Source organism: Paenibacillus sp. J22P51 (assembly GCF_059692215.1).
Genome location: NZ_JCAUAZ010000014.1, coordinates 115,344 through 165,634, shown reverse-complemented (window position 1 = coordinate 165,634; position 50,291 = coordinate 115,344). Strand labels below are relative to the sequence as shown.

Here is a 50,291-nt window from a genome sequence, read left to right as displayed (position 1 = left end):
CGGACAAGGTCGAATAGCACAATTGGTTACATGTCTCCCGCCGAATTTGAGCAGCTATACTACCAGCGGGTGGCATAACTTAGGGACGTCCACTTTCTTGACAGAAGAGCATTTTTCCATCTAGATCAGGAAAATAGCGATTAACAAGGAAAATAGCTGTATGAAATCCAGCTAAAGTCTGTGAATCCGCCATTAGGGACCCTTGAAGGTACTGCGATGCTACTTGAACACACGTCTCCAGCAATAATTGACCTCTCCATCAGTCATGTGTGCCCCTCAGTCCACCAACATTCCTGCATTAGCAACGATGATCGTCTGCACTCGCAACTCAATAGCAACGACTCAACCCCAACCCCAACCCCAACCCCAACCCCAACCCCAATCACATAGTTTCATTAGTTGCGGAACGTGGTTCCCTTATTCGGGCTAAAACTAGCTAAATCAGCCAGAAACGGAACGAGAGGGCGCTATTTTCTTGGAAAAAGCAATTCTAGAGCTGATTTAGGTGAAATAGCGGAACCATGTTCCGTAACTTTCGGGAATTCGTTGTTTTCGCAAAAATAGAGGAACGTCGTTCCGTATCTCAAGGGCCTAGCTACTTTAAAACACGCTACCTACACACGCGGTGCCTCAGCAGCTGCATTTTGGTTCCCCACCGCCCCACTAACCCTCTCCCACCCCCAAATCACCCTGCCTACGATATCGACATCCAACCTACTCGCAGCCTCCTCCCCTCCTTACATTGGATAAATCCAATGTGATGCTCCGACAAGTAGCCAATATATGATTTTGATTGGACAAATCCAGTCAATTCAAGATTTTAGGGCATTTTTTAGCTTATTTGGAGTCATTCCACTGGATAAATCCAATGGAGTTGGTGATTTTGGTCCATTTTTAAGAAAGACACTGTATTTGTCCAATAGAGCATGATCAGCAGCCGGCCTGAACAAACAAAAAGCTGCAAAAAAGACGAACCTACGCTTATTACAGCGCCTGTTCGTCTTGAGGTGTGTCCAGTCCCTTGTACACACGGAACTGATCTTGATCATCAATGGTTGCGAGTACGACGTGCTCGAGCTCAACCTTTGCGGCATGAAGCTGCGTCTCCAGCCATGCGAAATCTTTTCCTTGCTGCGCGAGCAGCTTTTTATCGTAGGCACCCTGTATGATGACCGGCTTAACGAGGGAGAAGGGATCGTTTGGGATGGCCATATCTTTGGCAGTCACTGTCTGATGCTGCGGCTCCAAGAATACGGAGACCATCCCACCAGGCTCCCACAAAGCAAGTGCAACCTTCTCGATATCCTCAATTTGTTGCTTACGCAGCTCGGAGAAGAGGTGGTCGACGGAGATTTTGGCTTTACGCAGGCCGGCCATACGGAGCTGCCCGTGCTTGATAAGCGTCAATGGTGACGGTTCAAAGAGATGCTTGAGGAAGTTCCATTTTAGACTCAGCCAAGACGTAAAGAGATACAGCACAACGAGTGCAAGGGTGGTGATCATAGAGCCCTTGAGGGCTAAGTGCTCGTCAGAGAGCGGGTGAGCCATGATGTTGCCTAGGATAAGTGCGATGACGAAATCAAGAAAGCGCAGCTGTGAGATGGAGCGTTGGCCCAATGCTTTGGCGGTGATAAGCAGGAAAAAGTAGCCTACGAAGGCGCGAAGAATCCACTGCATGGTAGTTAGCGATTCTTGACTGTGGAAGAAATCCAAGGGTCGTCACACTCCAGAAATAAGGTAAATGCTCCCTATAACGTACCCTTATATTTGATGAGCTATCCGTCGTTCCCACGAGATCGTGCGTGTGTGATGTCGTTTACTTAGCCGCGAGTCCGACCTGCTCCTCGCTCCAAGTCCAGAGCTGACGAGCTAGCGCGTCGTCCTTCGCTCGGGCAGAAACAGGCGCAATCTGCCGCCTGTAGTAGTACTCGCCGCTGACCGTCCGCACGTCCGGGCTCGTAGCCAAAAATACCGCCGTATCCGCGCCCTGCGCCGGCGTCAAGAAAAACGGCCGCATCATCGCATGTACGGCCTTCCCAAACCCGGTGTCGCGATCGACACCGATGTTCGTAGCCACGGCTCCCGGATGGAGCGAGTTGGCCGTGGCCGAAGTGCCGGCGAGCCGCTTCGCGAGCTCGCGGGTGAACAGGATATTCGCCAGCTTCGACTGGGCGTATCCGTTCCAGACCCGGAACCCTCGCTGCAGGTGAGGGTTGGACCAATCGATGCGCCCGATTTTGTGGGCGCCGGAGGAGACATTGACGATCCGCCCCTGCGGAGCGCGGAGGATGGCTTCCAGCAGAAGCTGGGTCAGCAGGAAGTGGCCGAGATGGTTGACACCCATCATGGCCTCGAAGCCATCTGCTGTGGTTTGCCGCTTCACAGTGACGATGCCAGCGTTGTTCACGAGCACATCCAGCACGTCGTGCTTGGCGAGAAACGCCGCAGCAAAAGCCCGAATGCTCGCCAGCGAAGCGAGATCGCACAGCATCAGCTCGATGTGCGCGGAGCCGCTCTGACGGCGCGCTTCCACAAGCGCCTGATCACCGCGCTCCTGGCTGCGGCAGAGCATGATGACCTTGGCGCCTTGTTTAGCCAATGCCACTGTTGTGGCAAGGCCCATACCGGAATTGGCGCCGGTGACGAGAGCTGTTTGATTTTGCATCGAGGATCGCCTCCTTTTCATTCCAGTATAACGGATGAGACGAATCCCCGCATACAATACTGCATGAACGATGCCCCGTTGAATTTTCTTTTTTGTGTTAATATAGTTGGATAGAATTCCTATCAGCGAAAGTGAGGAGCGTGCACAAGTGGAAGCCAAGAAAGCAGCAGCAGAGCTAGCTGTCGAAGAGATCCAAGAGGGGATGATCGTTGGTTTGGGGACGGGCTCGACAGCTTATTGGGCGATTCAAGGACTCGGTGTTCGGGTGCAAAACGGCCTGAACATTCAAGCAGTTGCCACCTCGGTAACGTCCGAGAACCTGGCCAAAGAGCTGGGTATCCCGCTGATTCCTTTTGCAGATATCTCAGAAATTGATGTAACCATAGATGGAGCAGACGAAGTTAGCCCTGCTTGGCACTTAATCAAAGGCGGTGGAGGCGCGCTGCTGCGGGAGAAAATTGTTGCGTTTTCGAGCAAGAAGCTGATCATCGTGGCGGATGAAAGCAAAGTCGTTGCACAGTTGGGCACCTTTCCACTCCCTGTTGAAGTCGTGAAGTTTGGTTATGAATTGACGATGCGGAAGCTTCGTGCCTTGGGCTGCGAGCCCAAAGTTAGAGTTGCCGATCATCAACTCTATGTGACGGACAACGGGAACTATATCCTGGACTGCCACTTCGGGAATATCCCTAATCCTGCTGAACTTCACCAAGCGATTAATGGAATTCCGGGTGTTGTGGAGAATGGGCTTTTTGTCGGGATGGCGAGTCAGGTGATCGTCGGATATCGGGATGGTACGGTTGAAAGGCTCGTAGGGAGTAACACGTCTAACAAATAAAAAAGAGTTGTCCCACAAGTCCTCGAGTGTCGAGTGTAGAGGAACTGTGGAGACGACTCTTCTGTTTAGATGCCCAAATTTAACGTAACGGAACGAGAGGACGCTATTTCGTTTGAAATCCTGCTTTTTACAGAGATGCGGAACGTAGGGACGCTATTTATGTGAAAAGGGAAGTTTTGCTCCTATATTGGGGCAAATAGCGGAACCTATTTCCCTTTCGCAAGGGAAATGGCTGCTTTAAACAAAATAAGGGATCTACGTTCCGTTTCAAGGGTGTTTCCTTGAACTTTCCAGAGGTTAACCCATCTTTCCGCCATTCTTCGCTCATCTATCCCTACACTAACGGTTGCATGCCCATTTCGACCCAAGATTCCTTCGTCGGACCATAAATGTCCGGAACACGCAGCCCAGCTTGGCGCATCAGCACGATCATTTCACCACGATGATGAATTTCATGAGAGATGAGGATGCGCAGCGTAAGTCCATTTGGCCACTGATCGCCATACATATCGCTGGACTCGGTTAGCTTCGCGTCTGTCCATTGCGACTTAATCGCTTCGATGGCTGCGGCAGCGGAAGAGCGGTAGGTGTCAGCGATGGTTTGGGCAGAAGCGGGAGCAAGCTCTTCCCCTCCTGGGGCGGCAAATGTCAGCCCTGTGCGAGAGAGCATTTCGTGAATCGTTGTGGCGATATGCCAAGCAATTTGTCCAAGCGAACGGAGTTCAGGCGTGATTTTCTGTGCAAGTGAAGCATCAGTCAGGGCATCCAGCACGCGCTGGGTGCCTTTTGCTTCTTGGGTGTATTCGGTTGCGAAATCTTCAATCATTTTGAACATGGGGGTCTTCCTCCTCAAATTTTTTCGCCAGAAATTGACTTCGTAAGTATGCTTTCTGTGTACTCACAAGAACATACTGGCAGCGTAAGCAAGGTTTTCTATTTTCTTAGAAGTTAATATTCCACATCTGTACACACACTTCATATCCTCAGTATAGACAAACATCCCTGACAACAGAATGTCAGTGAGTCGAATAGAGGGCAACAATTTTTTCGGCCTTCTCTTTGACTGCGGCTGCGATATGCGCAGGCTCTAGAATGCGAAGGCTTGGACCATAGCTGAGCAGCATGCCGTGCAGCCAAGGTTCATCGGGCTGTGTTGCTCTAACCATTAAAGTTCCGTCGGGCTGCATGGTGACATGCTCAGGACGGAAATAGTCCTCGATCTGCGCCCGAACATTCGGCTGTGCGTGCAGCACGAGCGTAATGAGGGTGGAGGGGTCTCTTTTGCCCCAGCCATAATCCAACTTCTCTAGTGTTTCTTGCTTGCGTTCGAACGTATGGGGGAGCAAGTCAACTTTATGCATACGGGATAATCGGAAAACTCGAAAATCCTCGCGCAGCAAACAGTACCCGTACAAATACCAGCCGAAGCCTTTGACCACGATGCCCATGGGCTCGACGGTTCGCACGGACGATTCACTTTGCGACGAGATGTAGGAAAAAGTAACGAGTCTAGTTTCCTTAATTGCGGTGCGGAGGGCTGTTAGCTGCTCTAGATTTTGATGCCCATTCCGCCATGGATTGATGTCGAGGATCAGCTGGTTGCCTAGCCTGGCCGCATCGGGCTGCTCGGATTTGGCCACTAAAGCGCCGACTTTATCTAGCAAATTGCTGATTTCTTGGTCGCCGACGGAAGCTCGGATCCCTTTGAGTCCGACGATGATCGATTGCAGCTCTTCCAAAGACAGAAACTGGCGGTCGAGCCGATATTGGTCCATGATTTCGTAACCACCACTAAGCCCTGCATAGGAAACGACGGGAATACCAGCTTGGTTAATAGCTTCCACATCCCGATAGATGGTGCGCAAGGACACCTCAAAACGTTCGGAAAGCTCTTTGGCACTAATGCGACGACGATTAAGCAGCAGCATTGTGATGGCGAGTAGTCGATCTATTTTCAAAGAAAAAACACCTCATTGCTTCTGGTCGTATTCTTCTTAATTATTCGATTTATGTGGATGAAAATCCTTGTGACTCACCGGTTTAGCAGATTGCACGAAACCTTGCAAGCCTAGAAGGTATAACAGAGAGCCTAGGGAATTAGTGTAGCATGAATAGTGGAAGGGTGGCGGTGAAAGGTGATGCATGGATCAGATAGCTGGATCGCAAACGCAGATTTTCAAACACTTCAACTTGCGATGGAACGGCAGGAAGTCAGCTCGGTAGAGTTGGTTGCGTACTATACGGGGCGTATCGAAGCCTATAATACCAAAATTAATGCTGTACTGGAGCTAAATCCAGATGCGCTAGAGATTGCGGAAGATTTGGATCGGGAGCGTCGGGAAGGTAGAAGCCGAGGCCCTCTGCATGGGATTCCTATTTTGCTCAAGGATAATATTCAGACCGCTGACCGCATGCATACCAGTGCAGGGTCGATGAGTTTGGCGGAGCATGTGGCGACGGAAGATGCCTATATAACAACCAAGCTGCGTGAGGCTGGAGCTGTGCTGCTCGGCAAAGCGAATATGACGGAATGGGCGAATTTCATGGCTGTTGCGATGCCCTCAGGCTATAGTTCAAGAGGCGGGCAGGTAGTGAACCCTTACGGACCGGGCATATTTGAGGTGGGCGGCTCTAGCTCGGGGTCAGGTGCGGCAGTTGCGGCGGGCTTTGCAGCAGGTGCTATTGGCACAGAGACGTCAGGATCGATCGTCAATCCGGCAGGTCATAACAGTCTAGTCGGCCTGAAGCCAACCGTAGGCTTGTTAAGCCGTTCAGGTATTATTCCGCTATCAAGCAGTCAAGACACTCCAGGGCCAATGACACAAACTGTGAGCGATGCAGCGGCGCTGCTTGGCGTGATGACAGGTGTAGATGCTTCGGATGCACATAGCTTAGCGAGTGACGGGCAGGGCCATCGGGATTACATGGTATTTCTGGAAAGGGAAGGGCTTCATCAAGCTAGAATAGGGATTCCACGTTGGTATTATCAGCAGTTGGACGAGGAAGAACGGCAGATCGCCGAGCAGGCCATTCAAGTTTTACGCGACGAGGGCGCGATTGTCATTGATGATGTGGTGCTTCCTTGCCAAGATGCCGAGTGGAACTATGATGTACTGCTATATGAGTTTAAAAGAGACCTCAACGCCTACCTAGGAAAGCTGGATCGGTCCATGCCCATCCACTCCTTACAGGAGGTCATTGCGTTCAATGAAACACATGCGGAGAAGGCGTTGGTCTACGGTCAGGACACGTTGATTAGCTCAGAAGATACGAACGGAACGCTTACGGAAGAGGCTTATCTGACGAGTCTTCATAGATACAGGGAGCTTACACGGAGCCAAGGGGTCGATCATGCCCTCCAAACGTACCAATTAGATGCGTTGTTTTTTCCAAAAGATGAGGGCGAGGATATAGCCGCCAGAGCAGGCTATCCGCTGCTCATTGTACCCGCCGGTTACACAAGCAAAGGGCCCATGGGTGTCATGTTTGCAGCTGGAGCATTCAGTGAGCCGATGCTGATTAAGCTTGCCTATGCATTTGAGCAGGCAACGCTGTATCGCCGACCGCCAATTTTGTAGACCTTTCCCCGCATACCCCGTGGAAAAATTTGAAATAATAAACCGAATTCAATTCCATGATGGGAAGTGCGACAAATGTCTCGGTTTAGAAAAAGGTTTACAATCGCGCTGCACACCGCAGCAATTGGTGTAATTATGAGCGGCGGCTTAGCCTTCAGTGGATCGGCAGAGGCCTTCACTCAGACGGTACCACCCCCCTCTTCACAACAAGCACCTCCCCAGAGCGGTCAGGGCCAGCTCATTCAAACCCGTGAAATTGATGTCACGGGAGACGGCAAATTAGATTTGGTTTCCCTGGTTGGCTTAAAATCAGACATGAACAGTCCCTATTATGACAAGCTGTTCATCTCAGTCGTAGGACAAGGTCAGGCACAGGTTGTGATTCCGCTGGAAGGCGGATATAACCCAAAGATGGATTTTTGTGATTTTATTCACGACATGCTGCCTCAGATTTATGTGACTTCCGATACTGGCGGCAGTGGCGGGTTTACCTCGAATTACATCTATTCGCTCAAAAATAACGTGCCAACCAACATTCCGATGCCCGAACCGCTGCATGTGAAAGCGACCTTTAAGAACAACTATAAGGTAAAGATGAAAATCGAGGAAACGGGTAAATCCTTCACCCTGGATATTGCGGATCGGAAGGAAGCTTACGAGCAGTTTGGGGTGTACAATCAAGGGAAGATTGTGAAGCCGATCATCGTTAATGTGGATGCATACAGCTTACTGAAGCCTGTCGATGTGAAAAAGGACGGCTTCTGTGAGCTGAAGGGTGTTCAACGTATCACCGGCATCGCCAATGCGGACACGCTCGGCTACGTCACCTCATTATGGAAATGGCACAAGGGCAAGTGGCAGCTGAAAAAGGCGGCCGTCGTCCAAACTTTGCAGACCAACATGATACGTCCGCCGGGTCCGGAAGACGAGGATTAATGCGAAAAGACCGCTCGTACATGGAGAGATCTCCAAGTATGAGCGGTCTTTATTTGTTGTGCAGGGGCTTCCGTCTGAGCCTTAAGCCCAGTTCCCATTGCGGAATAATGGTTCGCGTGTACCGTCTGCTAGAATTCCATCAATCGCCATATCCGCAGAGCCGATCATGAAATCGACGTGAATTAAGCTTTTGTTATAGCCGTTCGCGACTAGTTCCTCGGCATTCATGGTTGTTCCACCCTCAATCGTGAACGGGTAGGAATTGCCGAGTGCGACGTGACAGGACGCATTTTCGTCGAACAGCGTGTTGTAGTAGATGAGGCCTGACTGTGAAATCGGCGAGTCATAAGGCACGAGGGCAACCTCGCCTAAATAACGAGCGCCTTCATCCATATTCAGCATGTTGTTCAGCACTTCTTGACCTACTTCAGCAGTCGCTTCGACTACGCGGCCATCCTTGAAGGTTAGGCTGAAGCCATCGATCAATGCACCTTGGTAGCTCAGCGGCAGGGTGCTGCGTACCGTACCATTCGTTCCGTTGCGCGCTGGCATCGTGAACACTTCCTCGGTCGGGATGTTCGGCACGAAGAAAATACCCTTCTCGGATTCGCTGCCTGCGGCAACCCATTGATGCTTCGGTGCTAGCTCTATGTACAGGTCCGTACCTGGTGCCTGGAAATGCAGCTGCTTGAACTTCTTGTTGTTAAGCAGGTTTTGCTTCGCCGTCAAGGTGCCGATATGTTCTTTCCATGCCGTCACAGGATCAGCTAGATCAGCACGTGTCAGCTTGAAAATTTGCTCCCATAGCTTCTGAATCCGCTCGGCCTCGCTTAAATTCGGGAACACCTTTGCTGACCATTCAGGTGTTGGGTAGGACACCATAAGCCAGTTGACTTTGTTGCTGCGTGTATAGTTCAAGTAGCCTGCTCGAGCCGTAGCTGCTGCTTTGCTGGACATCGCGACGCGAGCTGGATCAATATCTTTGAGTAAATCCGAGTTAGGCGCATAAATAGACAAGAACGCTGCACCTTCTTTGGCCATCTCTTCCATCCCGTTTGCGCGCCATGCAGGGTAGGTCCGAAGTGTATCCTCAGGAGCGTGTTTAAGGCGCAGCGCCTTCACCTCATCGTCGTCCCAGTCCACGACAACGTCTTTGGCACCGGCCTCATAAGCCTTCTTCGCAAGCTTGCGGACGAATTCTGCACAGGCAATTGGCGTTGTGATGACGACGGTTTGATCCTTTTGTACATTTAATCCGACGCGTATGGCAAGCTCTGCATATTGATCTAAGTAATGCTCGAATGATTCCATCTCATTGGCTCCTTTATATTTGAGTACCATTTAGTGTATGATAGAAAATAAAACTTTAACCCGTGGGAGAAAGGCTGGGCACATATGGAAACGAAAAACGCGGAAGCTAACGTAAGCGCAATATCAAATTTCATTAAGAACATTGTAAACGAAGATTTGAAATCAGGCAAAGTCAGTCAGGTCGTGACCCGATTTCCCCCGGAACCGAACGGTTACCTTCATATAGGACATGCAAAGGCGATATGCACGAACTTTGAAATTGCTGATGATTTCAATGGGTTGACGAACCTTCGATTTGATGACACGAATCCAGTCAAAGAAGATGTTGAATATGTGGAGTCCATTAAACAAGACGTAGAATGGTTAGGTTTTAAATGGGACGGACTTTTCTTTGCTTCGGACTATTTTGAAGAGATGTATAGCCGAGCTTTAGTCTTGATTCGCAAAGGACTGGCTTATGTAGATGACCAATCTGCGGATGAAATCCGTGAAACGCGTGGAACACTGACGCAAGGAGGAACAAACAGTCCTTACCGTGAACGCACGATTGAGGTGAATTTGTCCCTATTTGAACGCATGCGTGCTGGTGAATTCAAAGACGGCGAGCGTGTGCTGCGCGCAAAAATTGACATGTCTTCTCCGAATATTAATCTTAGAGACCCTGTCATTTACCGTATTCTTCACGCACATCACCATAACACAGGAGATGCGTGGTGCATCTATCCGATGTACACGTACGCTCACCCACTGGAAGATGCGATTGAAGGTGTAACGCACTCGCTCTGTTCAAGTGAGTTCGAGGATCAACGTCCGTTCTACGACTGGGTGATTCGTGAGTGCGAGATGCCGAATGTGCCAAGACAATATGAATTCGCCCGTATTAGTCTAAAAAACACCGTTACGAGCAAAAGAAAGCTGAAACAACTCGTTGACGAGAAAGCCGTTGACGGTTGGGATGATCCACGTATGCCGACCATTTCAGGTCTGCGCCGTAGAGGCCTGACGCCAGAGTCGATTCGCAATTTTGTTCGTGAGCTCGGAGTATCCAAAGGTGGCGGTGGCAGTGTCGTTGACACTCGCATGCTCGATCACTTCATCCGCGAGGATTTGAAGCTGAAGGCGCTGCGCACGATGGGCGTGCTCAATCCGCTCAAAGTCGTCATCACCAACTATCCAGAGGATGGCGTGGAGATGCTGGAAGCGGAGAACAACTCCGAGAATCCGGAAATGGGCAATCGCATGATTCCGTTCTCCCGCGAGATCTACATCGAGCAAGACGATTTCATGGAAAATCCGCCGGCTAAATATTTCCGTCTTTTCCCTGGCAACGAAGTACGTTTGAAAAACGCCTACTTCATCAAGTGCAACGACTTCATCAAGGATGCAGATGGCAACGTTGTTGAGTTGCACTGCACCTATGATGTCGAGACGAAAAGCGGCAGCGGCTTCACCGGCCGTAAAGTCAAAGGCACCATCCATTGGGTGGATGCGAAAAGCGCTGTACCAGCGGAATTCCGCTTGTACGAGCCGCTGATCTTGGACGATGAGGAAGGCGAAGAAGAGACATCGTTCATGGACAAAGTGAACCCGAACTCCTTGCAAATTGTACAAGGCTTCGTCGAAGACAACATGAAGTCTGCAAACCCGCATGACAAGTTCCAGTTCTTCCGCCACGGCTACTTCAATGTGGATCCGAAGTACACAACAGCTGATCATCTGGTGTTCAACTTGATCGTTTCGTTGAAAAGCTCGTTCGTCGTGTAATGAACGGATATAAATAGTTGGAACAGAACCCCCTAGCGGATGCTTGGGGGTTTTGGCTTATCTCAAGCCCCGCAATAAGGGGCGCCATACTTCCAGCCCACAAAAACCTGCAAAAGTGCAGGATTTATGGGGCTTTTTGAGTGAAAAAGGCACTAAAGATGCAAATGTGCAGGTGTTTTTGGGGGGATTTCCCAGAACCGGGGTATTCGTGGGGAAAAGATGTATTTTCGCAGCAATTTACTTCCATGTGGGGAACTGATGGGGAATTGCTGCACTTTTGCATGATTATCACTCACTAGGGTAGCTGATCTAATCGAAATAGTGTCTGTGGAGATCAATTTTAGACAAGCGACTATCTATACTGGCAGGAAAGCTTAAGCGCTTCACGAATACTTTACTAGCATTCAACCAGGAGCTATTACTTAACACAGAAACGTAAGAGAATGACATGTGAAAATACTTTAAAGAATTAAAAAGGGTAATCCCTCAGCATTGTCATGCTTCTGGGACGGCCCTATTTCTTTTGTGGTAGTTTCCTAGTTGTCATTGAAATCACTCTACTCTAGTAAAAAATGTGTGAAGTGTACGGCAAAAGAAATACTTTCTTCACAATTACCCAGTAAAATAAAGGGAATGAGCATCTGTACATAAGGAGCGTGTGCATGCGTGACAACGGTATTGGTCGTAGATGATGATCTGAATATATGTAAAATCACGAAGCTGTATCTGGAAAAAAACGGCTTCGAGGTAGCGACGGCGAACGACGGCGAGCAAGCGCTCACAAGTTTCAAGGAGCTGCAGCCCGATTTCATCGTGCTGGATATTATGCTGCCAAAGCGCGACGGTTGGTCGGTCTGTCAGACGATTCGCGCCCAGAGCGATGTGCCTATTCTGATGCTAACAGCGAGGGGCCACGTGGATGAGCGTGTTGAAGGTCTGAGGATGGGAGCAGACGACTATCTGGTGAAGCCGTTTGATCCGAACGAGTTGGTCGCACGGGTAACGTCGATTCTTCGACGAACGGTGCTGCGCACGCAAGTTATGCCAGCGGCACATATCTATGAGATCGGCAGTCTGTGCGTGGATAGCGTGGGACATGAGGTGAAGGTCGAAGGCCAGGTAGTGTCTCTACCGAAGAAGGAGTACGAGCTGCTGCTGTTTTTTGTGCGGAATCCGAATCAAGTGTTCACCCGTGAGGATCTGATCGCCAAGATCTGGGGGTGGGATTTCGAGGGTGAGGACCGTGTGGTCGATTTATACATCAAACGATTAAGGCAGAAGCTTTCGGCACTCACGGAGCGGAAAGAGGACTGGAGTATCCGCACGGTATGGGGAGTCGGCTATAAGTTCGAGGGACCTGGCGCATGCTGAATTCCTTTTATAGCAAGCTATTATTTATATACATTTCCATTACGCTAGTGTCGATTCTAGCAATTTCGAGCACGATCGGCTACACGATGAAACAGAAGACGTATGAACGGAGTGAGAAGCTGCTTCTGGAAAAGGTGGAGCAAGTGGAGGAGCTAGCGAAGGATTTGTTCGATAATTCTACGGCTCAGAAGGATTTCCGCAAGCAAATTGCTGCCTTAGAGCGAACGTCGAATGTGCGTGTTTCTGTGATTAGGCATCCTCGAGCTACCTTGGATAAAATCCAGACCGTGGGCGAAGTCCCAGCAAGGTTCGGTTGGGTGGAGAAGGTGCTCAACGGCAATCCGGTTACAGTGAAGAGTAATTTTACCTCGAACAGCACGGTCAAAATGCTCATTGTTGGACGTCCTGTCCTACAGGACAGCCGAGTGGTTGGGGCGATTTTCCTATATACCCCTATCGTGAACATTCAAGGTACGATCAATGAGATTAATCGAGCTATTTATGCATCTGCCCTAGTTGTTGCCCTATTGGCGATTGCGGTTTTGTATTTTGTTTCACGGCATTTTGTGAAGCCGATTCAGCAGATGAGCAAGACCGCGGAGGCGCTGGCGCTAGGGGATTTCAATGGCAGGGTGCCGGTGCGTGGCAAAGATGAAATCGCCTCGCTGTCCGGTTCCTTGAACCGAATGGCGGGCAAACTGCAGAAGGTCGAAGAAGGCCGCAAGCGGTTCCTCTCTGAGATTTCACACGAGTTGCGGACTCCGCTGACAACGATTCGGGCCTCCCTGCAGGGAATTACTGATGGCGTAGTAGAGCCTGAGGATGCGAAGGAATTCATCGATATCTCCCTCCAGGAGACACTTCGATTGAGCCATTTGGTGGATGATCTGCTGGAGCTGTCATCTTTTGAGGAGAAGCAGGTAAAGTTGAATATGCAAGCTGTTGATCTCCCAGAGTTGATTGGGCTCGTCGTGACACAGCTGAAGATGAAGGCGAAAGGCAAAGGTATCGAGCTTAGCGCCGATGTGGAAGGGCCCTATTCCGTGCAGGCTGACGCCGACCGGCTAAGGCAGGTTTTCATCAATTTGTTGGATAATGCGATTAATCACATTCCGGAGGGCTCGCAAGCGGGGATTCGGGTGAAGGCGATTCGACATGAGCGGTGGGTCGAGGTGTGGGATCATGGGCAGGGCATCGCACCGGAGAAGCTCCCGTATCTGTTTGATCGGTTCTACAAAGCGGACGAAAGTCGCAATCGCTCTGGTGCTGGTCTGGGTTTGACGATTTGTAAACACATCGTTGAGGCGCACGGTGGTTCGATTCGCGTGGAGTCACAGCTGGGGGCTGGGACGGTTTTCAAAATCTTTTTGCCAATCGGAACAATGTCCTCGCATGACAAACTTATGACATAACTATGGGGTAAGATAGGTTTCGTAAGCTACACAACCATTAAACGAATCGAGGAGTGATTCCACATGTTGAAGAAGTTAGCAGGAATAGTGTTGGTAGGTGCGATTGTATGTTCCGTTCCGTTAGCGGCATTCGCCGAAGGTGCACAAGGAGATGCAACAGCGTCTTCGACAACGAAATTTCATCCCATGAAGCAACTTTTACTAGAAAAAGCGCAAGCTTTTGGTATATCGACGACTGGGAAAACGAACAAGGAGATCAAGGCGGAGCTGAAAACGGCAGCCACAGCTAAACACACCGAGCATTTAAATGCTGCGGCAGCTAAGTTGGGGATCGCCACGGCCGGCAAGACAGCGGAGCAGCTCAAAACGGAGATCAAAGCCGCTGTTAGCGTGAAGCTGCAGGAGAAAGCAACCAAGCTCGGCGTGAACGCGGACGGGCTGACGAACAAGGAGCTGAAAGCAGCGCTGAAAGCGGCCGCTTTGACTAAGCTGCAAGCGAAAGCGACCAAGGCGGGTATCGCGACAGAAGGGAAAACCGGCAAGGAAATCCACGCGGCGTTGAAAGCTGCCAAAGAAGCTAAGAAAGCAGCAAAACAAGCGAAGGTATCCGACGCTGTGAACAAGCGAGCAACCAAATTAGGCATCTCCACAGTTGGTAAAACAACTGAGCAGGTTTACGCGGAGATTGAAAGTGCCATGCAAGCCAAATGGGCGAAAAAAGCTGCTGCGAAATAAGCTGGAGACAGCCAATACATGAAGAGAACCCTGGTGCCAATCAACTTGGTGCTGGGGTTTTTCGCATCCAATGCGTTTTCTCATTCCCGCATATATAAGCGTTTTGGATGATGTGCTACAATGATTGTATTGGCAAATGTTAGGCGAATGCCTGTGAGGAGGTCGGCATGCTTTTCTTCTCGAAATTCCTTTTGCGTCTGATAAAGTGGAATAATCTCTTTGTTTTTGGCGTAGCAGTTGTGTTCATTGGGGGCAGCTCCCTATTAGCGTATGAGCTTGAACCGAGCACCTTTGAGAGCCGATTTAACGGCTTATGGTGGGTGATGACGACGGTCACAACAGTAGGCTATGGGGACTTTTATCCACATACGGTTGCAGGCAAATGCTTAGGTATGGTTGTCTACATCTTCGGTATCGGACTTATCTCCATTACGATTAGTAAAGTCGTGGATGCCTTATTTGTATACCAGCGCAAGAAGGAGGAAGGGAAATTGAAGTTTGCGGGATCGAACCATTTTGTCATTATTGATTGGAGTCAGCATGCAGAGAATGCGATCAACGAAATTCTGACCTCAGATCCTCTTGTAGAGGTTGTACTCATAGATACACGGGAAAAATCGCCAATCCAGCATGAGCGTGTGCATTATGTGCTGGGCAACCCGCAGCTCGTGGCGACACTCGAAATGGCCAATACATCGAAGGCAAGAGCAGTCTTCATCTTTGCGGATGAGGTGACACAGTTCCAGAACACGATTCGAGATCCCGCCTTCGTCGATGGCAAAACACTGCTAGTCGCCACGACCGTCGAACGCAACTATAATCACGTCTACACGATCGTGGAAATTCGTGATAAGAACAATCTGCCTAACTTCCAGCACATTCGCATTGATGAGTTCATATTCGGCAGTGAGACTATTTCGCAGCTCGCGGTGCGCTCAGCATTCAACCCGGGCAGCTCGAAGATTCTGACGCAGTTGCTGACGCGCACGCCGAATGGCGAGGATTTGTATGAGATTCCTGCACAGGCGAAGTGGGTGACATTCCATGATGCTTTTCAGGATTTGCTGCAAAAGGGTGCTACATTGATCTCAGATGGCGAGCATCTGAATATTAACAAAAGGCTCCATGAGAAGATTCCGCAGGGAGCCAGGCTGTTCGTGATTTGTGATAATGAAACGTATGGACGATTGAAGGGATAAATGATGAGTAGAGCCAGGAGGGAGACCTCATGGCTCTTATTTGTGTTGTCTGTGGATAGGCGGGCAAGTGGTCGAATTGGAGCGGTGAACGGCGGAACGGGCTACGAATTTGTTGAAGTGTTCCCATTATGCAAACAACTGAGCCAACTCAGCTATACCCAAGCTACACTAGTTAAAAGACGATGCTTCATAAGAGATAGGATAAAGGCCTCGTAGTAATCCTTGCGAACAATGAATCGGTACTCATGATTGTGAAAAGCGTAGAACAGCACATCTGTCACAACGTGGTTATGCTCGAAATCGTGCTGAACGTCGAGTACCCTCTGTACCAGCGCGGTATCCCCGAGAACGTGAATGCGGAATTCTACATCCTGCCCGTTGGCCGTTTCGCTGAGCTTGATAGCTTTCTCATCAAATGTATACCGTAACATAGTGCCTATCCCCTCTTCTTTACATCAAATACCGGAAGTAAATATACAAGCTGGACAACACGATCGAAATGAGCATCAGCGGGAAGCCATATTTCAGATATTTCACGAAGGTGATCGGATAGCCCTCTTTCCCCGCTAGGCCGGCAACAATCAAGTTCGCACTCGCCCCAATCAATGTGCCGTTACCACCTAAACAAGCGCCCAATGCCAAACTCCACCACAGTGGCTCTAAATTATCCACGCCCATAGTACCCATTTCCTGAATTAATGGAATCATCGTAGCGACGAAAGGAATGTTATCCAGGAAGGCAGATGCAATCGCGCTTAACCACAGAATCAGCATGGAAGTTGCGAATTCATTGCCGCCGGTTAACTCAATCGCATGTACAGCTAATTGGGTTATCACACCCGTTTCTACAAGACCAGATACGAGCACGAAAAGACCAACAAAGAAGAAGATCGTAGGCCACTCGATACTAGCAAAAGCAGGTTCCAGCATGTGCTCTCCAGTCAGTAGGAGAAGCAGAAATGCGCCAGTCAGCGCTACCGTAGCCGATTCCAAATGCAAGCTCTGATGCAGGAAAAAGCCGAGAATGGTGAGGGCTAGCACGATGAGGCATTTCCATAAGAGCTTACGGTCTGTCAACATGGCCTTCTCATCCATCGCCATAATGCTCTGTTGCAGTTCGGGGGTAGATTTGATTTGCTTTCCGAAAAGTGCTAGGAACAGTGGGATATAAGCCAGCATGATGATGATTACGATGGGGGTCAAGTTTGAGATGAACGCCATGAACGTGAGCTCTTTCACTGCGCTTCCAATCATAATATTAGGTGGATCGCCGATCAGCGTGGCAGTTCCACCAACATTGGAAGCTAGGATTTGTGTAAAAAGAAACGGAAATGGATTCACGCGAAGCTGCCTTGTAATACTCAAGGTGACAGGCACCATAAGAAGTACTGTCGTCACATTATCCAAAAAAGCAGAGCAGGCCGCTGTGATGATCACGAGCGCGATCAAAATTCTTCGCGGTTGTCCCTTGGCGAGCTTTGCCGCCTTCACAGCGACATATTTGAAGAGTCCTGTCTCCGCTGTAATGCCCACGATAATCATCATCCCGATGAGCAGGCCCAGTGTGTTGAAATCGATGTGGTGCAGAGCTGTCTCTTGACTGACGATACCAAAACCAACCATGAGCACGGCGCCGATCATGGCAATAATGGTGCGGTGAATTTTCTCGGAGATAATAATGGCATAAATAAGTAAGAAGATGCCGATAGCCCAATACGCTTGTAATTCCACTACATCTGCCCCCATTGATTTTATATCAGGATTTCCAGAATTGTCCTGAGTTATGTATAATCAGTGACCCGGCTGTCCCCTGAAAAAGACAAAAGAGCCCGCTGTTGGCAGGCTCCTCCGGGTCAATCCATATATACCGTAACTATACCTGCTCCCTTGGGAGTTGTAAAGTGTATGTGGAACAAATTGGGATACAATCCACATGACAGGTGTCTAGGTCTTGCCTGACGTCAACCTCGGACAAGAGGCTCGATGACGTAAGTCGAACTCAGTTCAGGTGTAGCTGCATGTGCGCCGCGAACGACCCAGCCATAGGAGAGCACGGCCGTCAGGCGGCTATGTTCTTCCGGCGTAAGCTTTGCGACGACTGCTTCGTTACCGGGCTCCAGGATCAACTCAGGCTCCTGTCCGAACACGATGCTTATCCAGCCGGCGATGCCGCGAATCGTATTGTATTTGATCTGGTAGCCGCGGCGAACGGCTTGCTCAAACTCAGCGAGATCGCTGCTGGCGAGCTCAGATAAGCGCGCATAGTCGAATTGGAACTTGCTGTCATCTACCGGAAGCTGGCCAGCTTGGACCCGCTGAAGCAGCTCGTCTGCGGACCATCCTTGGGTCTTGAGTGATTCTAGCGTGAGTGCATCCCATTGCGACAGTTTAACTGGATTGGATTCGGGAGTTGGCATTTTTGTTCGCTCCTATCTGTGCGTGTGGCTTTGTATGAAAGAGACTGCCCAATCGTCATATCGACGATGAGGCAGTCTTCTTAGCATGTTCAGTGGTTGAGCTATTTGCTGGATTTGCTGGCGTTATACTTGCTCAAGAAATCCTTCACTTTAGCAGAGTCTGCTTTGACTTCTAATCCCGTTTTGACAAGCGGGCTTAATGTCGATATCGCTTTGAACTTATTGTTCTTGTAGTAAGCAAGGAATTCGTCTTGGTTGATGGCGTACAGTACGGCTTTTCTCAAGTCAGCGCTTTTGGCAACCTCGCGGTTCTTGGTGTTGAACAACAGGTAGGACACAGCGTTGCTAGGGATTGTTTGTAGCAAAAGTTTAGTATCAGCTTTGACGACATCGTATTTAACTTCGGACACGCCGTAGTACAAGTGAATCTCGCCGCTTCTTAGCGCTGACAGGGAGGCTTCAGCATCTTTGATGAAACGAATTTTGATGGAATCGACTTTCGGCTCGTACTTCGTCCCCTTCATATACCCTGGGTTTTTGTAAAAGACTGCCTCATAATCATTCTTGTAGGAAAGAATGTAAGGGCCGCTTGTTGCCAACGTATTGTTGTATTTAGCACCCTCAGTAATCGTCGCTTGGTCGCCATAGGCGATGTCTTTATTTACGTCATATTTAGCTACATCGTACGTGTTAATGCTTTCGACTTGCTTCTTGGAGACGATACCCGCGGATTGATGCGCTAAATAGTTCAATACTTGCGGGAACGGTTCCGTAGTTGTCAATTTAACAACTTGATATTTGCCTTCTTTATTGCTCGCTTTCGTCTTATCAGATACTAAGGAAGAAATTTTGGAGCCAAGGCCTTTTTCTAAGCCCGCTTTGATTGTGTCAGAACTGCCAGATATTTTAATCGAATCTAGTACAGCAGGGTCTGTCACGAGCTCTACATTTTTAATATGTTCATGAAGCGTAAATGTACGGTGATTTGGCACTGAATTTTTGTTCTTGGCACGATTCAGCGAGAAGATAACATCTTCCGCACCTACGCGTTCGCCAGAATCAGCAGCCAGCTTGTTCTTGATTTGCGCAAAGTTGATATCGTCACGAAGTACGAAGTAGTAGTCTGAATTGCCTTCGGCAATCGCAAAGTTGTGCGAGAGTGAGCCTTCAGCCGTTAGCTTATCGTCATCTGTCAAGTTGAGTAGACGTACGTACATGTTCGTGTTGATAATATTGATCGAACCATCGTTACCTTTGATCGGATCAAGCGATGTTAATGAAGGAAGCGTTGATTGCAGAATGATTGGGTCTTTCGCACGTTTGGCAGTATCCTTGAAGTCTAGCTCTTCCCAAGGCAGGGAGCGTGACTTCGAGAGGCGTACAGACTCTTTCTTCAGCACATCTTGATTAAATGCTTGCGCTTTGAGTGAGTTGTAGAGCGGTGCAATGTAGGCCTTATCAAGGACTAATTGCTGTTCGAATTTTTTGTATGTGTCCGTGAACTGTTCTGGTGTCTGCCCTGCTGCCTGATCAATCAATTTGTCGATCTCAGGATCGGACATAATGCTGTAGTCACCACCTGTTTTGAAAAGGGAACGAACCGCATAGTCCGGGTTACCTGTGACAGTGGTCCAGCTGGACAAGGCAGCATCGAAGTTGCCGGCATCTTGTTGGGCTTTGAACGTGCCGTAATCCGGCTGGATGTTCAACTTAACATTAAAACCGTTCTTTGTAAGCTGGTCGCGAACGATGTTAAGGTCCGTTTCATTTGCGCTCATACCCAACAGTTCGATATCGACTGGGGTATTGTTGACAACAGCTGCTCCTGGTGATGGTGTTGGTGACGCAGCGGCGTCATTTTTGGTTGTGAAATTGCATCCACTTAGCATCATAGAGACGCCGAGGATGACAGGGATGACGACCTTACTTTTCTTAATCATAGATTGACCCTCCTAATAAAATGTAAGTGTATGAACGCACATTCATTCCATATCCCTTCATGTGTAAGTGTTACGATGAGGTCCATGGAGTAAGAATGAATATTCCAACAAGATTTTTACGTGCTAGTCAAGCTTAGGATCAAGCGCGTCGCGAAGTCCGTCTCCAAGGAAGTTGAAGGACAGCACCAGTGCGATGATAGCCAAGCCGGGATAGATTGCCGTATAGGCATGAGTCTCAAGATAGGAACTTCCGACCTTCAGAATATTACCCCACTCAGGGATATGCGGCTCTACGCCGAGTCCGAGGTAGCTTAAGCTGCTCGTCGAAATGATGGCCCCGCCGACGGTCAGCGTAGACTTAACAATCATCGGCGCAAGGGAATTCGGGATGATATGTCGGAGCAGAATTGTGAGATCGCCTGCGCCGAAAGCGCGCGCTGCTTGCACATATTCAAGTGTTGAGACGAGCAGCACGTTGGCTCGCATGGTTCGAGCATACGTAGGGATGGCCCCGATGCTCAGCGCGAGAATGAGATTGACCGTGCTGGCGCCGAATGCCGCTATGATCGCAATGGCTAGTAGGATGCCTGGAATTGCGTACAAAATATCAAGCGCTCGCATGATGAGATTGTCCGTGTTGCGTCCGTAGTAGCCGGATATCGCTCCCAGTGAGCCTCCGATAATGACGGGGATCAATGTTGAGAGAATACCGACGAAGAGCGAGATGCGTGCACCGAATACAATTCGGGAGAACAAGCATCGACCAAAGTTGTCCGTTCCAAGCGGATAGGTAAGGCTTGGCGATTGCAGGATAGCGCTGTAATTATTATCGATCGCCATCCCGTAGTCGAACGTTAAGTAGCTGCACAAGGAGATGGCCAGCAGGAAGCCGATGAACCACAGGCCCAGCATGGAAGTGGAGCTGCGGGACAGCCGATCGACAACCTCATTTATTTTTGTTCCGGACGAAACATCTCTGTTCTTAAGTTTGGACATCAACAGGATGCCAAGAGCCAGGGCGAATACATTGCCCGTTAGAGAAGTTACAAGCAGCAGGACCGCGACGACCCACAACCACTTGGGCAGAAGCTGGTCATCTGCATACCGGGAGATCAGAAGCAGAGCAAATAATTGAATGGCGCCAGCGACTATAATGAGAGACATGCCGGGTACGAATAAGTTCGATACATACGGCTTGAAGACGTTTAACGCAGAGACAGCGAACACGAACACGGTGGTCAACAATGCGTAGACCGAGAGTATGTAGGCTGCGCTCTTTTTGCGCTTGATGAGCTGAAAGGCTGCCGTTACGATGAAAATATTAGCGGTCAGCAGGCTGAGCAATAGTACGTAGCCTATCCAGCGAGTAGTACGACGCAGCTCGCCATGCTGGAGTAAATCTCTGCGGATCAAAGCCATTGTTCCCAATTGAAGCAGAGCAAAGACTAAATAAGAGACGAAGGCAGCGAACACGGCTGAATTCACAGCCAAGTGGGCCCCTTCAAAGCTGTTGATCAACAGTACCAGCGCCAAGATTAAGGAGGCGATTCCGGCAAAGCTGGCCTGTCCGTATTCCGAGCAGGTGCGTAATCTGAAATGAGTGTCCTGTTTAGTAAGTATCGGTTTGGTCACGTTGTCACCTGCTAGTATTGTTTCATTTTTGAACGGATTCTTGGATCAAAAAAAGCGTATAAAATGTCAATGACGACATTGACGATAGAAATCGTGATAGCGGTGTAGACGACTCCGCCCATGATTGCAGGAATATCGGGGATAAACTGCTTGTCCACGATATAGCTTCCAATCCCGTTGATATTGAAAACCTTCTCTGTCACAGCCGCTCCTCCGAGCATCGCACCGAATTGAAGTCCGATGACCGTAATAATCGGGATTAGCGCATTACCCACGGCGTGTTTCCAAAGCACTTGCCTGCGGGATAACCCTTTGGCCCGGGCTGTTGTAATATAATCTTCGTGGATGACCTCCAGTGTAGAAGAACGTGTCATCCGAGCGACTGCCGCCGTAAGGCCTGTTCCTAAGACGACAATCGGCATGATCATGGTCAATGCGTTCTGCGGATTATACGTAGCTGGGAGCCAGTGCAGCTTGATCGAGAAATTCAGGATGAGGACTAGCCCTTGCCAGAAGTTAGGGATCGACAATCCAATCAGCGCAATCAGCATAAACGTATAGTCAAAAAAAGAATTCGGCCGAGTAGCGGATACCAACCCGATCGGCAGGGCGATTAGTACCGCTACGATCGTGGAGATGACGGTTAGCGTCAGCGTCACGGGAAACTTCGCAGCGATGGAGGTGGTGACCACTTCGTTGCCTGCGAAGGACTTGCCTAAATCGAATGTCAGAATACCGCGGAACGTATGCCAAAGCTGAGTCAGATAAGGTTGATCAAGACCGTAAAGCTGATTAAACTTGGCAATCTGCTCTGCTGTAGCCGTTTCCCCGATGATGTTGGCGGCAGGATTCAGGGGCGATAGATAGAGAATGGTAAAGACCAGAAAGGCGACGCCAAAAATGACAAAAACGGTCATTACGAGCCGTTCAGCGATATATTTGAAATAGGCGTTGCTATAAATCAACATAAGTATGTACATGAGAACGCCGGGAATAATGGAGATAGCCAAAAACGCAGGGTGCCGGATCAACTGGGTGAATGTGTCGGCATAGGTGGTCTGCGATTTGCCGTTCCCATCTTGCTCAGCATCAAGGTGACGCAATAACGCTTCCTTGAACTTGATCGCCGTGATCTGGTTAGCTTCGCGATCCAGCTTCTCTGGCGAGACGGTCTGACCGAAAAACCCGTGCTTTCGTTCAAGCTGTTCCTTCGTGTCTGCGAGCAGTTGATCTCGATATCCGGAGGAAGTCCATTGCTGTTCTAACTTGTCCAAATTAGCCTTGTGCATACTCTTCTTCTTGTTGGACAGATAGACCACATAGACGATTAGATGCAAGGGAGCCCCCGCCAGCAGCAGCAGAAAGCGATAAGTAGGATGCAATAGCATTTTGAAAAAGATGTTCCCGAGTCGGTCGACTAGAGGTGAATCCATAGCTGAAGTGTGCCCGGTCAAGTTCGTATGCTCCTTTGTCGGTCAGTTTATATTGCATTATTCCGATCGATATAGTAGATTTTAAGAGTGGTAGCGGAAAATGTCAATGATCGTCGGAAAATTGTTTCATTTATTTGAAATATATATTTTTTTTATAGTTGCGATTCGATTAGCTTATATTTTAACATGTAATTACGAATGATAGAAACTTTCTTTTCAAGTTTATCCCAACTCAAAGGTGATTATATGACATCAATATTAGAAGTGAAGAAATTATCTGTCTCTTTCTACGGTCGCGAAAAGGAAGTTGAAGCGGTTCGTAACGTAAGCTTCTCAGTTCGTGAAGGCGAGACGCTGGGAATCGTAGGCGAATCCGGCAGCGGGAAGAGCGTTACGGCACGTACGATCATGAGATTATTACCATCACCTCCTTCAATGGTGAAGGGGGGAGAGGTCCTCTTCCAAGGACAGAACCTAGCCGATAAGTCAGATTTGGAGATGGAGCAGATTCGCGGTCGCGATATCGGCATGATTTTCCAAGATCCAATGTCCTCGCTGAACCCGACGATGCGCATAGGTCGGCAGATTGAGGAGAGTCTGATCAAGCATCGGAGACTTGGCAAGGAAGAAGCACAGCGGGAAGCAATTGAGATGCTGAAGCTAGTCGGTATCCCCCACGCAGAAGCACGCTACTATCAGTATCCCCATGAGTTTTCCGGTGGTATGCGTCAAAGGGTGATGATTGCCATCGCGCTTGCTTGTCGACCATCGCTGCTTATTGCGGACGAGCCGACTACTTCGCTTGACGTAACCATTCAGGCGCAAATTTTGCACCAGATGAAGGAGATTCAGCGCAAGCTCGGCACATCCATCATCTTGATTACGCATGATCTAGGTGTCGTAGCTGGCATGTGCGACCGGGTCGTGGTTATGAAGGATGGCGAGGTCGTCGAGACGGGGACGACGGAGGAAATTTTCTCTGCACCGAAGCATCCCTACACGGTACGTCTACTGAACGCACTGCCAAGGCTTGACGAGAAGAAGAAACCCAAACTAGTTTCCTCTTTCATCCGTTCGGCTGATGACCGCCCGTTGCTGGAGGTCCGGTCGCTTAGACAACATTTCAATCTAGGCAAAGGGCAGATCATCAAAGCGGTCAACGATGTCAGCTTTGACATCCGTGCCGGGGAGACGCTAGGCGTTGTTGGTGAATCAGGTTGCGGTAAGTCCACCACGGGTCGCACCATCTTGCGGTTAAACGAGGCGACAGGCGGAGAGGTGCTGTACAAGGGGATCTCACTGAATCGGTTAAACCGCAGGGAGATGAAGACGATGCGACGCTATATGCAGATGATCTTCCAGGATCCGTATGCTTCATTGAATCCACGCATGCGCATTACCGACATCATCGGCGAGGCGTTGGATCTCCACCGCATGACAAGCAGCAAGGGGGAGCGGCAGCATCGGATCGAGGAACTGCTTGATATGGTAGGTCTTAGCGCATCTCATGCTATGCGCTACCCGCACGAGTTCTCCGGCGGACAGCGGCAGCGGATCGGAATCGCGCGAACACTGGCAGTTGAGCCGGAGTTCATCGTCTGCGACGAGCCGTTATCGGCTCTGGACGTTTCCATCCAGGCGCAGATCGTCAAGCTGCTGGAGGAGTTGCAGCAGAGGCTGGGGCTGACGTACCTATTTATCGCTCACGACCTTTCGATGGTCAAACATATCAGTGACCGAGTAGCGGTAATGTACAAAGGCAAGATCGTCGAGCTGGCGGAGAGCGAAGAGCTGTATGCCAACCCGATGCATGCGTATACCAAGTCGCTACTTGCGGCGATTCCAGTTCCTGATCCGGCGGTAGAGTCTCGTAAGGCGTTCGTGCCACTCATTGATTCGACTATACAGGATCCGTACGGGCTGGAGCGGTCGCGGTTCGTCGAAGTGCAGCCTGGCCATTGGCTGGCTGTAAACGAATGATAAATGCAAGATGAGAAAGCGCGTCCCTTCATGGAGGAGGAGACGCGCTTTTTCTCGGGGCACCCAGCTAAATAGTTAAAAAGGGCATATTTCACAAAGAAACCAGCAACCCCTTGAGCTTGAGTTTGCTGGTTTTCCTGTACGTTTTACTCTATCGAGTGAACGCGTATTTTTTGGTATGGTGGACGAGGATGTTATGATAGAAGAACGAATACTTTAGATAAAGCGAATGAGCACGATGCACGGGGTGATAACAATGATCAACATCGGCCTAGCAGGTTGGGGTGACCATGACTTGGGCGGGAGCAAAGGGAAGCTGACGACGTACGGATCCCATTTCCCAATTGTGGAGGTAGATACCTCATTTTACGCCGTACAGCCTGAACGTAATTATGCGAAATGGGTTCAAGAGACACCCGCGAATTTTGGATTTATTATTAAGGCTTACCAAGGGATGACAGGACATTTGCGGGGAGAAAATCCTTTTGCAGGTGGGGCTGACCAGATGTTCGAGGCATTCCTGCAGTCAATCCGCCCTGTTCAGGAAGAGGGGAAGCTAAAGGCCGTGCTGTTCCAGTATCCACCGTGGTTTGCGTGCAACAAGGCCAATGTGGATGTGATTCGGGAGGCGAAGGCGAGAATGGGTGATGTACCACTCGCGCTGGAGTTCCGTCACCAGAGCTGGTTCACGGAGGACATGCGGGACAAGACGTTGGCCTTCATGAAGCGCGAGGGCTGGATGCATAGCATCTGCGACGAGCCGCAGGCAGGGATTGGATCCGTTCCGATCGTCCTGGAGGCCACGCATCCAGACATGACGATGGTTCGTTTCCACGGACGCAATGTCGGGGGCTGGGTGCAGACGAACGAGGCCAACTGGCGCGATGTGCGGTATTTGTATGACTACAATCCGCAGGAATTGTTGGAGTGGAAGGTGAGGTTGCTCCGCTTGCAGGAGCAGACGCGCGAGATTTGTATCATTTTCAACAACAACTCAGGTGGACATGCTGCGGGGAATGCGAAAACGTTGATGAGCATGCTGGGCCTGGACTACGAGGGGCTGGCGCCGAGGCAGTTGGATTTGTTCTAAGGGTTGTGAATGAGTGAGCAACCTGTGGGCCGGTGTTCTGTCGCGGAATTGTAGAAGACAGCGCTGTCTGACTAGATGACATTTGATACAATAGGATGTATGAGCAGATAAAAGGGGTGTGTGACAGGTGGTTGGTGCGGTCATTGGAAGTATTATAGCCATTGTTATTGTTATCGGGCTGACGATTTGGATCACGAAGAAGGCTTACTCTCGTAAATGGGAAGATGAGGAATAGTGGATTCGCTGTTGTGCAAATGCCCCTGTAGGAAGCAACTTACATGAACTGCTCACCTGCATGGGTACGTCGCCCGACGAAACGGAACGAGGTTCCGCTATGGCCAATAATGTGGCGAGTTTGTCAGAGTTGTGGAACGTAGTTCCCTTATTATGCCGTTTTAGGCGGAAGAACGCACTTTTGCGGAGAACTAGCGCACTCACGTTCCGTAACTTTGCCCAAATGGCTGATTTTGCCGAATTAGCGGAACGTCGTTCCGTACGGGATGTAGTTTTGCGGTAAAAACAGGAGGGTAGTTGGAGTAGTGCCTTAAGGTGTTGTCAGGTATACGCTTTCTTGCTATGATGAAGCTAGGACAAGCATGTAAACGTAAACATAAAGGTGGCTGGCCGATGAATCGCATGGAGGCCGAATTCAGTAACCTGGTGAAGGCGTATCGCAAGAGGCATATGGGCAAAGGGCCTGAACGTGTAACGACGACCTTCTGCAGAAGCTGGGCGATTTGTGAAATGGCAGGGAACCTTTCCCCTGTTGAGAAGTTTATGGCGAAGACGGGCGATGGCAGGCAAATGCTCCGCACGGCACGCACGGAAATGGTCAAAGAGATCTACAAGGATCATCCGCCTGTAGAGATGGAAGCGCTGCTCGGCGCCAAGTTCATCCAGCTGTTCGTCGATATCGATATTGAGCAGGATGTTGGCATGTCGGTATTCGTCTTTGATGAGGATTTAGAAAAGAAATTTGGTACAAGAACCGGATAACTAACCGCTCGTACATCTACATATACATAAGTAAGGTGCTTGGCACTTGGTAGCGAACCTGCCGGAGACTAACCACTGTGAGACAACCCGAGACTCTTCTCGTAAAGAGGGGCTTGGGGTTGTTTTGCGGTGGTTTTTTGCTTCTTAGGAGCTGAGGAGTATGGGGGATGAGTCGAATAGAATGGTGAGAAGCGGGTTTACATAGGGAAATGGGTTTGGAAACAAAACTTAAGACACAAAACAATAGATACTCGCAATGGGAGGCGTTTCACTTGGGGAAAACGAAGCACACTGGGCCGATCAAGCTGCCCGCGAAGCCGGACCCGAAGCTCTGGGTCAGTAAAATACCGTTCGGACTCGGTAAAGTAAAACCGAAACATATTCGTGAAACCGCCAAAATCGCTTGGCAAAATCGAGACAATCTGCCCTATGCGGTGAGGATTCTGACACAAGGGGTGTGCGATGGCTGCGCGCTAGGCGTGTCGGGGCTTTATGATCAGACGCTGGCGGGGCCGCATATTTGCACGACACGGCTGAACGTGCTGCGGCTGAATACGATGCCAGCCATTCGCGAGGAGCTGCTGCATGCGGACATTGACGAGCTCAGCCGCTTGAGCTCCACCGAGCTTCGGCAGCTCGGGCGCATTCCATATCCGCTCATCCGCATGAAAGGTGAGCGACGTTTCCGCCGTGCCACATGGGATGAGGCGCTGAATACGATTGCAACGAAGATGCGCGGGTTGAACCCGAAGCAGATGGCATTCTACTTAACGGCGAGGGGCATCACGAACGAGTCGTATTATGTGGCGGCGAAGGTGGCGAGATTGCTCGGCACGAACAACATCGACAATGCCTCGCGCATTTGCCACTCTCCGTCGAAGACGGCCTTAAAGCGCTCCGTAGGCGTAGGCGCTTCGACATGCAATTACAAGGACTGGATCGGCACGGACGTCCTTGTGTTCTGGGGCAGTGTGGCCGCGAACAATCAACCGGTCTCCACGAAATATATGTATGCGGCCAAACGCAAAGGGACGAAGATCATTGTCATTAACCCGTACTACGAGCCGTCGATGGAGCAGTACTGGATCCCTTCGATTGCCGAATCAGCGTTATTCGGCACAAAGCTGGCTGACGATGTATACCAAGTAAACATCGGCGGAGATATTGCCTTCATGAACGGCATCATGAAGGTGTGGTTCGAGATGGAGGCGCGCGAGCCCGGCTCCGCGATTGACCATGCGTTCGTGCAAGCGCACACGAACGGCATTGAAGAGCTGCGCGCCCACGTGGCGCAGCAGGATTGGACGACGCTGGAGCAGTCGTCCGGCCTCACCCGCGAGCGCATCAGCGAGCTCGCAGCAATCTTGGCGCGTGCCGCTAGCGCGGTTTTCGTGTGGAGCATGGGGCTCACACAGCACCGCTTCGGCACGGACAACATCTCGCAGGTGGCGAATCTCGCCCTCCTGCGAGGCTTTCTTGGCCGCGAGCACTGCGGGCTGATGCCCATCCGCGGCCACAGCGGCGTGCAGGGCTCCGGCGAGATGGGCGCCGATCCCTTCTCCTTGCCAGGCGGCGAGATGAGCAGCGCCGCCGACCGAGAGCGCATCGAGCAGCTCTGGGGCTTCGAGCTGCCGACATGGCAGGGTGACATCGTTGGTGTCACCCTCGAGAACGCGCTCCTGCCCGAGGAGCAGGAGCGGAAGCTCCGGCTGTTTTACACATCCGGAGGCAACTTCCTAGAGACTATGCCGGATCCGGAGTTCGTCCGGCAATCCCTCACAAACATGGATGTCCGTGTTCACCAGGACATCATTCTCAACACGTCCACGCTGCTAGACGCGCGGGAGGCCGTGGTGGTGCTGCCCGCCATGACACGCTACGAGCAGCCAGGGGGAGGCACATCCACCTCGACGGAGCGGATGGTGTACTTCTCGCCCGAGATCGCCGGTCCCCGCATCGGAGAAGCCCGCGCGGAGTGGGACATCTACGTCGATCTCGCTCGCCGCGTGAAGCCAGAAGCCGCAGATGGGCTTGGCTGCGGCAGTGCGGAAGCGATCCGCGCAGAGATTGCGCAGGCCGCGCCGAGCTACGACGGCATCCAGCACCTGCGTGGCCGCGGCGATGTGTTTCAGTCCGGCGGCGCATGGCTGTGCGAGGACGGCATCTGTCCGACGCCGGATGGCCGCGGCCGGCTGCTGCCGATTGAGCTTCCGGAGCTGCGGAAGCCGGAGGGGCACTTCGCGGTGACGACGCGCCGCGGTAAGCAGTTCAATTCGATGATCTACAGCGACATCGATCCCTTCAATGAAGCAGAACGCTACGATGTGCTGATGGGGCAGGAAGATATGCGCAGCCTTGCTTTACAAGAAGGCGAAGCCATTGTCGTCTATAACGGCTATGGCAGCATGCATGGCAGAGCCAAGCAGGCCGACATCCGAATGGGCAATATCGAAGTGCACTGGCCCGAGGGCAACAGCTTGATACCCAAAGGGGTATATGAGCCATTTGCGGGCATTCCGGAGTATAACACGGCCGTCATCGTCGAAAAGGCGGAAACGTACCACGCACACAAAGACACACGTTACGTGGAGAAGCGCATTTTAGAGCTGGAAACCGAAATGGAGGGATGAGCGTGGATGAGAAGGAGCTAGAATATGTGGAGTCTGAAAGCAGTTCGCAGCATAAAATCGGTGAAGTCACGCTTCCCGCAAGCTCCTTACCTGCGGATTCTTCCACCTCTCCATCACCATCAACCACTACGTGGTCTATTCATCGCTATAATGGTTCGGAGGTGCTTCCCGCAGAGGATACCATCGCGATTGAAGCGCCTTTGACAATCTTACTTGATGGCGAAGAATTCGCCACACTCGTCTACACACCAAGTGACACAGTCGATCTGGTTACTGGTTTTCTTGCTTCCGAAGGCATGATCCGATTCGTAGACCAGATTGAATCCCTAGCCATAGAGGAGGACCGCGGCTTCGCCCATGTGAAGCTGCGGCATCTTCATCAGCTGAGCCGTCAGATGGTGTCCAAGCGATTCATCGGCTCCTGCTGCGGGAAAAGCCGTCAGTTTTATTTTCACAATGATATGCGTACAGCCAAAACAGTGACAACCAAGCTGAGTCTAAACATTCCCCAATGCTTCCATCTGATGGGCGAGCTTCAGGAGCAATCGGCTGACTTTCGACTTACCGGAGGCTTGCATAATGCGGCCTTGTGCACGGCGAATGAGCTTCTTATTACCAGAGCGGACATCGGCAGGCATAACGCCTTAGATAAAATATTCGGACACATCCTTCGTGGGCGGATATCGGTTCGAGATAAGGTCCTTGCTTTCAGTGGAAGAGTCTCTTCCGAGGTTGTATTAAAGGCGGCCAAAATCGGCGTCGGGATTCTTTTATCCAAATCAGCACCAACCGATCTAGCCCTTCGTCTGGCTCATGATCTAGGGATTACGGTTGTTGGCTTCATTCGGAGGGACCATTTAACCGTGTATACGCATCCAGAACGCATTGCGGAATGTCGATAAATTTACCTTTTTGTGGAAATATTTATATTGTCTCTCTATCAGAAATGTGCTAGATTCTAGCTATTGCCAACTTTTGTTAAGAGAGGAACGACACAATGGGGAAATGGACAGCTTGGATGAAAAAAGGGGGCATACCGCTGGTCGCGGCCTTCGTACTGATGACGAGTTTGGCACAGCCTATGTCTTCGCATGTTTACGCAGCTGAAATCAATGCAGAGATTCCGCAGGTTATCGAGAAAGCCTCGCCTTCTGTGGTTGCCATTATTGGAAAGCCATCTTCCGAGATGGACAAATCGTTAGAGAAAAATCGCTTTAACCTCGCACACGGGACAGGTGTGATTGTGGCCTCAAACGGTGTCATTGTAACGAACGCACATGTTGTCAAAGATATGAAGAATATCGTCGTCGTAACCTCCGAGGGGACAACCTATCGCGGGCATGCCTCGAATATCGATGAGGAGAGCGATCTGGCACTAGTCAAAATCGACGCTGTCGGCTTAAAGCCGGCAACCTTCGCATCCTCTTCGGATATCAAAGTTGGGGAAACCGTGGCGGCGATTGGAACGCCGATCTCGTTCGCATTACGTAACTCCGTTACGGTCGGTATTGTCAGCGGTCTGGATCGCTCTGTGAGCTCGCAGTATCAACTGATTCAGACGGACGCAGCGATTAACCCTGGCAATAGCGGCGGCGCTTTAATTAATATGAAAGGCGAAGTAATCGGGATTAATACGATGAAATACGCCGATATTGGTGTGGAAAATCTCGGGTTTGCGATTCCTGTGGATACCGTGAAGTTTGTGTTAAAGCATTTTGAGCTGTATGGCAAAGTGAAACGAGCATATACAGGGTTAGAATTGGAAGAGAGCTGGGAGGCTGTTGTTGGCCTGCCAAGCTCGACGGGGTTAAGAGTGTCCTATGTTGACGCGGATTCACCTGCTGCTGAAGCGGGGATTGAACAAGATGAAATCTTGATCTCCGTCGGTCCAAGCGCTGTTAAGACACTCGTAGATTACAATGAGGCCATTAAAACCTATCTGCCAGGCCAATCGGTGGATATCAAGCTGCAGTTGGGAAGCACAACGCTTACCAAAACAGTGAAACTAGGCGAGCTGCACAACGCAGAAGCGACGTTAACCGAGGATCCCGATGGCGGAAGCTCCTTAGACGCGGATAGCGGCAAAACGAAGATTGGCGACAGCCACTTCGGCTGGTCGATGAAGTACCCGGCGGGTCTTGTCAAAAGACAACAATCCGATGACGGCGACTCGGTAAGCTTCGTCGATGCGAAAGGTGAATTCGCGCTTTCCATTCGCGTCGATAGCGATCAAAGCGATGAACTGTCGCCATCTGCGCTGTTGAATAAAGTAGCAGGTGGCGATGACAGTGAGTATTCGGGTTACGCGGATAGCGCAACGATTTTGGAGCGTCAGTACGTGAAGCGTGCAGACAGTCCTTATGCCAAAATCGTGAGCCGTTCAGGAGAAGACGGCTATATTCAGACGCGAGGTTACCAGCATGGCGGCCGCTTGTATACCGTGCAATTATTCGTAACCAAAGAACAGTACACGAATCGTTCTAAACAAAATAGCTATAATGATCTGTTGGACAGCTTTAAGCTAGCATTTAATACGGCTGATAACTCTCTGAAGGATATCTCCGTGTTCAATTCTGATGATGTGACGTACACCAGTGAATACGGGCTATCGATCGATTTGCCTGCGGCTTGGGAGCAGGATCATCGGGGAAGCACCTCCTTTTTCAATGAGGATTATTCGCAAACGCTCCATGTCAATGTGACCTCAGCTTCTTCGGGTGATACTCTTCAGGATTGGGTGGATCGGGAGATTGATGGGTTTGAAGCGCAATATACGGCGAATTATCGCCGTGTGGATAAGCCGGTAGAAGTAACCGTGGACGGTGTTCCGGCATGGCAGGTAGGCTTTGCGAGCTCCTTGGGGGGCGAGTGGTATGCGGGGCGTTCACTCTTCTTCATCAAAGACAAGTACAAATATGAAGTTCAATTGACCTATCCGCAGGATGAACATAGTGATGAGCTGGAGAAGATTTGGGATAACGTGGTGGCGTCTATCTTCGTGGATAAAGAGACGATGGATGGCGAGCTCGGCTTCATTCAGGATCTTGATGAACTTGCCGATCCGGATCGTACAGCACTGTACAAGAATGAGAAGTTCAACTATTCCGTGCGCATCCCTGAAAGTTGGACAACGAACCGCCCTTACGATGGCAACGATCAGGCGACGAAGTCCTTCAACTTCACAGGTGGTTACTTGCGTGTAGAGACGGATAGCAAAAAAGCTTACGCTGAAGTCCTGAAAGATGCCGAGGACGAGCAGAAGAAAAGTCATTCTAATGATAGTGACTACACATACACGTCAGAGGATGTTACGCTGTTCGGTGATGTGAAAGCGAAGAAGTATAAGGTGAGCTACTCGAAAGAGCATATCCCTTATTCCGAAACGGTGTATCTGTTTAATCGCAAACAAGTTACGTACACGGCGACGCTTCGGATTGATGCTGCGGTCAGCACGGATGCGAATGTGTCGCGGTTGGAGAAGGCGTTTGCTTCGTTCAGCTTTTTGAACGGTGCGGCGGGTGGGAAATAGAGCCTCGCTGGTGCGAGGGTGGAGCAGCGGGAATCGCTGCTTTTTCTGTTTTTCGGGGTGGATAGCTGTTTCGACTTCCCACTTCTATGGCGTGGAAAGCGGGGGATTTCCCATTCTCTAACCTTGGTGCTCTCCCGGATGTGTGCCAATATGCAGATACTTTAGTAGATGCGGAACGTCAGTTCGCTATTAGTCCAACTAGCTAATCAATAAAGCCCTCGAGATATCTCGGGGGCTTTGAGCTTTCTGCTTATCCAGCACTAGCAGCGCTAGCCTGCTGGATTTCAATGCGCAGCTCCTCGCGCTGGGACTCCTTGAGGATCGGGCAAGTGAAGCACTTGTTGCCTTCTTCTCGGCGGTAATACATACAACAGGAGGAGCGCATGAGAAGTTTTTTGCCAACCGCTTATGTTGTCTTACTTCCGATACAGTGCGTAGCCTGGATCTTCCGGCACGTCGATGGCAATGATCCGCAGGCCATGCACACTGCCCGCCTGCAGGTGAAGGGCTTCGCCTTCACTCACCGCTTGCGCAACCACAAAATCCTTGTGAGACAAGGTCTTCCGTTCTTGTTCTTGCCCTAGCTTTGTCCCCACCGATGCAACTACCCCCAAGCCTTCCCCGCGTATCACGAGGAACGCCAGCCTGTGTCCTGGCTCCAACTCATAGCTGAACGCTGCGCCAGGCTCAAGCTCCCAATCATACATCCGCGCATCGGTATCCAGTTGAATGGGAGCATCTCCGCCGATCACTTTTTTCACTGTGGCGCCAGATGCATGGCTAACAGGGAATTGTTCGTGCTCATATTGACGGTACGTAGCCGGCTTCTTCACGGTCTCGCTCAAATGCGGCTCGAACCAAATCTGCATCGCCTCGCTGCCCGCTTTGCGGAAGGCCTCGGAGTGGTAGACGCCCGAGCCCGCCTGAATCACTTGAGCGCCGCCATTCGTCACGGTTTCCAAGGAGCCGAGGGAGTCGCGGTGCTCCACAAGCCCGTCGATCACGTACGTGACGATCTCGAATGCTTTGTGCGGGTGCATGCCGATTTCCGATACATCGGATGCTTTGCCCCAAGCCCAGTAGAATAAAGGACCGACACGATCTACGGCTGTCTTTTCGCCGGGGAAGCTGATGGCCCGTTGTTCGACGAATTTTCCGCCATCAAATGCACCAACGCCTTGTTCACTAACCGAATATATATGAATGCTCATGAGAATCACTCCTTAACTATATTATATTTAACAACTTACTTTATGTAAGTAGTATATCGCCTTTTGCCCCAGATGTCAAAAGATTTTCCTCACACAACGTGATGAATCTTGACTTCCGCCCTATCGTCACACTACAATCTATAGTGTAAGGAGTGTGTCCTAACGTGAAAATGCAAAACTTTAAATTAAAGGAAAGCGGACTAAATCGCTTTTTTGGTCCACTGGAGTCCAAAATCATGGAAATCCTCTGGACCAGCCCCTCGGAAATGACCATCAAAGACGTCCAACAGAAGCTGGACGCAGACAAAGCAATTAATTTCAATACCGTGATGACGGTGATGAACCGTCTAGTGGACAAAAAGATTTTACAGAAGCATTCTGTTGCAAGGTCATTTCACTATAAGCCGGTTGTGACGATCGACGAGTTCATGGAAACGCAATCCAAAGAGCTGACGTACGATCTCATTGAACAATTTGGCTCATTAGCGGTTACCCATATGGTTGATGCGCTCGATAAAGTTGACCCTGAGCTACTTGACCAGTTGGAGCAGCACATTCTACTTCTAAAAAAGGATCGATAACGATGACGGAATCGCGGTTCAAATGGCTGTACGCGGCTGCACTGGTGATCGGAGGCACGATTGTATGGCAGATGGTTGCCTTCCTCCTTGGGCATTTGTTTCACTGGAGACCCTCTCGCAATCTATTTGATTTGTGTATGATTCTTTTCCACTATCTGCACGTGCCCGGGCCGATACCGATGACCTTGGTGAATGGGCTGATTCTCTACACGATGGGGATGATGGTTTGGCTCGCCCTCAAGCATGGCTATGATGTCGTCAAGGCGAATAAGCTCGTGAAGAAATATCATGACGCTGCCCTTTCCGCAGAATACGCGGCGAATTTCGATCTTACACCTCAGTTGCTCCAAATCGTTCGAGACAAGGCTCCCCTTGCCATGACCATCGGGCTATGGAAGCCGCGCATCCTCGTTTCGACGGGACTGATGGACATGCTGGAGCCTAATGAGCTTCGCGCGGTTATTGAGCATGAGAAATGCCATGTGCAGCACCGTGATCCTGCGGCAATCTTTCTGCTTGCGCTGATCTCGAAATCGATGAGGTATATCCCTATTTTTGAATGGATTGCACACAAATATCCCATGATGATCGAGCTCCGCGCGGATAAGTATGCCATCGAACGGATGGAACAAGCTACGGACTTAGGCAGTGCGCTGCTTAAGCTGCTCAAGCAAACAACGAAGCCGCGGTTTCCGCTCTCTCATGCTTCATTTGCAGAGACGTCTATGAATGTGCGCATTCAGCATATTTTGGACCCCCAGAGGCAGGTGACCTTGCGCTGGCCATTAATTCGACTGGCGATATCTGCACTCATTTTCATACTAGTAATGGGGCTTATTTGAATAAGCCTCTTTTTCGCATCCTCAGATAAGGCTTGTCTGAAAAGAATTGACAACTCCACCCTCTAACACTACAATTTGTAGTGTAACTATTTTCCGTATGACGAAGGAGTGGATGGCATGGACTACATAATGAAAAATCTACATTTTATATTCACACACGTTCCAATTGCGCTTTTAATTTTCAGCTTTGTTTTTGATGTTGCAGCCCTTATTCTTAAAAAGAAGGAGTGGCATTCCGCCGGTATGCTTTGCCTTGTTGTCGGGGCGCTTGGCGCGATTGCCGGTGTCTTGACGGGGCCGGAATCACGGAACACGCTTGTTGGCACCCATGAATTCTATGCGAAGCTAACGATGTTCGCGGCCATTATACTGGCCGCTGTACGTGTTGGATTGCTCATTTGGAAAAAGCTCGAGCTTGGTCGCAACCTGATCTACCTCATTGCTTCACTAGTGGTGGTGGTTCTAGTTAGCTACACAGGACATCTTGGCGGCAAAATGGTACACCGTGATATGCAAGGCGGTCCTGGCATGATGCAGGGTGGACCAGGTATGCAAGGCGGCCCCGGTGGGAACGGTGGAGCTCAAGGCGACCAAGGACAGAGAGGCCCAGCGCAGCAGCAACAGGGTGGACAGGCTTCTCCTGCACCAGCCAAATAATAAACAGGGGTGTCCGCGCTGAGCAGCTGCTGGATATCCCTTTTTTGCAGTATGCATATTAGTCAGAGGGCACTCCCGACGCGTTCGTTCAAAAATAAGCACTCTGAGAGTGCTTATTTGCCCGAAAGTCCCTGCGGTTTACCTCTTAAGCACTCCCGGAGTGCTTATTTCGGCACAAAAGGGTCGAAGTGCGACGTGATGCAGGAAATAAGCTTATGTGGAGTGCTTATTTATCCAAATACGTCGATGATAGAAGGAATAGGCACTTTTCACGAGCTTATTTCTGGGGAAGTAACATGGGATAGCGAGTAAGCTACGAATAAAATGGCTTCAAATACCTCATCCTACCAGAGGTAATGCATAACGCATCAGGAGGTAACGACCACGATATGACAAAGGTTGACTCAAGCTTACAATCGCAAAACCCGATCTCATCCGCACAAAATTCGGTCGATAACGTTCACCAAGCCGTAAATCATGCCCTATCTCACCCTACAGCCCAAACGGTTGATGAAGCTAACAATGCCATCTCCAAGGCGGAAAATGCAGTAGCCCAGGCATGTCTTCAATCGGACAGCCCCGCAGTGCAGCAAGCTATGGAATCCTTAGACGAGGACAAGGCAAGGCTGGATAGTTTGGAATAAACGAATTTTGCAAATGAAGAAATTAAAATTATGTAGAAAAGCCGTATCCCGTAGTTCACAACTACAGTGGAAACGGCTTTTTTACGTTTTCCAACGCTTTCTGCTAGTACAGACCTCATGATGAAACGGGTACTTCCGTGCTACACTAAGAGACGAATAATTTGTCAGCCTTGTCTTCATAATTTCGTAAGATTTATATGAACTATTTTGTAAATAGTGTCTAGTATTATTAGGCTAGTACCGCGGGGTTAAAGTGAGATGAAGAAAAAGGGCGTGGACGTGACGAGATACCAAGTGCTTGTCGTCGATGACGATATCGACATTCAGGAAGCGATAGAGATCTATTTGAAAGGCGAAGGCATGGAAGTCAGCAAAGCGAATAACGGCCTGGAAGCGCTGCGAGTGCTGGAGGAAAAGGAGATCCATTTGATCATCCTCGATATTATGATGCCGAAGATGGACGGGATACAAGCGACATTCAAGATTAGAGAGAGCTGCAATGTCCCGATCCTGATGCTTTCTGCCAAAACGGAGGATACAGACAAAATTGTGGGCCTTAATGTCGGCGCTGACGATTATTTAACGAAGCCATTCAATCCGCTGGAGCTCATCGCCAGAGTGAAGTCGCAGCTGCGGCGCTACACAACGCTGGGTCCATTTGGAACGGAAAAGGCGACAAGTGAGGAATTAAGCGTCCGCGGCCTTGTGCTCAATCAAGTTACCAAGGAGGTCACGGTCGATGGCGAGGAAGTGCGCATGACCCCAACAGAATTCAAAATTTTGGAGCTGTTGATGGTGAATAAAGGCCGTGTTTTTTCCATCGATGACATTTATGAAAAGGTGTGGAAAGATCCCGCCTTCAACGCTGAGAATACCGTGGCTGTGCATGTGCGCAGAATTCGCGAGAAAATCGAAATTAATCCGAAAGATCCTAAATATTTGAAGGTGGTGTGGGGTGTTGGGTATAAAATGGAGAAGTAAATCACTCTCACTGGTGCTGCTGGGCAGTGTTTTCATCATGTGGACATTGACGTTATTCGCGGCAACGAATGTCTATAAGAACAGCGTGTACTTCGGTGAGGACGCTTATTTCAAAAGCGGGGCATTCGCCAGGGAAATGAATTCCGTTTATCAGAACATTCAGTTGTATCATCTGGAGGCTCCGCATTTTAGTGAGAAAACGCCGGAAGAGCAGCTCGGCAATAATGAATATTATAACGTGAAGCGTGAAGCGGAGCGGACCGTACAAGATCGCATCAACAATTTGGAGCAGAAGTACAGCTCGCGTATCGACACGGCTCGCGACCGTCAAGACAATTCAGAGGTAGATCGGCTGGAAGCTGAGAGAGATACGAAAATTGCGGAGTTGAATAAGGAAAAGGACGCCACTTTTGAACAAAAGCTTAAGGTGGCAATTGCGGCTAAGCAAAAGCAATTCATGGCAGCCAAGACGAATCTGGATAACCGTCTAAAATCGCTTTACTACGTCGTGAAAGACTTAAAAACAGGTGAAACCTATAGCAATATCGCACCTGAAGCGCTGCAAAAATTGCAAGATCAGCAAGCGTTCATATATACACTGACATTACCCGCAATAGACGAACCGAACAGAATGTTGTACGCAATGAACTATGATCAGGTCAAAGCTACGTACTACATCTTAAACCCATCGCAAGGCTCGGGCATTATTCAAGCGGATTATCTCTCTTACCAGTCCATGAAGCAGCAAGCGACAGCAACGGTTTACTTGTTCGCAGCTCTTGTGGTTCTCACAATCGCGCTAACCTACTTTGCAAGGAAATTTCGGGCTGATAACATGACGCTAATCCATATCCAAACGGTGGTAAGGGAACGCTTTCCGGTGGATGTTCGAGCTTGGACGACCTTCATCGCGACAGTTGCGCTGTTTGGTATCCTGATGGATTGTGAGATCTATTACTGGTCTCCAACATATATCAGCTTATATCAAATAAGTATCGTTATCATTGCTTCCGCTTTGCTTATCATTGTGAGCAGCGGCCTTCGTGGTGCTTTCGCATTGCTTATACATCCGGAAGAGCTCGCCAAAGAATGGAGCAGCAGTCTAACGGCGTCCTTCTGGCAAACCACGAAAGATACGCTTGAACAGCGAGGCTTGCGATTCAAACTGTTGGTCTTTATGGCGATCATCGCGATTATGGGCTTCCTGCCCGTTTGTGTAGTTGCTTCGGAGGGAGAAGAGTTTGTTGTCGTCTTTACGTTCGCTTGGTACATCATGTTCCTACTCGTGGTACTGCCTTACATGATGCGGAAGATCAAGCAGCTTCGTGCCATTATCAAAGGCGTGGAACAAATGTCGCAAGGCAACTTTGATGTAACCCTCCCTGCCAAAGGAAAAGGGCAGCTCTCCCGCATGGCGATGAACATTAACAATATGAAATATGGCTTGCAGCTTTCGCTAGAGAAACAACGCGTCAGCGATCGTCTCAAAACAGAGCTGATTACGAATGTTTCACATGATTTGAAAACACCCTTAACATCAATTATCAATTATGTTGATTTGCTTAAAAAGGAAGGGTTGTCCGCTGATCAATCCACCCACTACCTCGAGGTGCTCGATCGGAAAACGCAGCGGCTCAAGGTACTCATCGAAGATCTCTTCGAGGCATCGAAGATGGCAAGCGGAGCAACTGAGCTTTTGTGGGAAAAAGTCGACGTCTCCGCCCTGCTGACGCAGGCCTTAGCGGAGTTCAGCGACAAAATCGAAACGTCTACGCTCACTTTCCGCGTAAACGTGCAAAGCCCGCACATGTATGCCCTGTTGGATGGCAAAAAAACGTGGCGCGTCTTCGAGAACCTCATAGGCAACGCTTTGAAATACGCCTTGCCAGGAACACGTGTTTACGTCACGTTGACGGAAAATAAAGAGCGCGTCATCCTCATCATTCAGAATATCTCGCTCCACGAGCTCAATTATGGCGTAGAGGAGCTGTTCGAACGCTTCAAACGCGGTGACCAGTCCCGTTTTACGGAAGGCTCCGGCCTCGGTCTCGCGATTGCTAAGAGCATCGTTGAGCTGCAAGGCGGCACGCTGACGATTGACATTGACGGTGACCAATTCAAGGTTATTGCCGAATTTGAAAAACGTGATTTGCTGACTGCACCGGAGGCGTAAGTATAAATGGTCAAAATTGCTAAAATACACTTATTTTAGGTGAATATGGCTACACATCGATAAATTAGTGCAAAAGTGCATCCTTTAGGCCCAAAAGGGTACCCAAATGATAGTTTGGGCAGAAATAGTTGCACTTTTGTAAGCATTTCAAATAGAACAGTTATTTCGATAAAAAAGGTTGTACTTTTGCAGGTTTCACAACTGTATGAATGAAAGAGAGAGGGCCCCACGCCATATTCATGGCTTCGGGACACCCTCTCTCTTTTATTTTAACTCCAACTCTAACTCCTCCAACGTATACCGGTTGTCCCACAAAAAGATCATGTCATAGGCTGTCGAGTCCCTCGAGACAAACCTAGCTATAGCTGCAATGACACCGCCTATGATCGTTCCGAATCCCACAATCCATCCCATTAACGCAAACACTTGATCGACCATGTACATTCACTCCTTTGAGGCGCGATGAACTCCTAATCTATCAATATGCGCGATGATTATGAAACATGTGTGACAGTTGGAAGCCTTCACATCACGAGTATAGAAATCGGAAAAGTTGGGCTCGGATAGTTGCGTTATAGTCTTTTTCTCCGATTGACACGTTCAGAAGTGGGATGGTAAGATCACCCTGTAAGGTTCGAAAATACATCTTTTGGAAAAGTTGGCGGCACCATACGTGCTTACTAAAAAAACGAAAAGGGGGGTTACACAATGAGAATTATGTTTCTGGATCCTAAAGCGCAACATAAGCGGACACACGTCCAACCTAATTTCATAGATGGTAACCCGCTGGCTGGCTCGAGCGTCTGATTTGCATGCTCATCTGCTAGCACCCCTTCCTATACGCTAAGTTAAGAAGCGCGGGTTACGAAGATGTTCGTAACGAGCGCTTTTCTGTTTCATAGAAGGCATATCGCTGCGTGCGGTATGTCTTTTTGCGTCTATAGGCTTACAAGCAACACTTGAGAGGAGTGAAATCACTAATGTTTACGGTATTAAAAAAGTTAGCTTGGTTTTTCAAAATGAACTGGAAACGCTACAGCCTCGCAATCGGGCTGCTCATCATCGTAGGAATTATCGATGTCATGCCGCCGAAGCTGATTGGTTATGCGATTGATGGGATACACATGGGCACATTAACGGGGTCCAAAATGGTTCAATTACTAGCCTTTTGGGGCGTATTAATCGTAGCTGGCTACGGGCTGTCTTACGTATGGCTTTATCAATTGTTCGGAGGCGCCTTCGTATTGGAGCGGGTGCTTCGCTCTCGTTTCATGCGGCAGCTGCTGAAGATGACGCCAACGTTCTATGAGCGTAACCGCACAGGAGATCTTATGGCGAGAGCCACGAACGACCTGCAAGCGGTGTCGACGACAGCGGGATTTGGGATTCTGACCTTCGTGGATTCCACGCTGTTCATGTTAACGATTCTTAGTATGATGGGCTTCTTCATTAGCTGGAAGTTGACCCTTGCCTCCATTTTGCCGCTTCCAATCATGGCTGTCGCGATTACGATCTATGGCGGCCGCATCCATGAGAGATTTATCCTTGCTCAGGATGCCTTTGGTCAAATGAACGACCGTGTCCTGGAAACTATTGCAGGTGTTCGGGTGATCCGGGCTTTTGTGCAGGAGAAGGCAAGTGAACACAATTTCGCGACGATGACGGATGACGTTTATCGGAAAAATATCGCCGTAGCGGTGATTGACGCACTTTTTGAACCAACGGTCAAAATTCTGGTCGGTATTTCCTACCTAATCGGGCTGTGTTACGGAGGCTATCTCGTGTTCCACAGTGAGCTGACGCTCGGAGAGCTAGTGTCCTTCAATACCTTCCTGGGCATGCTGATCTGGCCGATGTTTGCGATTGGTGAGCTCATGAACATTATGCAGCGCGGGAATGCATCCTTAGATCGTGTTAACGAGACACTTGGCTACAAGCCAGATGTCAAAGAAGTGCCGAACGCTGCGACGCAGCTGAAGCCGGATTCTATCCATTTTGAAAAAGTAACCTTCCGTTACCCGTCCTCATCCATTGATAATTTGGTTAATATGACGTTCCGGTTAGAGCGCGGACAGACGCTCGGTATTGTCGGCCGAACAGGCAGCGGCAAAACAACCCTGCTGAAGCAGCTGCTTCGCGAGTATCCTGTCGGTCAAGGCGCGATAACGATTACGGATACGCCTATCGAGCAGATTGCGATCGACACGCTGCATGGCTGGATCGGTTATGTGCCGCAGGAGCCGATTCTTTTCTCCAAAAGCGTCCGCGAAAACATCATGTTCGGCAAGGGGCAAGGCACCGAAGAGGAACTGATGCGTGCGCTTGATTTGGCAGCATTCCGCAAGGACGTCGAGTTCCTCCCGGAAGGTCTGCAGACGCTCGTCGGGGAAAAAGGTGTTGCCTTATCCGGCGGCCAGAAACAGCGTGTATCCATCGCGCGGGCGTTGTATGTCGATCCGGAGATACTCCTGCTCGACGATGCGCTCTCTGCGGTGGATGCGAAGACCGAGGCCGAGATCATTCGCGGCATTCGCTCCGAGCGTGCTGGCAAAACAACCCTAATCACCACGCACCGACTCTCCGCCGTACAGCATGCCGATTGGATTGTTGTGTTGGATGAGGGGTATATCATCGAAGAAGGCACACATGAGGAGCTTCTAGCGCTTGGCGGCTGGTATAAAGAGCAGTATGACCGGCAGCAGCTGGAAGAACAGACGGTTGGGTAAAACGAAAATTGTAATCAAGACCCTAGATATATAGAACAAAAGACAGACGAAAAGTAGGTGAGACTCCTGATGAAACAAACGAAATCAACGAAACAAACCGGGAAACGGTTGTTCCAATACGCGTCAAAATTCAAGCAAACCTTGCTCATCGCCCTAGTATTCCTTTCCTTGGCCGTCGCGACTGAGCTAGCCGGACCGTTCATTGCGAAGCACATGATCGATAATCACATTCTCGGCATCGAGAAGCCATGGTTTGAGACCCAGTCTGCGACGAAGAGCGAGAAGGCAGTGGCTTTCGAGTCAACTTTTTATAAGCGGAGTGATAATTTCACGGAAGGCGAGCCGAAGGGGAAAGAGGTTCGTATTTTGCAAGTAGGGGGCAAGTTTGTATGGCTGGACCAAGCGCTCCCTTGGGATGGCGTCCGAAAGCTTGCGGACGATGGTAAGCTCCTTGTTACACAAGATGGGAAACAGGCCGAATATTCGGTTCGGCAGTTGAGTGTGCAGGAGCTGTACACCTTTCATAAGCCGCAATGGGCTAATTTAATGACGCTCGCGGGGTTCTACGTAATCTTGATTTTTCTAGGAGCAGGCTTTACGTACGGGCAGAAATTTCTACTGCAATCCGCAGCGAACCGCATCATTCAGCGCATGCGCAGGGACGTGTTCGCACAAATCCAGCGACTCCCGATCAATTATTTTGATAATCAGCCTGCTGGCAAAATTGTCTCACGCATCACCAATGACACCGAATCTGTTCGGGATCTGTATGTGCAGGTGTTGGCGAACTTTTTTACGGGTACGATCTACATCGTTGGTATTATCGCTGCTATTTTCATATTAGACTACCGCTTGGCTCTCTTTACATTGCCGATTATTCCACTGTTGGTGGCATGGATCATCGTCTATAGGAAGTACGCTTCCACGATCAATCATGAAATCCGCGAGCGCATTAGCGCGATCAACGGCATGATCAATGAGGCGATTCAAGGGATGACGATCATTCGAGCTTTTCGCCGACAAAAGGAAACGACCGAAGAATTTGAAATTCTGAACGAGGAATATACGCGGTACCAAAATAAGCTGCTCAGCCTGAACTCCTTAACCTCTCATAATCTGATGAACGTGGTGCGGAACCTATTCTTCTTCGGATTGATCTGGTATGTTGGCGGCAGTTCGCTGAATACGTTGATTACCGTTGGTGTGCTCTACGCCTTCGTCGATTACCTCAACAGGATGTTCCATCCGATGGTAGGTATCGTGAATCAGCTGCCGAATTTGGAGCGCGCGCTAGTGTCCGCTGACCGGGTATTCGAGCTTCTGGATGAGCAAGGGATCGATGTTGTGGCTGAAAAAGATGACCGTTACAAGGGTCACGTGAGCTTCGAGCACGTTCGCTTCGCCTACAAAGAAGGGGAGGATGTGCTGAAAGACATCTCCTTCGAGGCCAAGCAAGGGCAGACGGTAGCGCTTGTCGGGCACACCGGCTCAGGCAAAAGCTCCATCCTGAACCTCCTCTTCCGTTTCTATGAGGTAAGCAGCGGCCGCATTACGGTGGATGGCCGCGATATTCGCGAGCTATCGAAGCAGCAGCTTCGCCAGCACATGGGCATCGTGCTGCAGGATCCGTTCCTGTTCACGGGGACGATTGCGTCCAATGTCTCCTTGGACGATCCGTCCATCACCCGGGAACGGGTGGAGGCGGCGCTGCGCGAGGTTGGCGCAGCGGAAATGCTCGGAGCGCTGCCGCACGGCCTCGATGAGCCCGTCATCGAGAAGGGCAGCACGCTGTCTGCTGGGCAGCGGCAGCTGATCTCTTTTGCCCGGGCGCTGGCGTTCGACCCGGCGATCTTGATCCTCGATGAGGCGACAGCCTCCATCGACACCGAGACCGAGGCCGTCATTCAGGCCGCGCTCGATGTGTTGAAGAAGGGGCGGACCACCTTCATCATTGCCCATAGACTGTCGACGATTCGCAGCGCCGACCTGATTCTTGTGCTCGACCACGGCGAGATCGTCGAGCGTGGCAATCATGAGGAGCTCATGGGGCTCCTCGGGCGGTACTACCAGATGTACCAGCTGCAGGCTGGACATCCGGAGATTGCTGCGGCTACGGAGGACAGCGAGTCGAGCCGATTGTAGCCGGTTGCTTGGGCGTAAGGACTCGGTCGCGAGTCGTGGACGAAACTCGACAAAAGGCTAACGACTACAATTTTCCAATATGGTACAATAGAGCTAATTCATGATTGTGCTAATAAGGAGGAAAATTTATGCGCTCAGATACAATTCGTCTTTTGAACTTACTGCAGTTGTTGTCCGAAATTGCAATTGCAGTGGGGTATTTACTGGGTTTAATCCCATTTGTGTATGCATGGTCATGCGCTTGGGTCATCCCATTGGTCTTCGTTAATCTGGTATTTGCCATCCTTACGGGCAATGGAACTACGCTGAAAACCATCATCAACATTGTCTTAGCGTTTCTCAGTCTCATTCCTGTGCTCGGCTACCTTTTCCGCTTTGGCGGAATCCTCGTGTCAGGGCTCAATATGAGAGAGTTGTCTAGGAGACGAAACAACTAACTAAAGTAGTAAAAAAAACGGATGGACGCCGAAATGGCGCTCATCCGTTTTTGTATGTGGGGGCTACCCGCCCGCCTCCGAATTAACTGGAAAAACGCCAGTTAATTTTAGCATTTCCCCGCACAAATAAAGAATAAATGGATTTCCTACAGCTAATTTCAATAAAATGGATGATTTCGAAGGAAATCTAATAAATTAGCTACACAAAATCCATTTAATTGATAAATATGGAGAAAACCGACTGATTTAGCAACATAAAATCCAGTTATTTGCTGCGGAGGCCTGGAGAATCTATAGGTTTGCGGCCAGCAGGTTCGGATTCGAGCTTTTGGCTAGGATGTGAGGGGGCCTCCCCCCACTAATACGCCAACCCCACTCGGCAGCCCACGTACGTGCCCTCCACCGCGACGCGGTAGGTGAAGGCCGCGGTGTCGCCGACGGAGATGGACGTCCCGCCGTCCGGCAAGAACTCGCGCTCCGCGCGGAACTGACCTTGCGCCTCGCCGTCGGGCAAATACGTTGGACACACTACGGTCCAACTCAGGCCCGACGCTGCGAGCAGCGCCCACGCCTTGCGGTGCTCCTCGGCTGCGCGTGTCGAGGACCGCCGCGTATCCGGCGCCTCAAAACGCAGCAGCCCCGGATGCTCCCGGCTCTGCAGGATGCCGGCGGTGCCAACGGTGACCACGCGACTCACGCCGGCAGCCTTCATCGCCCCGATGAGCAGGGGCGTCGCTTCCGTCAGCACTGTGCCGCCATCGGTGCCAAGGCAGCTCACGACTGTTTCTACGCCGGTCATGGCGCGCTCCAGATCTGCTGCGGAACAAGCGTCACCTTGGAGCAAGGTGAGCCGGTCGGAACGCAGGGTTATTTTATCCATATTCCGCACGACAGCGGTTACTTCGTGTCCATCCTGCAAAGCCTGTGCTAGAATACGCTGCCCCACACGGCCCGTTGCTCCTAATAGTAGAAGGTGCATCATCGTTCTCCTTCGGTATGTAATCTTGTTATGTAGTATAACAAACAAAACCCAAGAAGTAGAAAGACCCGCCACACCGTTCAGGTAAAAGGGGGGTCGTCCTAGTTTCTAACACTCTTTTTACGCTCCCGTTCTAAGAGGGCGGGGGAGCCTTATTTTCACCGATTATAGCTTAGCTACGAATGTAAAGGAGATCGCACGTGTGAAAAGAGTTGGGTTGTACACCGTGATCACATAAACGGTGTCGGTTTGGTTGTAGAAGCTGGTTGCATAAGCGGGCAAGGAGTTTTGATTGGAGATAAAAAATCCGCCACTTACCGGTTTGTAAGCCCCACCTCGGAACGTGAAGGTAAAATAAGTGTTCGGCGAGATGGTACGATTGAAAAAGAAACGTTGGAACCCGTTACCTAAATCTGTTTTACGATTCGCTTTTTGAGGTGTGGACACTGCTTTTACGATTCTTGCTTTTTTTGCGCTCATTGGTTATCCCTCCTTCTATGGTAGTAAATGCTAGATTGTGAGATTTGGTGTGGATGAATCTACTAGTCGGTTTATATCATTTTTTGATAGAGAGATATCGAAGGTGCTAGTATTCCTTGGACTGTTTGTAAGGGCGACTTGAACCGCCGCCCCGAATCCAGCATAATAGAAGGTATTGAGTTCAAATGATGACGGGATAGAAGGGAACTTCGGGGGCATGAGAATTAACAAATATATTAGTGAAACCGGTGTGTGCTCCAGACGTGAGGCGGATAAGTGGGTTGAGGCGCGGCGTGTAACGATCAATGGTGAAATTGCTGGGCTGGGTAGTGTAGTAGGTCCTGGAGATGTGGTTAAGGTCGACGGGCGTGCGATTGGTGAGAAGAAAGAGCACGTATACATTGCGCTCAATAAGCCTGTGGGTATCACCAGCACGACGGAAGCGCATATTCGCGGAAATATCGTGGATTTCGTGGGGCATTCTGAGCGAATTTTTCCAATCGGCCGATTGGACAAGGACTCGGAAGGGCTCATTCTGCTGACGAATAACGGGGATATCGTGAATCAGATTCTCCGTGCGGAGAACAATCATGACAAAGAATATATCGTAACGGTGAATCGTCCGATCACGCAGATGTTTCTACGAGGTATGGCTAGCGGGGTGCGTATTCTAGGCACGATGACGAAGCCATGTGAAATTGTTCAGGTGAATGAGCGGGTGTTTCGGATTATTTTGACACAAGGACTGAATAGGCAAATTCGCCGTATGTGCGAAGCGTTCGGATATCGCGTTGTGAGGCTGCAGCGTGTACGCATTATGCATATACATTTGGGCTCCTTGAAGGTCGGGAAATGGCGGGATTTGACGCAAGGCGAGTTAAAGGATTTGATGCAGACACTTAGCCAGGAGAAGGCCAATTCCGATCGGTAGCTACCTAAACTATTCAAATCAACACATGCAGGAGCATTCGCGCAAGGGGATGTTCGAGCATGTGTTTTTTTTGTTAAATATTTCTATAACAATTGCAACCTTTTTCCAGAATTCACCGTCAAGTAATATGTGACAATTGGACACGTCCAGGCAGCTGCCAGTCCGTAGATCCAGATGTTGTATGGAGAACACTAAGGAGGAAGATGACTTTGAAATTATTGAAACAAGCAGGCACGATGGTACTCGCTTCGACACTGCTGCTCTCAGTTGCCCCAACAGGGGTATGGGCGGAAAAAGCCTCCGGTTCAGGAATGGCTTCCATGTCATCTCCTGCCTTCCCGGGTCAAGTGGATAGCTCGGCGCTCGATGCCAAAATTACCAAAGAACAAGCGCTAGAACACGCAAAAACATACATAACACTGCCCGCTGATTATACATTCCAATCGATTAGTTTAAATGCGTATTATGGGATGAATGGCCAGAATATCCCGACCTGGAACATCAACTATACGAAAAAGGTGAAGGATCGCATCTATGGCTACGCCAATATCTCCATCAATGGTTTGGATGGAACGTTGGTGTCTTACAATATGAATGATAACGATCCTGACCATAAGCCATCGTATCCGCCTAAGGTTGATTTTCAAGCTGCGAAGGAGCTTGCTGCTGCATTCGTTGCCAAAGTAAACCCAGAGAAGCAGAAGGAGCTTCTCTACGATGATTCGGTAGAAAAAGCGTTCCGCACCCCGCTTGACGGCAATTATCTATATAATATCCGCTATGATCGTTCTGTAGGAGGGATTCCCTTCTCAGGCAATGGCCTCAATGTCAACGTCAATGGTGACGGTCAGATTACGAGCTATGGGTACAATTGGGACGATACTGTGGTTTTTGATCAAACGAGCACACCGATTTCGAAGGAGAAGGCGGTCCAGCAATTCCGTGAGAAGGCCGAGCTTTCCTTGCAATATCAGATCCCTTATAACACCCAGGGGAAACGAATTCCGATTATTGCCTACTTGATGAACGGCTTTGCAGTGGATGCTGCAACAGGAGAGGTCTGGAATCCAATTCCTAGCTTGAGTGGCGGCAATAAGCCTTTAACTGATAAACCGCTGGGAACGAATCCGCCAGCTAACTTGAACTTGACGAAGGAAGAAGCAGTCAAGAAAGTTGTATCGACGTTTAGTCTATCCTCTGACTACAAGCTGCAAGAAGCTAACTATAATGAATCGAAAAATCCTGAAACAGGCGAGACATCCTCGAACTGGAATATGAGCTGGAGCAAGGCAACGACGGATACTACAGCAAGTGGGAAAATGATTGCGGGAAGTAACGTTTGGGCAACGGTGAACAGTAAGACCGGAGCTATTACTAATTTCAACTTCTACATGCCTTATAGCAATGAAAACGACAAGCCGATCGAGGGTAAAGTTTCATTGGACGATGCGATTGCGAAAAGCACGGACCTTGTCAAAGCGCAGCTTCCTGCTTCTACGGATCAGCTTGTGCTGAGTGTACAGAAAGACTACTCCGAGGACATGCTGAAGCAGATGCGTTCTTGGGAAATCAGCTATAAGCGCGTCATTGACGGTGTTGCCGTGGGCAATGAAGAGGTGCGGGTCAGCATCGACCGTGTAACAGGAGGCATCTCAAACTATTATGTATCCCTAAGTGATGTAGCGTATCCTGCACAGAAGCCTGAGGTTATTTCAATCGATAAGGCAAAGGAGTTGTGGCTGGCGCAGTTCGATGTGAAGCTTGGCTACGTACTGGAGGGCAACGGCTATTACGGACCTATGCCTATTGAGAAATACCGCGTGATGATGGCTGCAGGAGAGCTTCCTATGTCAGCGACGGCGAATGCCAAAGGGGAAGCGAAAGCGAAGCTCGTCTATTCCCTTATTTCCAAAAATTCGAATCGCGAAAGCTTCCTTCTAGATGCCGGGTCCGGTCAATGGCGCAGCGCGCAGTCTGGCGAGGTTATCTCTTTGGATAAGGTCTTCGTGAGTGATATTGATAAGCACTGGGCACAAAATGAGCTTCAACTGATG

Annotated in this window: 42 protein-coding genes (1 of these 42 only partly in view); 26 read left to right on the top strand and 16 right to left on the bottom strand. The window is 49.9% G+C overall.

All coding sequences use genetic code 11. The features are described from left to right. Nucleotides 1–984: 984 nt before the first annotated feature. Together AC58QC_RS24460 and AC58QC_RS24455 are read right to left on the bottom strand one after the other, a co-directional pair. Nucleotides 985–1,713, bottom strand: a complete 729-nt coding sequence (locus AC58QC_RS24460; RefSeq protein WP_497417650.1) for a DUF421 domain-containing protein — start codon at nt 1,711–1,713, stop codon at nt 985–987. Between the two features lie 103 nt (nt 1,714–1,816). Then, entirely contained in the window at nt 1,817–2,665 is an 849-nt protein-coding gene (locus AC58QC_RS24455) for an SDR family oxidoreductase (RefSeq protein WP_497417649.1), read from the bottom strand. A gap of 148 nt (nt 2,666–2,813) precedes the next feature. Between AC58QC_RS24455 and rpiA the strand changes: the two genes are divergently transcribed. Continuing rightward, entirely contained in the window at nt 2,814–3,500 is a 687-nt protein-coding gene (gene rpiA / locus AC58QC_RS24450; RefSeq protein WP_497417648.1) for a ribose-5-phosphate isomerase RpiA, read from the top strand. Nucleotides 3,501–3,834: 334 nt separating this feature from the next. Here rpiA and AC58QC_RS24445 read toward each other — a convergent pair whose 3' ends face one another. Further along, nucleotides 3,835–4,335: a DinB family protein gene (locus AC58QC_RS24445; RefSeq protein WP_497417647.1), complete on the bottom strand. Its 501-nt coding sequence runs from the start codon at nt 4,333–4,335 to the stop codon at nt 3,835–3,837. Between the two features lie 181 nt (nt 4,336–4,516). Beyond that, nucleotides 4,517–5,458 (bottom strand): helix-turn-helix transcriptional regulator, encoded by a 942-nt coding sequence (locus AC58QC_RS24440; protein ID WP_497417646.1) that lies wholly within the window; start codon nt 5,456–5,458, stop codon nt 4,517–4,519. A gap of 180 nt (nt 5,459–5,638) precedes the next feature. Between AC58QC_RS24440 and AC58QC_RS24435 the strand changes: the two genes are divergently transcribed. Together AC58QC_RS24435 and AC58QC_RS24430 are read left to right on the top strand one after the other, a co-directional pair. Further along, nucleotides 5,639–7,078 carry an amidase family protein gene (locus AC58QC_RS24435; RefSeq protein ID WP_497417658.1) on the top strand — a complete coding sequence of 480 codons (1,440 nt, stop codon included), beginning with the start codon at nt 5,639–5,641 and terminating at the stop codon, nt 7,076–7,078. A gap of 75 nt (nt 7,079–7,153) precedes the next feature. Continuing rightward, nucleotides 7,154–8,014 (top strand): YybI family spore inner coat protein, encoded by an 861-nt coding sequence (locus AC58QC_RS24430; RefSeq protein ID WP_497417645.1) that lies wholly within the window; start codon nt 7,154–7,156, stop codon nt 8,012–8,014. A gap of 81 nt (nt 8,015–8,095) precedes the next feature. On the opposite strand, the gene AC58QC_RS24425 is transcribed toward AC58QC_RS24430, so the two are convergent. Continuing rightward, entirely contained in the window at nt 8,096–9,325 is a 1,230-nt protein-coding gene (locus tag AC58QC_RS24425; protein ID WP_497417644.1) for an aminopeptidase, read from the bottom strand. A gap of 84 nt (nt 9,326–9,409) precedes the next feature. On the opposite strand from AC58QC_RS24425, the gene AC58QC_RS24420 reads away from it, so the two are divergent. The 5 genes from AC58QC_RS24420 (at nt 9,410) to AC58QC_RS24400 (ending at nt 15,806) form a co-directional block, all read left to right on the top strand. Continuing rightward, nucleotides 9,410–11,089 (top strand): glutamine--tRNA ligase/YqeY domain fusion protein, encoded by a 1,680-nt coding sequence (locus AC58QC_RS24420; RefSeq protein WP_497417643.1) that lies wholly within the window; start codon nt 9,410–9,412, stop codon nt 11,087–11,089. 666 nt (nt 11,090–11,755) lie between these two features. Continuing rightward, on the top strand, nt 11,756–12,460 hold the full coding sequence (locus AC58QC_RS24415) for a response regulator transcription factor (RefSeq protein ID WP_497417642.1): 705 nt from the start codon (nt 11,756–11,758) through the stop codon (nt 12,458–12,460). Beyond that, nucleotides 12,454–13,872 (top strand): sensor histidine kinase, encoded by a 1,419-nt coding sequence (locus AC58QC_RS24410; protein ID WP_497417641.1) that lies wholly within the window; start codon nt 12,454–12,456, stop codon nt 13,870–13,872. Before AC58QC_RS24415 ends, AC58QC_RS24410 begins: the two co-directional genes overlap by 7 nt. A 63-nt stretch (nt 13,873–13,935) precedes the next feature. After that, nucleotides 13,936–14,607: a hypothetical protein gene (locus AC58QC_RS24405; RefSeq protein WP_497417640.1), complete on the top strand. Its 672-nt coding sequence runs from the start codon at nt 13,936–13,938 to the stop codon at nt 14,605–14,607. Nucleotides 14,608–14,774: 167 nt separating this feature from the next. After that, a complete protein-coding gene (locus AC58QC_RS24400; protein ID WP_497417639.1) occupies nt 14,775–15,806 on the top strand; it encodes a potassium channel family protein in 1,032 nt (343 codons plus the stop codon). A 152-nt stretch (nt 15,807–15,958) separates the two neighbouring features. Here the strand turns inward: AC58QC_RS24400 and AC58QC_RS24395 are convergent, their stop codons facing one another. The 6 genes from AC58QC_RS24395 to AC58QC_RS24370 all read right to left on the bottom strand — a co-directional run bounded on the left by AC58QC_RS24395 (nt 15,959) and on the right by AC58QC_RS24370 (nt 23,249). Next, the gene (locus AC58QC_RS24395; RefSeq protein WP_497417638.1) at nt 15,959–16,237 is read right to left on the bottom strand and encodes a hypothetical protein; all 279 of its coding nucleotides are present in this window, start codon (nt 16,235–16,237) and stop codon (nt 15,959–15,961) included. A gap of 19 nt (nt 16,238–16,256) precedes the next feature. Beyond that, nucleotides 16,257–17,537: an ArsB/NhaD family transporter gene (locus AC58QC_RS24390; RefSeq protein WP_497417637.1), complete on the bottom strand. Its 1,281-nt coding sequence runs from the start codon at nt 17,535–17,537 to the stop codon at nt 16,257–16,259. Between the two features lie 230 nt (nt 17,538–17,767). Further along, nucleotides 17,768–18,223, bottom strand: coding sequence for a hypothetical protein (locus tag AC58QC_RS24385; RefSeq protein ID WP_497417636.1), 456 nt, complete (start codon nt 18,221–18,223; stop codon nt 17,768–17,770). Nucleotides 18,224–18,324: 101 nt separating this feature from the next. Next, the gene (locus AC58QC_RS24380) at nt 18,325–20,163 is read right to left on the bottom strand and encodes an ABC transporter substrate-binding protein (protein ID WP_497417635.1); all 1,839 of its coding nucleotides are present in this window, start codon (nt 20,161–20,163) and stop codon (nt 18,325–18,327) included. A 123-nt stretch (nt 20,164–20,286) separates the two neighbouring features. Continuing rightward, complete coding sequence (locus tag AC58QC_RS24375; protein ID WP_497417634.1) at nt 20,287–21,795, bottom strand: ABC transporter permease; 1,509 nt, start codon at nt 21,793–21,795, stop codon at nt 20,287–20,289. Between the two features lie 11 nt (nt 21,796–21,806). After that, complete coding sequence (locus AC58QC_RS24370; protein ID WP_497417633.1) at nt 21,807–23,249, bottom strand: ABC transporter permease; 1,443 nt, start codon at nt 23,247–23,249, stop codon at nt 21,807–21,809. A gap of 225 nt (nt 23,250–23,474) precedes the next feature. Between AC58QC_RS24370 and AC58QC_RS24365 the strand changes: the two genes are divergently transcribed. The 7 genes from AC58QC_RS24365 (at nt 23,475) to AC58QC_RS24335 (ending at nt 33,453) form a co-directional block, all read left to right on the top strand. Beyond that, nucleotides 23,475–25,208: an ABC transporter ATP-binding protein gene (locus AC58QC_RS24365; RefSeq protein ID WP_497417632.1), complete on the top strand. Its 1,734-nt coding sequence runs from the start codon at nt 23,475–23,477 to the stop codon at nt 25,206–25,208. A 256-nt stretch (nt 25,209–25,464) separates the two neighbouring features. Further along, nucleotides 25,465–26,298 (top strand): DUF72 domain-containing protein, encoded by an 834-nt coding sequence (locus tag AC58QC_RS24360; RefSeq protein ID WP_497417631.1) that lies wholly within the window; start codon nt 25,465–25,467, stop codon nt 26,296–26,298. Nucleotides 26,299–26,632: 334 nt separating this feature from the next. Continuing rightward, nucleotides 26,633–26,815 (top strand): hypothetical protein, encoded by a 183-nt coding sequence (locus tag AC58QC_RS24355; protein ID WP_497417630.1) that lies wholly within the window; start codon nt 26,633–26,635, stop codon nt 26,813–26,815. Nucleotides 26,816–26,925: 110 nt separating this feature from the next. Next, nucleotides 26,926–27,294 carry a Na-translocating system protein MpsC family protein gene (locus tag AC58QC_RS24350; protein WP_497417629.1) on the top strand — a complete coding sequence of 123 codons (369 nt, stop codon included), beginning with the start codon at nt 26,926–26,928 and terminating at the stop codon, nt 27,292–27,294. Between the two features lie 272 nt (nt 27,295–27,566). Then, nucleotides 27,567–29,924, top strand: a complete 2,358-nt coding sequence (locus AC58QC_RS24345; RefSeq protein ID WP_497417628.1) for an FdhF/YdeP family oxidoreductase — start codon at nt 27,567–27,569, stop codon at nt 29,922–29,924. Nucleotides 29,925–30,061: 137 nt separating this feature from the next. Next, complete coding sequence (fdhD, locus tag AC58QC_RS24340; RefSeq protein ID WP_497417657.1) at nt 30,062–30,826, top strand: formate dehydrogenase accessory sulfurtransferase FdhD; 765 nt, start codon at nt 30,062–30,064, stop codon at nt 30,824–30,826. Between the two features lie 95 nt (nt 30,827–30,921). After that, a complete protein-coding gene (locus AC58QC_RS24335) occupies nt 30,922–33,453 on the top strand; it encodes a trypsin-like peptidase domain-containing protein (RefSeq protein ID WP_497417627.1) in 2,532 nt (843 codons plus the stop codon). A gap of 250 nt (nt 33,454–33,703) precedes the next feature. On the opposite strand, the gene AC58QC_RS24330 is transcribed toward AC58QC_RS24335, so the two are convergent. Both AC58QC_RS24330 and AC58QC_RS24325 read right to left on the bottom strand, forming a co-directional pair. Continuing rightward, entirely contained in the window at nt 33,704–33,838 is a 135-nt protein-coding gene (locus AC58QC_RS24330; protein ID WP_497417626.1) for a (2Fe-2S)-binding protein, read from the bottom strand. 31 nt (nt 33,839–33,869) lie between these two features. Further along, entirely contained in the window at nt 33,870–34,664 is a 795-nt protein-coding gene (locus AC58QC_RS24325) for a pirin family protein (protein WP_497417625.1), read from the bottom strand. A gap of 164 nt (nt 34,665–34,828) precedes the next feature. Here AC58QC_RS24325 and AC58QC_RS24320 point away from each other — a divergent pair, with 164 nt between their 5' ends. The 6 genes from AC58QC_RS24320 to AC58QC_RS24295 all read left to right on the top strand — a co-directional run bounded on the left by AC58QC_RS24320 (nt 34,829) and on the right by AC58QC_RS24295 (nt 40,542). Beyond that, nucleotides 34,829–35,245 (top strand): BlaI/MecI/CopY family transcriptional regulator, encoded by a 417-nt coding sequence (locus tag AC58QC_RS24320; protein ID WP_497417624.1) that lies wholly within the window; start codon nt 34,829–34,831, stop codon nt 35,243–35,245. Nucleotides 35,246–35,247: 2 nt separating this feature from the next. Then, on the top strand, nt 35,248–36,087 hold the full coding sequence (locus tag AC58QC_RS24315) for a M56 family metallopeptidase (protein ID WP_497417623.1): 840 nt from the start codon (nt 35,248–35,250) through the stop codon (nt 36,085–36,087). Nucleotides 36,088–36,204: 117 nt separating this feature from the next. Further along, nucleotides 36,205–36,744: a DUF2231 domain-containing protein gene (locus tag AC58QC_RS24310; protein WP_497417622.1), complete on the top strand. Its 540-nt coding sequence runs from the start codon at nt 36,205–36,207 to the stop codon at nt 36,742–36,744. Between the two features lie 389 nt (nt 36,745–37,133). Then, nucleotides 37,134–37,388: a hypothetical protein gene (locus AC58QC_RS24305; protein ID WP_497417621.1), complete on the top strand. Its 255-nt coding sequence runs from the start codon at nt 37,134–37,136 to the stop codon at nt 37,386–37,388. 279 nt (nt 37,389–37,667) lie between these two features. After that, entirely contained in the window at nt 37,668–38,369 is a 702-nt protein-coding gene (locus AC58QC_RS24300; RefSeq protein ID WP_497417656.1) for a response regulator transcription factor, read from the top strand. Continuing rightward, nucleotides 38,347–40,542: a sensor histidine kinase gene (locus AC58QC_RS24295; protein ID WP_497417620.1), complete on the top strand. Its 2,196-nt coding sequence runs from the start codon at nt 38,347–38,349 to the stop codon at nt 40,540–40,542. The genes AC58QC_RS24300 and AC58QC_RS24295 overlap by 23 nt, the downstream gene beginning before the upstream one ends. Nucleotides 40,543–40,806: 264 nt before the next feature. On the opposite strand, the gene AC58QC_RS24290 is transcribed toward AC58QC_RS24295, so the two are convergent. Further along, nucleotides 40,807–40,980 carry a hypothetical protein gene (locus AC58QC_RS24290; protein WP_497417619.1) on the bottom strand — a complete coding sequence of 58 codons (174 nt, stop codon included), beginning with the start codon at nt 40,978–40,980 and terminating at the stop codon, nt 40,807–40,809. Between the two features lie 542 nt (nt 40,981–41,522). Between AC58QC_RS24290 and AC58QC_RS24285 the strand changes: the two genes are divergently transcribed. The 3 genes from AC58QC_RS24285 (at nt 41,523) to AC58QC_RS24275 (ending at nt 45,847) form a co-directional block, all read left to right on the top strand. After that, nucleotides 41,523–43,268, top strand: coding sequence for an ABC transporter ATP-binding protein (locus AC58QC_RS24285; RefSeq protein WP_497417618.1), 1,746 nt, complete (start codon nt 41,523–41,525; stop codon nt 43,266–43,268). 69 nt (nt 43,269–43,337) lie between these two features. After that, nucleotides 43,338–45,410, top strand: coding sequence for an ABC transporter ATP-binding protein (locus AC58QC_RS24280; RefSeq protein ID WP_497417617.1), 2,073 nt, complete (start codon nt 43,338–43,340; stop codon nt 45,408–45,410). Nucleotides 45,411–45,538: 128 nt separating this feature from the next. Beyond that, nucleotides 45,539–45,847 (top strand): hypothetical protein, encoded by a 309-nt coding sequence (locus AC58QC_RS24275; RefSeq protein ID WP_497417616.1) that lies wholly within the window; start codon nt 45,539–45,541, stop codon nt 45,845–45,847. Between the two features lie 358 nt (nt 45,848–46,205). On the opposite strand, the gene AC58QC_RS24270 is transcribed toward AC58QC_RS24275, so the two are convergent. Both AC58QC_RS24270 and AC58QC_RS24265 read right to left on the bottom strand, forming a co-directional pair. After that, complete coding sequence (locus tag AC58QC_RS24270; protein WP_497417655.1) at nt 46,206–46,826, bottom strand: NAD(P)-dependent oxidoreductase; 621 nt, start codon at nt 46,824–46,826, stop codon at nt 46,206–46,208. 165 nt (nt 46,827–46,991) lie between these two features. Next, entirely contained in the window at nt 46,992–47,306 is a 315-nt protein-coding gene (locus AC58QC_RS24265; protein ID WP_497417615.1) for a hypothetical protein, read from the bottom strand. A 217-nt stretch (nt 47,307–47,523) separates the two neighbouring features. Here AC58QC_RS24265 and rluF point away from each other — a divergent pair, with 217 nt between their 5' ends. Both rluF and AC58QC_RS24255 read left to right on the top strand, forming a co-directional pair. Next, on the top strand, nt 47,524–48,237 hold the full coding sequence (gene rluF, locus AC58QC_RS24260) for a 23S rRNA pseudouridine(2604) synthase RluF (RefSeq protein WP_497417614.1): 714 nt from the start codon (nt 47,524–47,526) through the stop codon (nt 48,235–48,237). Nucleotides 48,238–48,446: 209 nt separating this feature from the next. Continuing rightward, nucleotides 48,447–50,291 carry the 5' portion of a YcdB/YcdC domain-containing protein gene (locus tag AC58QC_RS24255; protein ID WP_497417613.1) on the top strand. Its footprint extends 522 nt past the window's final position, so the window shows 1,845 of its 2,367 coding nt (coding positions 1–1,845); the start codon lies at nt 48,447–48,449; its stop codon lies beyond the right edge, outside the window.

What these genes read in the sequence shown, in the direction of transcription:
- AC58QC_RS24455 (WP_497417649.1), bottom strand. Translation starts at nt 2,665, where the DNA reads ATGCAAAATCAAACAGCTCTCGTCACCGGCGCCAATTCCGGTATGGGC.
- AC58QC_RS24445 (WP_497417647.1), bottom strand. Translation starts at nt 4,335, where the DNA reads ATGTTCAAAATGATTGAAGATTTCGCAACCGAATACACCCAAGAAGCA.
- AC58QC_RS24435 (WP_497417658.1), top strand. Translation starts at nt 5,639, where the DNA reads ATGCATGGATCAGATAGCTGGATCGCAAACGCAGATTTTCAAACACTT.
- AC58QC_RS24430 (WP_497417645.1), top strand. Translation starts at nt 7,154, where the DNA reads ATGTCTCGGTTTAGAAAAAGGTTTACAATCGCGCTGCACACCGCAGCA.
- AC58QC_RS24425 (WP_497417644.1), bottom strand. Translation starts at nt 9,325, where the DNA reads ATGGAATCATTCGAGCATTACTTAGATCAATATGCAGAGCTTGCCATA.
- AC58QC_RS24420 (WP_497417643.1), top strand. Translation starts at nt 9,410, where the DNA reads ATGGAAACGAAAAACGCGGAAGCTAACGTAAGCGCAATATCAAATTTC.
- AC58QC_RS24410 (WP_497417641.1), top strand. Translation starts at nt 12,454, where the DNA reads ATGCTGAATTCCTTTTATAGCAAGCTATTATTTATATACATTTCCATT.
- AC58QC_RS24405 (WP_497417640.1), top strand. Translation starts at nt 13,936, where the DNA reads ATGTTGAAGAAGTTAGCAGGAATAGTGTTGGTAGGTGCGATTGTATGT.
- AC58QC_RS24400 (WP_497417639.1), top strand. Translation starts at nt 14,775, where the DNA reads ATGCTTTTCTTCTCGAAATTCCTTTTGCGTCTGATAAAGTGGAATAAT.
- AC58QC_RS24395 (WP_497417638.1), bottom strand. Translation starts at nt 16,237, where the DNA reads ATGTTACGGTATACATTTGATGAGAAAGCTATCAAGCTCAGCGAAACG.
- AC58QC_RS24385 (WP_497417636.1), bottom strand. Translation starts at nt 18,223, where the DNA reads ATGCCAACTCCCGAATCCAATCCAGTTAAACTGTCGCAATGGGATGCA.
- AC58QC_RS24380 (WP_497417635.1), bottom strand. Translation starts at nt 20,163, where the DNA reads ATGATTAAGAAAAGTAAGGTCGTCATCCCTGTCATCCTCGGCGTCTCT.
- AC58QC_RS24365 (WP_497417632.1), top strand. Translation starts at nt 23,475, where the DNA reads ATGACATCAATATTAGAAGTGAAGAAATTATCTGTCTCTTTCTACGGT.
- AC58QC_RS24360 (WP_497417631.1), top strand. Translation starts at nt 25,465, where the DNA reads ATGATCAACATCGGCCTAGCAGGTTGGGGTGACCATGACTTGGGCGGG.
- AC58QC_RS24355 (WP_497417630.1), top strand. Translation starts at nt 26,633, where the DNA reads ATGGCCAATAATGTGGCGAGTTTGTCAGAGTTGTGGAACGTAGTTCCC.
- AC58QC_RS24350 (WP_497417629.1), top strand. Translation starts at nt 26,926, where the DNA reads ATGAATCGCATGGAGGCCGAATTCAGTAACCTGGTGAAGGCGTATCGC.
- AC58QC_RS24335 (WP_497417627.1), top strand. Translation starts at nt 30,922, where the DNA reads ATGGGGAAATGGACAGCTTGGATGAAAAAAGGGGGCATACCGCTGGTC.
- AC58QC_RS24330 (WP_497417626.1), bottom strand. Translation starts at nt 33,838, where the DNA reads ATGCGCTCCTCCTGTTGTATGTATTACCGCCGAGAAGAAGGCAACAAG.
- AC58QC_RS24325 (WP_497417625.1), bottom strand. Translation starts at nt 34,664, where the DNA reads ATGAGCATTCATATATATTCGGTTAGTGAACAAGGCGTTGGTGCATTT.
- AC58QC_RS24315 (WP_497417623.1), top strand. Translation starts at nt 35,248, where the DNA reads ATGACGGAATCGCGGTTCAAATGGCTGTACGCGGCTGCACTGGTGATC.
- AC58QC_RS24310 (WP_497417622.1), top strand. Translation starts at nt 36,205, where the DNA reads ATGGACTACATAATGAAAAATCTACATTTTATATTCACACACGTTCCA.
- AC58QC_RS24305 (WP_497417621.1), top strand. Translation starts at nt 37,134, where the DNA reads ATGACAAAGGTTGACTCAAGCTTACAATCGCAAAACCCGATCTCATCC.
- AC58QC_RS24290 (WP_497417619.1), bottom strand. Translation starts at nt 40,980, where the DNA reads ATGGTCGATCAAGTGTTTGCGTTAATGGGATGGATTGTGGGATTCGGA.
- AC58QC_RS24285 (WP_497417618.1), top strand. Translation starts at nt 41,523, where the DNA reads ATGTTTACGGTATTAAAAAAGTTAGCTTGGTTTTTCAAAATGAACTGG.
- AC58QC_RS24280 (WP_497417617.1), top strand. Translation starts at nt 43,338, where the DNA reads ATGAAACAAACGAAATCAACGAAACAAACCGGGAAACGGTTGTTCCAA.
- AC58QC_RS24275 (WP_497417616.1), top strand. Translation starts at nt 45,539, where the DNA reads ATGCGCTCAGATACAATTCGTCTTTTGAACTTACTGCAGTTGTTGTCC.
- AC58QC_RS24270 (WP_497417655.1), bottom strand. Translation starts at nt 46,826, where the DNA reads ATGCACCTTCTACTATTAGGAGCAACGGGCCGTGTGGGGCAGCGTATT.
- AC58QC_RS24265 (WP_497417615.1), bottom strand. Translation starts at nt 47,306, where the DNA reads ATGAGCGCAAAAAAAGCAAGAATCGTAAAAGCAGTGTCCACACCTCAA.
- rluF (WP_497417614.1), top strand. Translation starts at nt 47,524, where the DNA reads ATGAGAATTAACAAATATATTAGTGAAACCGGTGTGTGCTCCAGACGT.